Below are 41,127 nucleotides of genomic sequence, written 5' to 3'. Positions count from 1 at the left end.
ATTCGGCACCTGCGCCATCACGGACGCGCAAGACAATACAAGGCCGCTACCGACCGCCCACGCGCGTGCGTGCTTTCCCCTACCCATCATCAGTGATCCTGCCCCGTTTGTTTTTGTGGGCTACACCGTCTTAGCGGCGCAACCTTGTGCGATGCAGGGTATTGGGCGCCTACGTGCCGATCAACATCACAGCCCTATGTGAACGTCAGTCATTTGATGCGTGTCATGGGCGTATGCGGCACTTGTTACAAAAGAGCCAACACCCTTGGTCTGCAGTGAGAAACGCCTTACACCCTTTGGTCTGTATTGTTTGTTGCGCGAATCAATAGCGCCGGCATCGCCGCCATGGTGTCTTGCGCCGTTTGTGTAGGAGTTTTCCTTTTGCATATGCCGATTGCGTCGAATCAATGGCGCGATGGTTCCCGCAGGAATGATCTGGTGTCCCTCCGCTTCACGTGGAGCTGGGGGAGGAGGGAATTCACTTGGGAGAGACGTGATGAACAGGATTCTCCGCGCCGGACTGAGCGTTAGGTGGTACGACGGCGTGGATATTCAAGTCGGAACGAGATTCGTGCTAGGCAAAGAGGGGGCTTAGTACGGAGTCCCATATGGCCTGTGAGGCGACGTCATTGGGCGAGGAGCCGCGTCTGCGGTATGTGCATCGTGGATGCGAGCGAACATGTCATGTGCATTTGTCGCTCTTCCGTGATCGGCACGCATGCGTCCGCAGCAGGACCACTATCTTTCGCCACGGGTGATGTCGTTGCATCGAATACGCTCGCCTCTGCGGGCGGGATGCCCGATTCACATTGGCGTATCTGGAAGGAAATACGGATGAAGGGTGTCATTCAACATGCAATATTGGCCGCAATGGTGTCGGCCTGTGCTTCTGTTGCGGTCTCCGACAGCGTTGTCGAATCGCGCACGGCATTTGCGAGCCCCCTCCGTCACATGCTCGGCGCTCAGTAAAGGTGCTTCGCTCGGCACCACAAAAACAAAACGCGGCCCATGGGCCGCGTTTTCGTGTGCCGATCGGCGCGAATATCTATCGCGTCTTATCGACGACGCAATCCACACCATACCGCACGCTACCGTCTTCCCGCACTTCCTTCACCAGACCGTGGATGTCGGTTTCGAAACCGGGGAAGCGTTCGTTGAAGGTGCGGGCGAACTTCAGGTAGTCGACGATCGTCTTGTTGAAGCACTCGCCCGGGATCAGCAGCGGAATGCCCGGCGGATAGGGCGTTACCAGCATGGCAGTAATGCGACCTTCGAGTTCGTCGATCGACACGCGTTCGATCTCGCGGTGCGCCATGCGGCTCCACGCGTCGGCCGGACGCATGGCCGGGACCATGTCCGACAGGTACATCTCGGTGGTCAGGCGGGCCACGTCGTGCTGCTTGTAGACGTCATGGATCTGCTGGCACAGCTCGCGCAGGCCGATGCGCTCGTAGCGCGGATACTTGGCCACGAACTCCGGCATGATGCGCCACAGCGGCTGGTTCTTGTCGTAGTCGTCCTTGAATTGCTGCAGTTCGGTCACCAGCGTGTTCCAGCGGCCCTTGGTGATGCCGATGGTGAACATGATGAAGAACGAATACAGGCCGGTCTTCTCGACCACGATGCCGTGCTCGGCCAGATACTTGGTGAGGATGCCGGCTGGAATGCCGCTGTCATCGAAGTCGCCGTCGACGTCCAGCCCCGGAGTGATGATGGTGGCCTTGATCGGGTCGAGCACGTTGAAGCCTTCGGCGAGGTTGCCGAAGCCGTGCCAGCGTTCGTTGGCCTTGAGCGTCCAGTGTTCGCGCGTGCCCATGCCGTCTTCGGCGAGGTAATCCGGGCCCCACACCTTGAACCACCAGTCGGTGCCCCATTCCTCGTCGACCTTGCGCATGGCGCGGCGGAATTCCATCGCTTCCTGGATCGACTCTTCGACCAGCGCGGTGCCTCCAGGCGATTCCATCATTGCGGCGGCCACGTCGCACGAGGCGATGATGGCGTACTGCGGGCTGGTGGAGGTGTGCATCAGATACGCCTCGTTGAAGGCGTGCATGTCGAGGTGGCGCGTCTCCGAGTCCTGCACGAGAATCTGCGAAGCCTGCGACAGACCGGCCAGCAACTTGTGCGTGGATTGCGTGGCGAACACCATCGAGTCCTTGCAGCGCGGGCGACCTTCGCCGATGGCGTGGTAGTCGCCGTAAAAGTCGTGGAAGGCGGCGTGCGGCAGCCAGGCTTCGTCGAAATGCAGCGTATCGATCTTGCCGTCGAGTTCTTCCTTGATCTCTTCGACGTTGTACACCACGCCGTCATATGTGCTCTGCGTGATGGTGAGCACGCGCGGCTTGGCGTTCTTGTCGGTGGCGAACGGGTTCTTGGCGATCTTCTTCTGGATGTTCTCCCACTTGAACTCGCTCTTCGGGATTGGCCCGATGATGCCGTAGTGGTTGCGCGTGGGCATCAGGAAGACGGGGATCGCGCCCGTCATGATGATCGCGTGCAGGATCGACTTGTGACAGTTGCGGTCGACCACCACGATGTCGCCCGGCGCTACCGTCGAGTGCCACACGATCTTGTTGGACGTGGAGGTGCCGTTGGTGACGAAGAACAGGTGGTCGGAGTGGAAGATGCGCGCGGCGTTGCGCTCGGATGCGGCCACCGGACCGGTGTGGTCGAGCAGTTGGCCGAGTTCGTCGACGGCGTTGCAGACGTCGGCGCGCAGCATGTTCTCGCCAAAGAACTGGTGGAACATGTGGCCGACCGGGCTCTTCAGGAAGGCTACGCCGCCCGAGTGTCCCGGGCAGTGCCACGAGTACGACCCGTCGGATGCGTAATGCGTCAGCGCGCGGAAGAACGGCGGCGGCAGCGAATCGAGATAGGCCTTGGCTTCGCGCACCACGTAGCGAGCGATGAACTCGGGCGTGTCTTCGAACATATGGATGAAGCCGTGCAGTTCGCGCAGCACATCGTTGGGGATGTGGCGCGAAGTGCGTGTTTCGCCATAGAGAAAGATGGGGATCTCGGCGTTGCGGAAGCGGATCTCTTCGACGAAGGCGCGCAGCTCGGCGATGGTCGAGTCGGCCTCGTCGGAGGAGAACTCTTCGTCATCGATCGACAGGATGAAGCACGAGGCGCGCGACTGCTGCTGAGCGAAGGAAGACAGATCACCGTAGCTGGTGACGCCCAGGACCTCCATGCCTTCGTCTTCGATCGCCTTGGCCAGCGCCCGAATGCCGAAGCCGCTGGCGTTTTCCGAGCGGAAGTCCTCGTCGATGATGAAAATGGGGAAGTGAAAACGCATGTCGGCTCGCCTCGAATCGCAAATGGCAAGACAAAAGAAAAACGCGGCCAACAGGGGCCGCCGCGGGAAGCGCGCATGATAGCGCACACACCGGGCCGTGCGCGTTTGATTTTTGTTGCATCCGGGCCGATCGTGTGCGGGCCGGCCCCGCATGCCGATTGACGGCGGCCGGGTTGTTGCCGCCGACTCCTCTCTATAGTCAGCCTGTCTTCGACTGCCATGCCCGCGCACCGGCCGCGCGAGTCGGAGACATTCGCAGTGAAACCCGGGAGATTCCACATGACATTCCTCTTTCGCCAGGGGCGTCGCTGCCTCGGCATTGTCCTTGCCCTGACGGCGCTCGCAGCATGCGGCCAACGACACGAAGCGCCAGCCATGGCGGCGCCGGCCCCATCGGAAGCGGTGTTGGCTGATGCCCGCACGGCCGCCCCGGCAGCCAGCGAAGCGCCGGCCCGGCGGTACATTGCGCTCAAGTACGCGCTGACCGTCGAGAATGATGCCGATACCCTCGAGCAGAGTTGGAAAGGCGTTTTCGCGCGCTGCCGCGAGTTGCAGTGCGACATCCTCGAAGGCTCTTTCGCCCGCAGCCGCGATGGTGGCTCGCCGCAAGGTGTGCTGCGCGTGCGCATCGCCCCCGACAAGCTTGACGAACTCCTTCACGCCGCCGAACAGAGCGGTTCGGTCGTGGCCTCGACCATGACCAGCGAGGACAAGACCGCCGAGGTCATCGACGTCGAAGCGCGCATCCGCAACATGACCGAACTTCGCGATCGCTTGCGCGCCATGCTGCAGAACCGCGCCGGCCCGCTCAAGGACGTGCTGGAGGTCGAGCGCCAACTGGCCGATACGCAATCGCAGATCGATTCGCTGGCCGGCGTGCGCAAAGCGCTGGCCGCCGAGACGGAGAAGACCGAAGTCACCCTGCGGTTCGTTGCGCGCGGCCGTTTCATCGATGCCGGCAAGGTGTCGCCGCTGCGCGAGGCGTGGGACAACATGGCGGAGGTGTTCCTGGGCAGCGTCGGCTCCTTGATCATCTTTGTCGCCGCTGTGGTGCCGTGGCTGGTGATCGTCGTTCCGGTGGTCTGGCTGCTGGCCCGTGCCTTGCGCCGTCGGCGGGAGCGCAGGGCGGCAAGAAAGGCGGAGTGAGCGGCGCAGGCCCGCTGCTCGGGAGTTGTCTGGTGGTGCTGCAAGACTGAGCCGGCGGGCACGCCGTCTACTATCGTTGACGTGGCATATGCGGCGCGACGGACCTGCTTCGGGGAACGTCGTTTGCTGGCGAACGGGCTGCATGGCGACCTGCATGTATCAGTCACCGATGGGGAGACGAATGTGATCAGCAAGAACACGATTTGCCTGTGGTATGACGGCACCGCGCTGGAGGCCGCCGAGTTCTACGCCAAGACCTTTCCGGATAGTGAGGTCAAAGCTGTCATCCGTGCGCCCGGCGACTATCCCGCGGGCAAGGAGGGCAATGTCCTGGTGGTTGAGTTCACCGTGATCGGCATCCCTTGCATCGGGCTCAATGGCGGGCCGGAGTTCAAGCACAGCGAGGCATTTTCGTTCCAGGTTTCGACGGAAGATCAGGCCGAAACCGATCGTTTGTGGAACGCCATCGTTGGTAACGGCGGTCAGGAAAGTGAGTGCGGATGGTGCAAGGACAAATGGGGGCTGTCGTGGCAGATCACCCCGCGAGTACTCATGGAGGCCATTGCCGACCCTGATCGCGCTGCGGCCAAGCGCGTGTTCGACGCGATGATGCCGATGCGGAAGATCGACATCGCAACCATCGAGGCCGCCCGGCGCGGCTGACGCCTCGCGCTTCAACGCTCTTCGGTCTGCATCTGGATCGTGGCGCCCCGGTGACGCGGGGCGCCCGACGATAGGGTGGCGTGCCGTGATATACACGGTGCTTTACCGTGCCCCCCACACTCCATGCAGATTCGCCCCGCTCAACGACAAGACCATTCATTGCTGCTGGATATCTGGCAGCGTTCCGTTCGCGCGTCACATGACTTTCTGTCCGAGCAAGATATTCAAACCTTGCTGCCCCTCGTGCGCGACATGGCGTTACCGAACCTCGAGTTGTGGGTGCTGTGCTCGGACACGGCCGCACCTGTCGGATTCATGGGGCTGGATGGCAACAAGCTCGAAGCCCTGTTCATTGCGCCGTCATATTTCGGGCAAGGCGGCGGCAAGTTGATGGTCGAGCACGCGCGGCGGCTCAAGGGGCCGCTGCGGGTGGACGTGAACGAACAGAATCCGGGTGCCGTCGCCTTCTATCTCGCGAACGGCTTCAAGGTGGCAGCACGTTCGCCAGTGGATTCCCAAGGCCAACCGTTTCCGCTGCTGCATTTGTGCGAGGCCGATCAGAGCGTGTCCTGAGTCGAGCGCGCACGACAAAAGAGCCTTGCCGAATCTGGCAGGGTTTTTCCACGCGGTATTGCGCTTTGACCTAAATGAACTTCGTCGCCTGGCGATGCAGGTTCAGGGACGGTTCGTGTTGGCGAATTCCTGGGTCTTGGCGTCGGTGGCTGCGGTGTCCCGCACGGCGATCCCCGCCTTGAGCGCATTCACATCGCGGGCTACGACACGGGCTCGTGGGTCAAGTTCGCTCGTGATCTCCACCTTGTCTGCCTGTGTGCGCCCCGTCTCGACCTTCACGGCCCGCAGCGTGTTGGCAGCGTCGACGATGAACACGCGCTCGCCGCCATCGCCGTGCTGAATGGCGGCGGCGGGAAGAACCAGCGCCTTGCGCTGCGTGACGAGTTTGCCGGTGACACGCAGCCCGGCCTTGAAGCGCGACTGCGCGGGCAGGTCGACGTAGGCGAGCCCTGCGCGGGTGCGCAGGTCGATCGTGGGCGAGAGCAGACGCACGCGACCCTTGACCTCGTCGCCCAGCGGGCTGCTGATGGTGACCTCCTGGCCCGGCTCCAATTTCAAGAGGATTTCTCCTGGCACTTCGGCCCGCCATTCGAGGCGACCCTGCCGGATCAGGCGGAACAGTTCCGTGCCCGCGCGTACGATGTCGCCCTCGCCGATACTGCTCGACGAGATGAGTCCGTCATCGGGTGCGAGCAGGCGGGCAGCGTCCAGCTTGAGCTGCTGAGCCTTGAGTCGCGCACGAGCGGCGGCGAGGCGCGCCGTGGCGGTCTGCCGCTGGGTTTCGTATTCGGCCAGTTCCTGCTGGCTGACGCCGCCGGAGGCCACCAGGCGCTTGGCGCGTCCGAGGGTGGCTTCGGCCTGGGTCTGCGCCGCCTCCGCTTCGACGAGCTGGGCGTTTACGGTTTCCAGTTCGGCTTCGACACTGGCCGTATCCAGCAAAGCCAGTACTTGTCCCTTGCGCACGAAATCTCCGACGCTGACCTGCATGCTGGTCAGGCGCAGGCCGCCGATCTCGGCGTTGATGTGGATTTCCTGCCACGGCATGACGTCGCCCTGCACTTCGATACGCTCCGGCCACATTTCGGTGCGCGGCTGGACCAGGCTCACGGCCAGCGGCTTTGGCGGTTCGGCTGCTGCGACGGGCGCGTTGTTGGCGGGAGCGGGCGCCTGGGCCAGCGTGGGCCCGGCTTGGGTGAAGCAGGTGGCGGTGGCCAGCAGCAGCGCGCTCACCAGTCGTAGCCGGCGAGGCGTGCTGCCCAGTACTTTGGGGGAAGAGAAAGCGGCGGATGTCATGAGGCGTGTGCGCTGGCGTGAGTCGCAGTCCCCGGCGCGGTCGGCGCCGGCTGTGCATGAATCGTTTCGGGCTCGTACTGGGCACCGCCGCCGGTTGCGCGGTTGAGTGTGATCCAGGCCTGGAGGCGCTCCTTTTGGACGCCGAGCAAAGTCTGTCGGGCGCTCAGCATGACGCGTCGCGCGTCTTCCAGTTCGAGCAGGTTGGTGGCGCCTTCCCGGTAGCGATGTTCCACCGAAACGAAATACTGTTGGTACTGGCTGGCGGCCTGCCTCGCGTTTTCGGCGCGCTCGTGCGCGGCGGCGTAGCGCGTGAGCGCGTTCTCCACGTCCTGGATGGCGCTGCGCGCCTTGGCCTTGTAGTCAGCCAGCGCCTCGTCGTAGCGCGCCTGGGCCGCCTTGACCGCGGCTTCGCGACGGCCCCCGTCGAAGATCGGCAGGCTCAGCGACGGGCCGAAGGACCACGTGCCCAGCGACAGGCCTCCGCCGCCGCTGCTGCCGGTGACCGAATAGCCAAGCGAACCGCTCAGCGACAGGCGCGGGTAACGATCCGCTTCCGCTAGTCCGATGTCCGCCGACGCCGCCGCCAGCGTGCGTTCGGCCGCGCGTACGTCGGGGCGCTGCATGACGGCTTGGGCCGGGATGTCGACATCGAAATGACGCGGCTCGGGCAGGCGATCCAGGCCGGTCGGCGAAATCGCGAGCAGGCGGGCGAGTTCCGGCCGCGCCATGCCGGTGAGCCGGGTGATGAGGTTTTCGAGTTGCTGGCATTGAGCGCGCGTGCTGGCCAGCCCGGTGCGCGCTTCTGCCACCGAGGCGGTGCTGCGGATCGCCTGGTAGGGGGCGGTGAAGCCCGCGGCCACACTCTCGGCGGTGAGCTTGCGGGTGGCTTCGCGCGAGTCGACGTCCTGCTCGCTCAGCGCCAGGTCGGACTGGCAGGCGCGGTAGCTGAGGTACGCGTCGGCCACGTCGGCGGCCAGGCTCACGCGGGCATCGGCCAGCGTCGCCAGGCGTGCTTCTTCGCGGGCCGCGGCGCCTTCCTTGCCGCGAGCGACGGCGCCGAACAGATCCACTTCCCAGGATGAGTCGAGCGAAAACCAGCCGCTGTTGGTCGGGCCGGATGTCTTGCTGGCGTCAGCACGCGTTCCGCTTGCATTGGCGTCCGAGCTCGGGCCGGCTGCGGCGTTGGCTTGCGTGTGATAGGCACGTGATTCATTGAGGCGTGCGATGGCCGCTTCGAGTGTCGGGCTGTACTGGAAGGCCGTGTCGACGAGCTGATCGAGCGCCGGGTCGGAGAGTTCGCTCCACCAGGCGGCCGGCGCTGGCTGGGTCTTGTCGCTGCCGACCACCGGCGAGGTCCAGTCGGCGGGCACGTCTTTGCCGGAGAACTGCGGCGTGCGGTAGTTCGGGCCAACGGTCGTGCATCCGACCAGCAGGAAGACAATACAGAGCGCGCTGCGGCGGGCCGCCGGCGCGGTACGGCTGAACATTCTTGATCCTCATTTCCTGCAGGGATGGGGGCTGTGCGCGGGGCATGCCGACTGCCCTGGGCTTAGGGGCCCGATATCGCTCAGAGGTTCCTTCCCCTCGGACGGCAGGCTGAAAGATGCGTCTCCGCCCGGGGTGTGTCAAGCCCGATAGCCAGACGGCCGGCGGCCGCGAAAAACAAAGCCCCGCCGGGTATGACCCGACGGGGCTCGATACTTCATCCACTACGGCTTGGAGCTTAGATTTTCGGGAGGGTGACGCCCGTCTGGCCTTGGTACTTGCCGCCACGGTCGCGGTACGAAGTCTCGCAGACCTCGTCCGATTCGAAGAACAGCATCTGTGCCACGCCTTCGTTGGCGTAGATCTTGGCAGGCAGCGGCGTGGTGTTGGAGAACTCCAGCGTGACGTGGCCTTCCCACTCGGGTTCGAGCGGGGTGACGTTCACGATGATGCCGCAGCGGGCGTAGGTGCTTTTGCCCAGGCAAACCGTCAGCACCGAGCGCGGGATGCGGAAGTATTCGACGGTGCGAGCCAGCGCGAACGAGTTCGGCGGGATGATGCATACGTCATTGGTGATATTGACGAACGTGCCTTCGTCGAAGGCCTTGGGGTCGACGATGGTCGAGTTGATGTTCGTGAATACCTTGAATTCGTTGGCGCAGCGTACGTCGTAGCCGTAGCTCGAGGTGCCGTACGACACGATGCGATGGCCGTCGACGCTGCGCACCAGTTCCGGCGCGAAGGGCTCGATCATGCCCTGCTGTTCCGCCATGCGGCGGATCCACTTGTCTGATTTGATGCTCACGTCTGCGTGACCTTGAAAGCGAAATCGCGCGATTTTAGCGCGAAACCCGCCGCAGCCTTGATTTTCTGAGCTTGATGGCACGCAAACGGCCGATCGGCGGCCGTCTGTGCGGCGAGTCCGTCAGGTGTTCTGCACCACGATGTTGGGGAACTTGCCCCGCATGTCGCGCTGCTTCTCGGCGATGGTGATGGCGACCTTGCGGGCGATGGCGCGATAGGCATCCGCCAGCGTGCTTTCGGGGTCTGCGATCACCGTCGGCTTGCCGGCGTCGGTCTGTTCGCGGATGCGAATGTCCAGCGGTAGACCGCCCAGGTACGGCACGCCATAGTCGGCGCACATCTTCTCACCGCCGCCACTGCCGAAGATGTGTTCGGCGTGACCGCAGTTGGAGCACACATGGATGCTCATGTTCTCGACGATGCCGAGGATCGGAATGCCGACCTTTTCGAACATCTTCAGTCCCTTGCGCGCATCGAGCAGGGCGATGTCCTGCGGCGTGGTGACGATCACGGCGCCCGTCACCGGTACGGTCTGCGCCAGCGTGAGCTGGATGTCGCCCGTGCCCGGCGGCATGTCGATGACGAGATAGTCGAGGTCGTCCCATCGCGTCTCGGTGAGCAACTGGCGCAGCGCCTGCGTGGCCATCGGGCCGCGCCATACCATGGGCTGCTCGACATCGACCAGGAAGCCGATGGAGTTGGCCTGCAGACCGTATGCGGCCATCGGGTTCATGGTCTTGCCGTCGTCGGTGGTGGGTTGCTGCCCGGCGAGCCCCAGCATCTGGGGCTGCGAGGGGCCGTAGATGTCGGCATCGAGAATGCCGACGCGAGCGCCTTCGTCGGCCAGTGCCAGCGCCAGATTGGCCGCCGTGGTGCTCTTGCCCACGCCGCCCTTGCCGCTGGAAACCGCAATGATGTTGCGCACGCCCGGCAGCAGTTTCACATTGCCTTGCACCGCGTGCGGGACGACGCGCGAATTCACGCTCACCCTGACCGGCTGTTCGCCGGCCAGTGCCCTGGCCGCCTGTTCGATCTGCGCGGCGATGGCCTGATGCTGGCTGCGAGCGGGATAGCCCAGTTCGACGACGATCTCCAGCGCACCGTCGGCCGCCGTCGCGGACTTGATGGCGCGCGCTGCGGCATAAGACTTGCCGGTGTTGGGATCGAGTAGCTGGCCGAGGCTGGCGGAAATCTGGTCGGGGGTCATAGGGCGAGGGCGATCCAATACAACGGGCGGGGGCACGAATTCTAGGCTCAAGGCGCCGGGCGGGGAAGCCCGATCGCCTGAGCCGCCGGGCTGCGCCTGCCGGCTCGGACCTATGGCCAGTCGGGCATCTGGTAAGATGCTGCGTTCTTTACGGCCCCAATAACGACATATTCCGATGCCGAGTTATCCGCACCCCATCCTTGCCCGCGAGGGCTGGCCTTTCATTGCCATCGCGCTGGTCCTGGCGCTGGCTGTCACGTGGTTTGCCAACGCGTGGATTTCGATTCCGTTCTGGATTCTGTTCGTTTTCGTCGTGCAATTCTTCCGTGATCCTGCGCGCCCCATTCCGGGCGATTCGCACACGGTCAATTCGCCCGCCGACGGCCGCATCGTCGCCATCGAGCCGGTGCACGACACGTATCTCGACCGCGAAGCGCTGAAGATCAGCGTGTTCATGAACGTATTCAACGTTCACTCCAATCGCAGCCCCGTCGACGGCGAAGTTCGCCGCAAGTGGTACAACCCGGGTGCTTTCGTCAACGCGGCGCTGTCCAAGGCGTCCACCGAAAATGAGCGCAATGCGCTGTGGATCCGCACGGTTGGCGGTCACGACGTGACCTGCGTGCAGGTCGCCGGCCTGGTGGCGCGGCGCATCCTCTGCTACGTGGATGCCGGGGCGAGCCTGGTGCGTGGCCAGCGCTACGGTTTCATTCGCTTTGGTTCGCGCGTCGATGTATACCTGCCGCGAGATTCGCGCGTGCTGGTCACCATCGGCGAGAAGGTTTCCGCCTCTGCAACGCGCCTGGCGGAGCTGCCCTGATTCAGATTGACTCGTCCGAGGACTAAGAGCGTGGCTACATCAAGATCGATCGTCGGAGCGGAACGCCGCCGGCGCGGCATTTACATCCTGCCCAACCTGTTCACCACCGCGGCGCTGTTCGCCGGCTTCTACGCCATCGTGCAGGCCATGAACGGGATGTACGAACAGGCCTGCGTGGCGATCTTCGTGGCCATGATCCTCGACAGTCTCGACGGACGCGTGGCACGGATGACCAACACGCAAAGCGCGTTCGGCGCCGAATATGATTCGCTGGCCGACATGGTGTCGTTCGGCGCGGCCCCGTCGCTGGTGATCTACGAGTGGGCCATGCGCGACATGGGCAAGCTCGGCTGGATCGCCGCCTTCGTCTATTGCGTGTGCGCGGCGTTGCGCCTGGCTCGCTTCAATACGAACATCGCCATCATCGACAAGCGCTTCTTCCAGGGGCTGCCCAGCCCGGCCGCGGCGGCGCTGGTCACCGGTTTCGTGTGGCTGATGATCGACACCCAGGTCGACCCGGACGCAGTGCGCTTCCTGGCCTGTGGCGTGACCATCTTCGCCGGCATCTCGATGGTCACCAACGTCTTCTTCTATAGTGGAAAGCAGATCAACCTGCGCCGCACGGTGCCGTTTGCCGTGGCGATCCTGTTCGTCCTGATCCTGATCGCCGTGTCGAGCTACCCGCCCGGTGTGCTGTTCGGCGTGTTCGTGTGCTATGCATTGTCCGGCTATGTGATGACGGCCATCCGCTGGTTCCGCCGTCGTGGCACGCGCACCGGCCGTTATTCGGAAAAGCAGTGAAATCATGAGTAAAGAACACCTCGTCATTTTCGACACCACCCTGCGCGACGGCGAGCAAAGCCCTGGCGCTTCCATGACGCGCGAAGAAAAGCTGCGCATCGCGCGCCAGCTCGAACGCATGCGCGTCGACGTCATCGAGGCCGGGTTCGCGGCAGCGTCCAATGGCGACTTCGATTCGATCCGCTCGATCGCCGAGGCCATCCGCGAGTCGACCGTGTGCTCGCTGGCCCGCGCCAACGAAAACGATATCCGCCGTGCCGGCGAAGCGATCCGCCCGGCAGCGCAAGGGCGAATCCACACCTTCATCGCCACCAGCCCGATCCACATGGAGAAGAAGCTGCGCATGACGCCCGATCAGGTCGTCGAGCAGGCCGTAAAGGCCATTGGCTGGGCGCGCGAGTACACGGATGATGTGGAGTTCTCCGCCGAAGACGCCGGGCGCTCGGAAGTCGACTTCCTGTGCCGCATCTTCGAGCAGGTCATCAAGGCTGGTGCCAAGACCATCAACGTGCCCGACACCGTAGGCTACAACCTGCCGGAGCAATTCGGCTCGCTGATTCGCACGCTCATCGAGCGCGTGCCCGGCGCCGACAAAGTGGTGTGGTCAGTGCATTGCCACAACGATCTTGGGCTGGCCGTGGCGAACTCGCTGGCCGCCGTGCGCATGGGTGCGCGCCAGGTGGAATGCACCATCAACGGTCTGGGCGAGCGCGCCGGCAATGCGTCACTGGAAGAAGTCGTGATGGCGGTGCGCACGCGCGCTGACATCTTCCCGGTCGAAACCCACATCGACGCGACGCAGATCGTGCCGGCTTCGCGTCTGGTGTCGCAGGTCACCGGTTACCCGGTGCAGCCGAACAAGGCCATCGTCGGCGCCAACGCCTTTGCCCATGAATCCGGCATCCACCAGGACGGCGTGCTCAAGCATCGCGAAACGTACGAGATCATGCGTGCCGAAGATGTGGGTTGGGGCGCCAACAAACTGGTGTTGGGCAAGCTTTCCGGCCGCAACGCGTTCCGCGCCCGCCTGCAGGAACTGGGCATCGAGGTGGCGTCCGAAGAGCAACTCAATCATGCCTTTGCGCGCTTCAAGGAACTGGCCGACAAGAAGCACGAGATCTTTGACGAAGACTTGCACGCGCTGATGTCGGACGAAGCCGTGACGCCGGCCGATGAGTATTACAAGCTGCTCGCATCGCGCGTGCATTCCGAAACCGGCGAAGTCCCGCTGGCTGCGCTAACGCTGTCGGTCGGGGGCGCTGAGGTAAAGGTCGAATCCTCTGGCTCCGGCCCGGTCGACGCCGCATTCAAGGCCATCGAACAAGTAGCCAAGAGCGGTTCCGAACTCCTGTTGTACTCGGTCAATGCCATCACCACGGGGACCGATGCACAGGGCGAAGTCACCGTGCGCCTGTCGCATGGCGAGCGCGTGGTCAACGGTCAGGGTGCGGATACCGACATCATCATCGCGTCGGCCAAGGCGTACATCAACGCGCTAAACCGCCTGCATTCCAATGCAGTGCGTCTCGATCCGCAGGGCGAGACGGTCTAATTTCACGTCAGTTATTCCCTCTGCCGTAACGTGCAGAAACGGCCCCGTGCGATATCGCACGGGGCCGTTTTTCTTTGTGCTCTCGCTGTCCGGGCATTTGTTCGCTTGGTTCATTCGGCTGAACGCGCGACGTCGTTACGCTGTCCGGCATGACTCGGAGCGATGCGACGCAGTTGCTCCAGTAATGCCAATGACATCAATGTAACCCTGCTCGAAGCCCCGCCCAGCGCGGGTTTCGAAAACTTGTGGCGATTTCATCGCGATCTCCGTTGCCGCGTCACAACACGCGTGTTAGCGTGAAATTACGGTCATGAACAAAAGTTCAACTAAATGAACTAATGAGCCGAGGCTGGAGGGTATTTATATGTCATCAAAAGAGGAGACAAAAATGGGTTTGCCAAGAATCAAGCATGTGCGCGCGTATTACATGGGCGGAGCGACCGCGCAGAACAAGGCTGCAGGAGGGGGCGACTACCACGATCAGAAGGGCGGTCACTGGATCGACGACCATATCGCGACGCCGATGAGCAAGTACAAAGCGTATGAACAATCACGTCAATCGTTTGGCATCAACGTGCTGGGTACGTTGATTGTCGAGATCGAGGCTGACAATGGCGTGACCGGATTCGCTATTTCGACGGGCGGCGAGATGGGCTGCTTCATCGTGGAAAAGCACTTGAATCGCTTCATCGAAGGCAAGTGCGTCTCTGACATCAAACTGATCCAAGACCAGATGCTCAACGCCACCATGTATTACTCCGGCTCGGGCGGGGTGGTGATGAATACCATCTCGTGCGTCGATCTGGCGCTGTGGGATCTGTTCGGGAAAGTCGTTGGATTACCCGTGTATCAGTTGCTCGGTGGCGCCGTGCGCGATGAACTGCGCTTCTACGCAACGGGCGCGCGCCCGGATCTGGCGCAGAAGATGGGCTTCATAGGCGGCAAGATGCCAACACATTGGGGCCCCCACGACGGCGACGAGGGGATTCGAAAGGACGCCGCGATGGTAGCCGAGTACCGCGAAAAGTGCGGCCCGGATTTCTGGCTGATGCTCGATTGCTGGATGAGCCAGGACGTCAATTACGCCACCAAGCTGGCGCACGCTTGCGCCCCGTACAACCTCAAATGGATCGAAGAATGCCTGCCGCCGCAGCAGTTTGAAGGCTACGCCCAACTCAAGCGCAATGCGCCGCCGGGGATGCTCGTCTCCACCGGCGAACATCACGGCACGCTGCAGTCGTTCCGCACGCTGGCCGATACCGGTGTCGACATCATGCAACCCGATGTCGGCTGGTGCGGTGGATTGACCACGCTGGTGGAGATCGCCGCCATCGCCAAGTCGCGCGGGCACCTGGTGGTACCGCATGGGTCATCCGTCTACTCGCATCACGCTGTCATCACTTTTACCAACACGCCATTCAGTGAGTTCCTCATGACGAGCCCGGATTGCTCGACGATGCGTCCGCAATTCGACCCTGTCCTTCTCGATGAACCCGTTCCCGTAAACGGCCGCATCCATAAGTCGGTGCTCGACAAGCCAGGCTTTGGCGTAGAGCTGAACCCCGCGTGCGAGAAGTTCCGGCCTTACACGCACTGATTCGTATCGTCGGGCGGGCATACGCACGGCGTCGGCCCGCCCTAGAGGCTTTCATTCGAATCCTGGACGACAGGAGGGAGTTGTCATGTCTACTATTCTCGATCAGGCCGTCACCAAGACACGCTGGCGACTGATCCCGTTCATGCTGGCGCTGTACATTCTCGCTTTCCTGGACCGGGCCAATATCGGCTTCGCCAAACAGGCCTATCAGATTGACACCGGCTTGAGCAACGAGGCCTACGCGCTCGGCGCGGGTATTTTTTTCGTGGCCTACGCCTGTCTGGGTGTGCCGGCCAATCTGCTGATGAAGAAGTTCGGCGCACGCATGTGGATCGGCCTTACGACCCTGCTATGGGGCTTTCTGTCGGCAGCCATGGCGTACGCCGACACGGAATGGAAATTCCTCGCGGTCCGTACCCTGTTGGGAGCCGCCGAGGCGGGTTTCTTTCCCGGCATGATCTATCTAGCATCGCAGTGGTTTCCGCAGAACGTGCGTGCCAGCGTCATGGGGCTGTTCTACATGGGGGCACCCCTGGCGCTGACGCTGGGCTCGCCCTTGTCCGGCATCCTGCTCGAAATGCATGGATTTGGGGGACATCCCGGCTGGTACTGGATGTTTGCCATCGAGGGATTGCTGGCAGTGGTCGCGGGTGTATGGACGTTCTTCTATCTCGACGACGCGCCGGCCGAGGCGCGCTTCTTGTCGATAGACGAAAAGCGCGCGCTTATCACGCAGCTCAACAGCGAAGAGACCGTCGGCAAGGCTGCGTCGCGCATCACCGATGCCATCGGCAACGCCCGCGTGTGGCACCTGGCGATCATCTACATGATCATTCAGATCAGCGTGTATGGCCTGATCTTCTTCTTGCCCACACAGGTGGCCGCCCTGATTGGCAAGAACGTGGGCTTCACAGCGTCGCTGGTGACGGCGATCCCCTGGGTGTTTGCCTTGCTTGGCACGTACTACATCCCGCGCTATTCGGACCGCACGGGCGAGCGCCGCAATATCGCCGCGCTGACCTTGCTGATCGCGGGGCTGGGTATCGGCGTATCCGCCCTCGCGAGTCCGCTGATCGCCATTGTCGCGCTGTGTTTTGCAGCAGCGGGCTTCATTGCGGTCCAGCCGGTATTCTGGACCATGCCCACGGGCATGCTGACCGGCTCGGCACTCGCGGCCGGCATTGGGTTCGTCAACATGTTCGGCGCGGTAGGCGGTTTCCTGGCGCCACAAATACGCGTCAAAGCCGAGACCGCATTCCAGAGCCCGACGGCAGGATTGCTGGCACTGGCCGGCATCACCGTTCTTGGCGCGCTGGCGATCATGGCGCTAAAGAAACCCAATCCCAAGAGCGTCGCTGGATGAGCGACCAGAGCCATACGTGCTGACATCAGCACGCCTGGCCAACCGTCGTGCGGCGGTTGGCCGTCTTTACTTTCACTGGATATAGATCATGACATGCATTCCTCATAATCCATTCAAAGCAGCCATCCAATCCGGACAAACACAGCTAGGGCTGTGGGTGACGTGCGCCAACGCCTATGTAGCCGAGATTTCCGCGGGCGCGGGGTACGACTGGTTGTTGATGGATGCGGAACACGGTCCCAACGACATCCCGTCTTTGCTGCTGCAGTTGCAGGCGGTGGCGCCCTACCCGGGCCATCCGATCGTGCGGCCGGCCAATGCCGATCCGGCCCTGATCAAGCAGGTGCTCGATATCGGCGCGCAGACCTTGCTGATCCCCATGGTCGACACCGCTGAAGATGCCCGCAACGTCGTGTCAGCGATGCGTTATGCGCCGCGCGGCATACGCGGTGTCGGCGCCACCATCGCCCGCGCGTCGCGATGGGGAAGGGTGCGCGATTACTTGCAGCGCACGGAAGAAGAACTGTGCCTGCTGGTGCAGGTAGAAACGCGCCGAGGGCTGGAGAACCTGGACGATATCGTGTGTGTCGAGGGTGTCGATGGTGTCTTCATCGGCCCTGCAGATCTTTCGGCGTCATTGGGGCATCTCGGCGACGCAGGGCATCCAGACGTACAGGGAGCCATTGAAGATGCCATCAGGCGTATCCGGGCGGCCGGCAAGGCGGCGGGATTTCTCGCGCCAGACCCCGATATGGCAAAGAAAGCGTTGTCTTGGGGCGCGAATTTCGTGGCGGTGGCGGTCGACACCATGCTGTACACGCGAGCGCTGGCGGACGCGCTTGAGCCCTTTCGCGGCGTTACGGGCGACAGCAAGGGACCTCTTTCGTATTGATTCTATGCGCGTGGCCGCCAGTGTCGGCGCCCGTTAGAATGGCGCGAAGTCTGGCGGCGCGCCCGCTCGCCGCCGGGGTGTCGACACGTTTCCGCACAGGTGGAGAGAGTGGAAAAACGCAAGGGCAGCGCGGTACCGGCGTTGGACAAGGTAATCGGTATCTGCGAATTTCTGAGCGACGCCGGCAACGCCACCTTCAGCCAGATTCAGCAGGCCCTGGGCCTGCCCAAGAGCAGCACACACGGCTTGCTCGGAGCGATGCTGCACCACGGTCTCCTCCGGCAGGACAAGGACAACAAATACAGCCTCGGGCTCCGTTTCTATGAATTCGGCAACAGGGCCATCGCCCAGTTCGACATTAGAAAGGAGGCGATGCCCTTTCTGTATGCCCTGAGCCAAGAGACGCAGCTGACGTGTCACCTGGGGGTGCTGCAAGGCGTGGAGGCGATCTATCTTGCCAAGCTGGAAAGCTCTCAGCCCATTTCGATCAAGAGTTGGGAGGGCAAGCGCCTGTCGCTACATAGCTCCTCCGTCGGCAAAGCGCTGATCGCGTGGTGCTCTGGGGACGAAATCGATGCGCTGTTTCCGAACGAGGCTTTGCCGGTTTACACGGATACCACCTTGCCGACGCGCACTGCACTCAAGGCGCAACTGGAAGTCATTCGTCAGCGTGGCTGGGCGATGGACGATGGCGAAGACATTCCGACCCTGCGTTGTATCGCAGCACCCGTCCACGATGCGCACGGCAAAGTCATAGCCGCGATTAGCGCGGTTGGCGCAGCATTCCAGATCCCCGATCAACGCATCGAAGAACTGGCGATCCTTGTACGTGCGGCTGCGATTAACTTGTCGACGGTCATGGGATTCAACGCCTACTGACTGTCGCCGTAGCGCGCGAGCAGTGTCATCGGCGCTGTTGGACCCAACGCAACGCGCACCGTGTGGCCGCTGCCGGGCGCCACCTCGCATCGTGCGCCCTCCATGTTCTCGACATGTTCGATGACGACGTCACGCGTCGCATTCGGTGAGACGACCTCCACACGGTCGCCGACAGCAAAGCGGTTCTTCACCTCCAGCGTCGTCAGTCCGCTCGCTTCGTCATACGCCAGCCATTCGCCGACGAATTGTTGTCGCGCGTTGCCAGAGGCGCCGCTGGCGTAGTTCTGGTAGTCCTCTGCGCGGTGGCGTTGCAGGAATCCATCGGTATAGCCGCGGTTGGCGAGGCCATCGAGACGGCCGACCAGGCCTGTGTCGAACGGCTTGCCGGCGATCGCATCGTCGATGGCGCGTGCATAGAGCTGGGCGGTACGGGCGACGTAATAGTGCGACTTGGTGCGGCCTTCGATCTTCAGACAATCGACGCCGATGGCGACCAGTCGCTGTACGTGCTCGATCGCGCGCAGGTCGCGCGAATTCATCAGATACGTGCCGTGTTCGTCTTCGGACAACTCCATCCATTCGCCGCCGCGGCGCTCTTCTTCTTCCAGCAGATACACACGATCCGCTGCCGCGTGGCGCGGCACGTGTTCGCCTTCCGGTGTGAGCCTGGACTCGGTCATGCGATAGCTCCAGCGGCAGGCGTTGGTACAGGTGCCCTGGTTAGAGTCGCGGTGGTTGAAGTAGCCGGAGAGCAAGCAGCGGCCGGAATAGGCGATGCACAGCGCGCCGTGCACGAAGACTTCGAGTTCGGTGTCGGGGCAGCGTTGGCGGATCTCTGCGATTTCGTCGAGCGAGAGTTCGCGCGACAGGATCACGCGCGATACGCCGATCGAATTCCAGAAGCGGACGCTGGCGTAGTTGACCGTGTTGGCCTGCACCGAAAGGTGGACGGGCATGTCAGGCCACGTCTCGCGGACCATCATGATCAGACCTGGGTCAGCCATGATGAGCGCGTCCGGCCCGAGTTCGACGGCCGCATGCAAGTCGTTGATGAAGGTGTCGACCTTGCGGTTGTGCGCCATCAGATTGACGGTCAGGTAGAAGCGCTTGCCAGCGGCGCGGCAGGCCTCGATCCCTTCGCGCAGGAAGCCGGTGTTGCGGAATTCATTGTTGCGCGCGCGCAGGCTATAGCGTGGCAGGCCCGCATACACCGCGTCGGCGCCGTAGGCGAGGGCGTAGTTCAGGGCGCGCAGCGAGCCGGCGGGGCTGAGGAGTTGGGGGCGCTTCATGGCAACGAGATGCAGGACAAAGCCTGCGAGCTTGCCAGTGTTTTCCGGAGTGTCCTTTGCGCCAGCGCGTGTCGGCGCACCGCAGCCGGCGTGTCGTGACGATTCGTATCAGTTGCGCGGCGCGCGCCAGACGCTGATGCCGAATTCGGCCAGCAGTTCGGCCGTTTCAAACAATGGCAGGCCCATGATGCCGGTATACGAGCCCCGGATTCCGGAGATGAATACCGCCGCATGCCCCTGGATGCCGTAGGCGCCGGCTTTGTCGAAGGGCTCGCCGGTGGCGATGTAGTGTGCGATGTCCTGTTCGGACAGCGGACGCATGGCGACCGTGCTGACCGACAGCCGCGTCGCGAGGCGACTGTCGTCAGCCATGGCGATGGCCGTCAGCACACGGTGCGTGCGTCCCGACAGTTGGCGGAGGATGGCGGCTGCATGTGCCGCGTCGTCCGGCTTGCCGATGATCTCGCCGTCGACTTCGAGCGTGGTGTCGGCCGACAACACCGGCAGGCGGGGCAGGTCGCGCAGGGACAAGCGTCGCACTCCGCCTTCGGCCTTGATGCGCGCGATGCGCTGCACGTAAGTCACCGCGTCTTCGTTGGGCAGGACATCCTCGGCAACGTCGCTGTCATCTTCCTCGGGTGTGGCGCGAAAGCGCAGTTGCTCGAAACGGATGCCCAGTTGCTGCAGCAATTCACGGCGCCGCGGGCTTTGCGAGGCGAGGTAGAGATCGGCGGTCATGCGTGGGCGATCATTCGCGGTGATACGGGTGGTTGTTGAGCAGGCTCCAGGCGCGGTACAGCGCCTCGGACAACAGCACGCGCACCATGGCGTGGGGCAGCGTCAGGCTGGAGAGGCGGAGCTTTTCGTGGGCGCTCGATTTGAACGCGGGGTCGAGGCCGTCGGGCCCGCCGATGACAAAGGCAACGTCATCACCTTCCTGCATCCAGCGGCCCATGCGATCGGCGAGCTGGCGCGTGGTGAGGTCGTCGCCGCGTTCATCCAGCACCACCAGCCGGCAGCGCGAAGGAAGCGCTGCGCGCAGGCGTTCGGCTTCGGCGGCCATTAAGGCAGCAGGCGGTTTGCCGGAGGCGCGCGGCTCGGCCTTCACTTCGACCAGCTCCATAGGGCAGTCGCGCGGCAGGCGTTTGGCGAATTCTCTATAGCCGGTTTCGATCCAGTCCGGCATGCGCGTGCCGACGGCGGCGATGATGAGCTTCATGTGCAGGCGCGATTGGCGGCGTTAGCGGCCTGGACGGCGGCGGGGATCGTCACCATGGCGTGCAGCACCCGCTGGCCGTGCTCGAACATCAGGAGTTCGCCCGGCGCGAGCCGCGTCCAGTTTTCGTTGTCGGTGAGCGGGGCGGTGGCGATCACCGCAACGCGATCGTCTGGCGTGGTGACGGTGGTGAAGTCGATCGTCAGGTCGGCGTCGATCAGGTGCGCCGTCGAGAACGGCCACTGCCTCACCAGCGTGTACAGATTGGTTGAGCAATGCGCGAACAGCGCCTGTCCGTTGGACAGCAGGTAATTGAATACGCCGAACTGCGTGATCTCTGCCGTGATCTCGGCCAGCGCGGCGAATAACTCTTCCAGCGGCGGCTGATGTGCATAGTGTTCGCGCAGACGCTGCATGATCAGGCAGAACGAGGCCTCGGAGTCCGTGCTGCCCACCGGCTGATAGGCGCCCGCGAAGGTCGGCGAGAAATCCTTGAGGTCGCCGTTATGCGCGAAGATCCAATGCCGACCCCACAGTTCGCGCATGAACGGATGGCAGTTTTCGAGCAATACCGAGCCCTGCGTGGCCTTGCGGATATGCGATATGACGTTCTTCGACTTGATCGGGTAGCGCTTGATCAGCTCGGCGATGGGCGACGATGCTGCCGAGGCGTTGTCGATGAACAGACGGCAGGCCTTGTCCTCGAAGAACGCCACGCCGAAACCGTCGGCGTGGTGATCCGTGCCGCCGCCGCGCGCGGCGAAGCCGGTGAACGAGAAAGTGACGTCGGTGGGTTGGGCGCAGTTCATGCCCAGCAGTTGGCACACGGCGAATGCTCCAGCGGTGCTTAGGACGTATTCATGCTGTTGCAGCAAGGCTGGGAACGAGGCTCACGTGCCGCCATTCGTCCCATCGAGGCCTCTCGCGACAGACCGGGAACACGTTCTCAGGCGGATTCCATGCTGGCTTCTTCGTCAGCCAGAAGCTTGCGGCGACGCGCCGGCGTGGTGGCCCACAGTTCTTCGAGGTTGTAGTAGGCGCGCACGGCGGGTTGCATGACGTGGACGACAATGTCGCCCAGATCGACCAGAACCCATTCGCCAGTCTCTTCGCCTTCGACGCTGATGACTTCGCCGCCTGCGTCGCGGACCTTTTCTTGTACGTTGCGCGCCAAGGCTCGCGTCTGTCGGTTGGAGTCGCCGCTGGCGATGACCACACGGTCGAACAGCGACGTGAGCTTGGTGGTGTTGAGGACTTCAATGTCGCGCGCCTTGATGTCTTCCAGGGCGTCGACGACGATTTTCTGCAGTTTGCGGATATCCATGCGGGCGTGCAGCTCCGATTCAGTAGAGGTGATGAGTTTCAATATAGTCGAGTACGGCATCCGGCAACAAAAACCGGGCGCTGCCGCCTGCCGCCAGCGTGGCGCGGATGCCAGTGGCCGAAATGTCCAGCGCCGTCATGTCGAACGGCACAATGCGTCCGGCAGGGGCGGTCAGATCAGCGGCCGAGCCGTGTGCGGTACTGAACAGGCTCGCAAGAACCGGACCCATGATCGCGGCGTCCAGGCTGAATCCGGGGCGCGTACCGGCGGCGATATGTGCAAGCGGCAGGATTTCTTCCCACTCATGCCATGACGGCAGGCCCAGGAAGGCATCCGCGCCAAGGATCAGTACGAGGGGACGGGCCGCGCCCAGCTCGGTGCGCAGGCGCCGCAAGGTGAGGACGGTGTAGCTGGGCGATTGTCGAACGACTTCACTGTCGTCCAGTTCGTAACCCGGCACCCCGGCGATAGCCAGCCGCGCCATGTTCAGGCGATCTTCGGCCCCGGTGCCCGGCTGTTCGCGGTGGGGCGGCTGCCCTGCCGGGATGACGCGCACGGTGGCGAGCCCGAGCGCATCGCGCGCTTCTTCGGCCAGCCTCAGGTGCCCAAAGTGGATCGGGTCGAACGTGCCGCCGAGAATACCCAGCGGCCCGGCAACATGCTCAGACATTGGCATTTACTTCGGCACGCGCGCCCAGGTCGCCGAAGATTTCCTTGATGCTGAAATAGACGGAGCAGAGCATCACCGACAGGCCGACCATCAGCACGGCCAGCATCAGCACCACGCCGAGGATCTGCGAGGCCATCGCGGCAAGACCAACGATCTGCGCGAGGAGCAGCAGGGCGACGATAGAGCCGACCGTGAAGACGCTGAAGGCGCCGACGTTCCGCCAGCACGCGATGATGCTGAATACCATCGACTTGAACGGCGGGACGTCGCACAGCCCGACCAGTACTGGCGCAAACCACAGCGCCATCTGCACTGGCAGCGCGCCGACCAGCAGCAGGATGGCTGTGCGGCCCAGCAGCACGCCGGAGTTGGCCGCGGCGATCTGCGTGGCTGCGTCCACGTCGGTCACATTGCCCAGATCGGCCGGGAGCGGGCCGAAGATCAGATTGCCCAGCACGTCCGCCAGCAATCCCAGGGCGACGCTTGCGACGACCGTGAAGACCCACAGGCGAATCAGGCCCTTCACGTGGATGCGGATCTTGCGGGCGCGTGGCGCATTGGGCGGCGAGACGTTCTGGTCCACCGCGCGGCACAGCAGGTAGATCCAGATCTGCATGGGCAGCATGAGCAATGTGCCCAGGATCGGCCCGACGATGGGAATGCCCCAACTGAGCAGTGCCAACAGCCAGTAGCAGGGCGCCAGCAGCATGATCATGCGCGGGTTGCGGCGCCACAGGGCGACGCCATCGATGAGCCAGGCCCAGCCACGCGATGCGGGCAGGCGATGGGCTTGCAGGGGTTCTTGGGACATGGTCGCGGTCAGGGGGGCGGGACGTCGTCGTCCTCGCCAAACATATCGAGGTAAGCCTCGCGCAGCGCTCCGATGCCGACCGGGATCAGTACCAGGATGCCTAGCCCGGCGGGGATCAGGGCAATCAGGAACAAGGTATAGATCATCAGGCCGAACAGCAGCGTGGCGCCGAGGTTGCGTACGCTGGCGCCGAGCGACAGGCGCATGGCGTCGAAAGAAGGGGTGCTGCGGTACATGACCAGGGCCGGCGCGCAGATGAGGGCGAGGATCATCAGGGCAAAGAACACCCCGACGAAGACCCAGCCAGTCATGATCATCGACACCAGTGCCATGGCGCCCGACAACAGGCCGCTGAGTGCGCCGCCGAGCGCCGTGCCGAGCAGCCCGGCGAGCAGGCCCCCGGTCAGGGCCAGCACCGTGACCAAGGACATGAGCACGAGCGGGATGCTGTAAAAGATACCAACCAGCGCCAGATTGCCAAGATGGCGGCGAAGGCCGTCGAAGAGATTCTCGAATCCGATCGCCTTGCCATGAGCCTGGCGTTCGGCCGCGGACAGCATGCCGCCCATGAACAACACCATCAGCACCGGCGCGGCCATTGGGCCAACCACCGGCAGAGGCACGACCAGCGTCGACACCAGCGCCATGACCACGAAAGCCACCAGCGCCATCAGCAGCCAAACGAACGGATGGGCGATGAACATGCGCCAGCCGGCCGCCAGCCAGTCTACCGCGCGTGCCGCATGCACGCGGCGCGCCTTCGGGTGGCGATGCGCAAACACGGAAACGGAGTGGGGCTGGTTCATGCGTGATGGGGCGTAAGAAAGACGCGCATTGTATCGTGAAGGCCGCGTCCGTCGCAGACTTGGCGCCGCTGGCGCATCGCCCGTAACAGACCGTTGTCCCATGGCGGGATGATTTCCGATAAAATTACTCGGGTAATGGGCTTCGCACCTGCGGAGCGTGCAACGAACCGGAGCAAAACATGAGCGTGCAGGACACTATCCGCGAAACCGTCACCAGCAACCCCGTTGTGCTTTTCATGAAAGGCACGCCGCAATTCCCGCAGTGCGGTTTTTCTTCGGCGGCGGCGCAGATTCTCAAACTGTGCGGCGTGAACGATTACGTGGCGGTGAACGTGCTGCAGGACCCGGAAATCCGCCAGGGCATCAAGGAATATGCCAACTGGCCGACCATCCCTCAATTGTATGTGGGTGGCGAGTTCATCGGCGGCAGCGACATAATGAAAGAAATGTTCCAGTCGGGGGAATTGCAGACCCTTCTGGACGGCATCAACAAGTAAGCCGGATGACGGCATGAAAAAGGCGACCCGGGGGTCGCCTTTCTTTTTATATGAGCCCGAAGGCGGTCATTTTTCGAGCTTTTCGGTCGCCTTGCGGCGAGCGCAGTTCTCCTTGGTGCACTCGGCGTACATGTGCATGGCGTGGTCGCGGAGCTTGAAGCCGCGTTCCTGCGCAATCTGCTTTTGGCGCTCCTCGATCGAGGGGTCGAAGAATTCTTCGACGTGGCCACAATCGACACAGACGATGTGATCGTGGTGGCTGCCTTCGTTCAGTTCGAACACGGCTTTGCCGGATTCGAAGTGGTGGCGCTGCAGCAGTCCGGCCTGCTCGAATTGCGTGAGTACGCGATAGATGGTTGCGAGCCCGACGTCGAGCTGCTCGGCCAGCAGCATGCGATAGACGTCCTCCGCTGTGAGGTGACGTTCTTCCGCGCGCTGGAACAGATCGAGGATCTTCAGTCGGGGCAAGGTGGCCTTGAGGCCCATGCTCTTGAGGTTTTGTGGCGTAGCCATGATGTCTCCGGTGGCGCGGTCAGCGGGTGGTACAGATCCCTATGATATAGTCTGCGTCGTTTGCTTGGAACGCTCACGGCTCCCGCCGGGCAATTCCGGGCTTATTCATTTGCCTTGAAATCAATCCCTTATGTCGCGCATGAGTCGTCGTTTGGTTCGCCTGGGTCTAGTGCTCGCAGTGCCCGCCGTGCTGTCCGCGTGTTCTTATCTCAAGGAATACCGGATTCCTGTGCGGCAGGGCAATTACGTGTCGCAGGACATGCTCGGCCAGCTCAAGCCTGGCATGACGCAGGACCAGGTGCGCTTTATCCTGGGCTCGCCGCTGCTCATCGACCCGTTCCACAATGATCGCTGGGACTACGTCTACCGGTTCGCGCCCAGTCGCGGTGACGTCGAATCGCGCAACATCTCGCTCTTCTTCAAGGACGGTAAACTCGACCACGTCGAAGGCGATGTCGCCGCCGCGCCCGCCACGCAGGAAGGCGCTTCGCTGCCGGTGGCCACCAATCGCGTGATCGAGATCGAAGCACCCAAAAAATAAGCCCCGGCACCGCAGACTTTTTCATCGAACCACCCGCGGCCCGTCAGGGCCGCGTTGCCTTGCAGAGAACCCGCCATCATGACCGTGAAAGTTGCCATTGCCGGAGCCTCCGGCCGCATGGGCCGCATGCTGATCGAAGCGACGCTGGCCTCGAAAGACGCTGAGCTGGTGGCGGCGCTCGAGCGCGAAGGCAGCCCCGTGCTGGGCCGCGATGCCGGCGAATATGCTGGCGTGGTCACCGGCGTGGCGATTTCGTCCGACATCGCCGCGGCATTCGCCAAGGCTGACTGCCTGATCGACTTCACCCGTCCCGAAGGCACGCTGGTGCACCTCGAGCACGCGGTTCGTGCCGGTCGCGCCATGGTGATCGGCACGACAGGTTTCAAGGACGAAGAAAAAGCCCGTATCAGCGAAGCAGCAAAGACCATTCCTGTCGTCTTCGCCGCCAACATGGCCGTGGGCGTGAATGCGGTCTTCAAGTTGCTGGAAGTAGCGGCAAAGATGCTGGCGAGCGGTTACGACATCGAGGTGATCGAGGCGCACCATCGCTTCAAGGTTGATGCGCCGTCGGGCACCGCGCTGCGCATGGGCGAAGTCGTTGCCAACACGCTCGGACGCGACTTGAAGGAATGCGCCATTTACGGCCGCGAAGGCGTAACGGGTGAGCGCGACGCCAACACCATCGGCTTTGCCACGGTGCGCGGCGGCGACATCGTGGGTGATCACACCGTGATGTTTGCCGGCCTGGGCGAGCGCGTCGAGATTTCGCACAAGGCCGGCAGCCGTATGCCCTACGCGACTGGCGCGCTGCGTGCTGCCGTGTTCCTGGGCGGCAAAAAGAGCGGCCTTTTTGACATGCAGGATGTGCTGGGCCTGAAGTAACACGGGTCGTCACCACAGCCGAGAGACGGCGGGCACGGCCCGCCGTTTTCATTTGCCGGCTGGCTCTGCGCCCTATGGCCTGCGACAATGCACCATTACCCGACGAGGCAAGCGAAATGAACGCCACGCTCCCCAAAGAACTGTCCGCCCTGGCCCTGGCCGAAAACACCCTGCTGGCGCCCTATGACCTGACGCCTTCGAGCCTTGATTCGGTGTTTGGTCAGATCATGTCGCATCAGGTCGACTACGCCGACATCTATTTCCAGTACCAGCGTGCCGAGGGCTGGAGCCTGGAAGAGGGCATCGTCAAATCCGGCAGCTTCAACATCGAGCAAGGCGTGGGGGTGCGCGCCATTGCCGGCGAGAAAACGGCTTTCGCTTATTCGGACGACATCAGCTTGCCGGCTCTGGCGGAGACGGCCAAGGCGACGCGAGCCATTGCGGACGCCGGTAGCGAGCGCCGCATCAAGGTCGCAGGCCGCGAGCTGCCGGTGGCGCTGTATTCGGCGCGCGATCCGATCGCGTCGCTGGAGGATGTCGACAAGGTTCGTTTGCTCGAACGCCTGGAGGGCTTTGCGCGCGAGCTGGACCCGCGCATCGTTCAAGTGATGGCCTATCTTGCCGCGACCTGGGAGGTCGTGATGGTGGCGCGCTCCGACGGTCACATGGCCGCCGATGTGCGTCCGCTGGTGCGTGTGTCGCTGTCGGTGGTGATGGAAGACAAGGGGCGCCGTGAGCAAGGCTCGGCCGGCGGCGGCGGCCGTCAGGACTACGCCATGTTCACTGACGAGGTGCTCAAGGACTACGCGCGGCGCGCCGTGCATCAGGCAGACATCAACATGCAGGCGCGCCCGGCTCCGGCTGGCACGATGACCGTGGTACTGGGCAACGGCTGGCCGGGCATCCTGCTGCACGAGGCCATCGGCCACGGATTGGAGGGCGACTTCAACCGCAAGGGCAGTTCAGCCTTCGCGGGCATGATGGGCCAGCGGGTGGCGGCCAAGGGCGTCACCGTGGTCGATGACGGCACGCTGCCGGGGCGCCGCGGTTCGCTGACCGTCGATGACGAAGGCAATCCGACCAATCGCACCGTGCTGATCGAGGATGGCATTCTCGTGGGCTACATGCAGGACATGATGAACGCCCGTCTGATGGGCGTCGCACCCACCGGCAACGGCCGTCGAGAGTCCTTCGCGCATCTGCCGATGCCGCGCATGACCAACACCATCATGATGGCCGGCGAGACGCCGCCGGAAGAGATCATCCGCTCGGTCAAGAAAGGCATCTACGCGGCCAACTTCGGTGGCGGCCAGGTCGATATCACCAGCGGCAAGTTCGTGTTCTCGGCAGCCGAGGCGTATGTCATCGAGGATGGCAAGCTCACATATCCGGTGAAGGGCGCGACCCTCATTGGCAACGGCCCCGATTCGCTCACGCGTGTGTCGATGATCGGCAACGATCTGGCGCTCGATCCCGGCGTCGGGACTTGCGGCAAGGAAGGGCAGAGCGTGCCGGTCGGTGTTGGCCAGCCGACGCTGCGCATCGACGGGCTGACCGTGGGCGGTACGGGTGGCTGAGTCCAGGTCGCGGGATGGAAAAAGGGGCGCCGTGGCGCCCCTTGTCTTTTTCGCCGCCTGCGAATCAGTTGCGGCGGCCGGCTGCCACGAATACCGAGTACACAGATCCGGACTGGCGTGTCGCCATGAGCAGCAGCGACTTTGTCGTGTCCGTTCCAGACAATGCCGCCAGCGTCGCCAGGCCGGGCAGGTTGGCGAGCTGAGTGGTGCAATTCGTACCTGTCGTTGCGTTCACGGTGATGTCATAAGCATTGCGTGAACCGTCGCCATGGGGCTTGAGCGTACCGCTGAACGGGCAAGCATCGTTGGTGCCGGAGAGCACGCCGTTATCATCCACCGAGAAGCTGCCGGTGGCCACGCCCAGGCTGTTGCGCACCGTATAAGTGCCTTTGGCGGTGGCGATGGATGCCGTCGATTCATACTGTTTGTCATATGACAGGTTGTAGTTGTCATTGACGTTGTTGGGGTAGGTTGCCTTGGCGATGATGCTGAACCGGCTCGTTACGCCCCCGGAGAGCGTGCCGACGGTGGCAGCCCCTGTGCCGAGGCCTAGCGTGACGAAATCCGTCGAGCTCACGGTGGACGCTGTGACGCCCAGCGTGCCTGCGGCCAGCGAGAAGTAGGCGCCGTTGCTGGAGATGGCGAGCAATGTCTGGCCGGCCGAGGTGATCACGCCATAGGCGTTGAAGGTGGTGCCGCTGCCCGTGTCGGTCGCTGTGCCGGACCACAGGCCTTCCGCACTTTGCGTCGTGGCACTTGAACTGCTGCTACTGGAGCCGCCATTCGAGCCACCACCTCCGCCACCGCCTCCGCAGGCGGACAACACGAAGGCGCATGAGACAACGATGGCGGGAAGCGGGACGAAGCGACGCACGGCGCTCTCCTGTGAGAAATGTGAGGTCGAGCAGATGTTAGGCCCCACATGATCGGGCGCGCAGGAGATATGTCACGGACGACCGCGCGTGTTGTGGGTTCCCTCCAAAAATGAAAACGGGATGGCATGCCATCCCGTCTTTGTTTCATCTTGCCGCGTTCGTTCAAGCCGGCGGCGATTGCGTCATGAGCACGTTCTGCACCAGCTCGGCGAGCGAGTTGGCACCCATCTTTTCCATGACGCGTGCGCGGTGCACTTCCACGGTCTTGATGCTGATGCCGAGTTCATCGGCGATCTGCTTGTTCAAGCGGCCTGCCACGATGAGATCGAGTACTTCGCGCTCGCGTGGTGTGAGTTGTTCGATACGGCGCTGTGCGTTGGCGCCCTGGCGGCGCTGTTCGCGCTCTGCGCGCTCGCGGCCGAGGCACTGCTCGATCAGGTGCAGCATGTCTTGATCGTGGAAGGGCTTTTCAATGAAATCGAAAGCGCCCTTCTTGAGTGCGGTGACCGCCATCGGCACGTCGCCGTGCCCGGTGATGAAGATGACCGGCAGCGTCGAATGCAGCGTGTTGAGCTTTTCGTGAAGCTCGAGCCCGCTCATGCCGGGCATGCGGATATCCAGCACGAGGCAACCGCTCATGTCGGGTGTCCAGGCCCGCAGGAACGCTTCGGCGGATGGATAGGATGCAACCTTCAGCCCGGTCGATTCGAGCAACCAGACCAGCGAATCGCGCAGGGCCTCGTCGTCGTCGATGATGTGTACAAGCTGCTGCGGTTGGGCCGTGTTAGGCGTGGGCAGGTTGGTGCTCAATGCTTGTCTCCAGCGGCAATGTAAAGCGGAAGATACTCCCACCGGTCGGGTTCGGGTCAACCCACAGCCGACCATTGTGGAATTCAATGATCGAACGGCAGATGTTGAGCCCCATGCCCATGCCTTCCGATTTGGTCGAGAAGAACGCGGAGAAGAGCTTTTCCAGGTTTTCCGGCGAGATGCCATAGCCGTTGTCGGTGACGGACACTTCGACCATCTCCGACACCTGGCGGGCTTCGACCGTAACGATGCGGCGCTCGGGAGGCTGACCCTCCTCAGCCTCGGCGCCGTTCTTGATCAGGTTGAGCAGAACCTGCTCGACCATGATGCGGTCCGCATAGACGCGGGGCAGGGTGGGCGGAATGCTCGTGATGATCTTCACGCCGAGCCGTTGCGCTTCGATCTCGGCGATCCCGAGCGCATCTTCCGCCACTTCAATCAGGCTCACGCCGCTGCGCTTGGGCTCGCTCTTGCGCACGAAGTCGCGCACGCGGCGGATGATGTGACCCGCGCGAGCGGCCTGCGCGTTGGCCTTTTCCATCGCGCCCAGGATGTCTTCGGTCCGGAACTCACCGGTCTTGATGCGATTCACGCAACCCTTGCTGTAGTTGGCGATGGCCGAGAGTGGCTGATTCAGTTCGTGCGCAAGGGTGGACGCCATCTCGCCCATCGTCACGAGACGTGAAGTGCGCTGCAGGCGGGCTTCCTGTTCGCGCGAGAACTCCTCGACCTTCTTGATATCCGAAATGTCGGTGGCCACCACGAGGCGCACGATGCGTCCGTCGACCCAGCGCGTGGCACGTTCGCGCAGGTGATACCAATGCCCGCTGATGGGATGCTGCAATTCTCCGTCGAAGAGCTCATACGGCAGCATGCTTGAATCGACGCGGCGCGGATCGAGGGAGTAGTCACCCAGCTCGGGGCGCGGCACCGGCCATTGGTGTGCGGACAATTCCCGGGCGCCGCCTTCATCGCTGCGGAAGGCGCGATTGGCGTAGAGCACTTCGTCGGTCTGCGCGTCGGTCACGAACACGGCCGCATCGAGGCCGTCCAGCACGGCGGTGAATCGCTCGTGCGAGGCTTCGAGTTCGGCTCGCACGCGACGCGATTCGGTGATGTCGGTCATCGCCATCATCCAGCCGGTCTGCACGCCGAGGCTATTGACCAGGGGCGAGACCTGCATGCGCACGGTGATTTCCGATTCGTCGCGGCGCAGCACGCGGGCGTCGAAGCCGTCGCGCGGTGTTTTGCCCGACAGGCACAGCGCCAGGTTGTGCCATTGCAGGTCGAGTTCGCTGGCGTGCCAGTAGGGGAAAGGAGGCTCCGTGCCGATCAGATCCTGCGCACGGCGATCGACCATCTCGCAGAAGGCGCGGTTTACATAGATGATGCGGCCCTTCAGGTCGATGGCCTGCAAGCCGGCGGAAACGGATTCTTCCATGGCCTTGCGGAATGCGGTCTCGGCACGCAAGGCGTCTTCGGCGTTGCGCCGCGCCGAAATGTCGTGCGCAGCCGCATAGATGAGCCCTTCGTGCGGGATCGGATTGGCGCTCCAGGACAACCAGTTGTAGGTGCCATCGCCACAACGGCACCGGATTTCAAAGCTCGCCTGACGGCCCAGCGCGAGCGATTTGAAGATGCCGAGGACCAGATGCATGTCGTCCGGGTGGACGATCTCGGTGAAGGCCTTTTCGAGCAGTTGATCCGGCCGTTGCCCCAAGACGTTCAGGAACGCAGGATTGGTGCGGCGGAAGCGCCCATCCATGGTCAGCACACACAGAATGTCGAGCGACAGCGAAAAAATCTGGTCGCGTTCGCTTTCCACCGCCTCCACCCGCAGGCTGCGTTCGCGCGACACCCACAGCGACCATACGCCGACACCGACCAGCAGTGTCAGAAGCATGCTGGGCAGCACGCGCATGATGTCGGCGCGCACGCCGGCGGGCAGTTCGTGATACCAGATGAAAACCAGGACGCCGATCAACCCGATGCCAATGTAGGTCAACGGAGACGCCGAGAGGGAGAAGTGCGAACGATTGGTACGGAGGTTGGGATCCATCTACGGAATCCTGGTCTGGGGGGCCAAGGCGCGAATTGATTTTGTCATCGCGGTCCCGGTCATGCATTGGGTCTAACCCTAGGCGCACTGAAACGGGGAATTAACCATATTGCAACAAACCTCCGCTCGTGTGTTGGGCCGGATGTTCTATTTGGCGCGCTTTCAGGAGTGTCGTTGCGATCGTGATCTATGTCCTTGGCATGGAGATCGCGCCGAAATAGCGTTTTGTGCATTGCAACATAATGATTTCTAAGGCGAAATTGCGGCCGGTCATGTTGCACAGCATCGTGTATTGTTGTTGCACAGCGTGGAGCACTGTTTTATATTGTGAAATGAAGCGCGTGGGCTTGGCCTGGAAAATCGGGTAAGGTCGCGCGATCGCCGTGTGGCGCGAGCCACGCGGATGCCTGATTCGAGGCGCTGCGAGCCCCTGTGGCCTCGCGGCCCGGCATCTTCCCCCCGGATGTCACGCCTTGCCGGTTGGAATTCGCGATTCCGATCCGGTTCTGAAAACGCTTAGCGAGGAGAAGCAACATGGCAGCAATGCCCAACGTTCCCCTGCAGTCTGACGTGGATACGCAGGAGACTCAGGAATGGCTGGAAGCGCTCGACGCGGTGCTCAAGCAGGAAGGCCCCGAGCGTGGCCATTACCTGATCGAGCGACTGATCGAATCCGCCCGCGAAGCTGGCGTCGACATTCCGTACAGCGCCAACACGGCGTACATCAATACCATCCCCACCGACAAACAGCCCAAGTATCCGGGCGATCCCGCCATCGAAGAACGCATCCAGGCATACCTGCGCTGGAACGCGATGGCCATGGTGGTGCGTGCCAACAAGCATACCAACGTCGGCGGCCACATTGCCTCCTACGCTTCTTCCGCCACGCTGTATGACGTGGGCTTCAACTGGTTCTGGAACGCTCCGCATGGCGACCACCAGGGCGATCTGGTGTTCTTCCAGGGCCACTCGATCCCCGGCATCTACGCTCGCGCGTTCCTGCTGGGCCGCCTGACCGAAGAGCAACTCGATCATTTCCGCCAGGAAGTCGGCGGCAAGGGCCTGTCGTCCTACCCGCACCCGTGGCTGATGCCGGAGTTCTGGCAATTCCCGACGGTGTCGATGGGCCTGGGCCCGCTGCAGGCCATCTACCAGGCCCGTTTCATGAAGTACCTGCAGGCGCGCGGTCTTGAAACCAACGCGCAACGCAAGGTGTGGGCGTTCATGGGCGACGGCGAGATGGACGAAGTCGAATCCCTCGGCGCGATCGGCGTTGCCGGCCGTGAAAAGCTCGACAACCTGGTGTTCATCATCAACTGCAACCTGCAGCGCCTGGACGGTCCGGTGCGCGGCAACGGCAAGATCATCCAGGAACTCGAGGCTGAGTTCCGTGGCGCTGGCTGGAACGTCATCAAGTTGGTGTGGGGCACGCGCTGGGACGCGCTGTTCGCCCGCGATACCAAGGGCATTCTGAAGGCCCGCATGATGGAAGCCATCGACGGCGAGTACCAGACCTTCAAGTCGAAGAATGGCGCCTACGTGCGCGAGCACTTCTTCAACACGCCGGAACTGAAGGAACTGGTTGCCGACTGGACCGACGACGACATCTGGGCGCTGAACCGCGGCGGCCACGACATGTTCAAGATCTTCTCGGCCTACAAGGCGGCCGTGGAGCACAAGGGGCAGCCGACGCTGATCCTGGCGAAGACCATCAAGGGCTTCGGCATGGGTGAGTCGGGCGAAGCGCAGAACATCAGCCACCAGCAGAAGAAGATGACGCGCGATTCGCTGTTGCGTTTCCGCGATCGCTTCCACATTCCCGTCGCCGACGATCAGATCGACGAGATGCCGTACATCAAGTTCGAGGAAGGCTCGCCCGAGCTCGAATACATGCGCAAGCGCCGCATGGACCTGGGCGGCTATCTGCCGGCCCGCCGTCCGAAGAGCGAGTCGCTGCCGACGCCGGCCCTGTCGGCGTTCGACGCGCTGCTGAAGGCGTCCGGCGAAGGCCGCGAGTTCTCCTCGACCATGGCGATGGTGCGTATCTTCAACATCCTGCTCAAGGACAAGAGCATTGCCCGCCACGTGGTGCCCATCGTTGTCGATGAGTCGCGCACCTTCGGCATGGAAGGCATGTTCCGCCAGTACAGCATCTGGAACCAGCAAGGCCAGCAGTACATTCCGCAAGACCATGACCAGCTCATGTTCTACAAGGAAAGCACCGACGGCCAGATCATGCAGGACGGCATCAACGAAGCCGGCGCCATGGCCGACTGGATCGCTGCGGCGACGTCGTATTCGGTGCACGGCGTGCCGATGATCCCGTTCTACATCTTCTATTCGATGTTCGGGCCGCAACGCACGATGGACCTGTGCTGGGCCGCAGGCGATTCGCGCGCCCGTGGTTTCCTGGTTGGCGGCACGGCCGGTCGCACCACGCTCAACGGCGAAGGTCTGCAGCACGAAGACGGTCACTCGCTGGTGCTGACGCACACCATCCCGAACTGCATTTCGTATGACCCGACCTTCTCTTACGAAGTCGCGGTCATCGTGCAGGACGGCCTGCGCCGCATGTACCAGGAGCAAGAAGACGTTTATTACTACATCACGGTAATGAACGAGAACTACGAGCATCCGGCCATGCCGGAAGGTGCCGAAGCCGACATCATCAAGGGGCTGTACAAGTTCCGTGACGGTGGCAAGTCGAAGGGCGCACGCGTTCAGTTGATGGGCTCGGGCACGATCTTCCGCGAGGTGATCGCTGCTGCTGATCTGCTCAAGAACGACTGGGGCGTCGAAGCCGATATCTGGGGTGCTCCCAGCTTCAACGAACTGGCGCGCGACGGTCAGGCCACCAAGCGCTGGAACATGCTGCATCCGCTGGAAGAGCCGCGCACCTCGCACGTCGAGCAGAAGCTCAAGGGTGCGCAGGGTCCGGTCATCGTTGCGACCGACTACATCCGCCTGTATGCCGAACAGATCCGTCCGTATGTGCCGGGCAAGTACGTCGTGCTGGGCACCGATGGTTTTGGTCGCTCCGACACGCGCGAACAGTTGCGCCACCACTTCGAAGTGGATCGTCGCTGGGTCACGGTCGCCGCGCTTTCAGCCCTGGCCGACGAAGGCAAGATCGATCGTGAAAAGGTCGCCGCTGCGCTGACCAAGTACGAACTCGATCCGAACAAGCCGAACCCGCTGCATGCCTAAGAAGTGAAGCGCGAAGCGCGCCGGGCCGTCGAGCCCCGCGCGCTTCGTCGCTGATCGCCAGAGGAATAAAAATGAGCCAACTCATCGAAGTAAAAGTACCCGACATCGGCGACTTCTCGGATGTGCCGGTGATCGAGGTGTTCGTTAAACCCGGCGACACGGTCAAGGCCGATGAGTCGTTGATCACGCTCGAGTCTGACAAGGCCACGATGGATGTGCCGTCCCCGACTGCGGGCACGGTCAAGGAAGTGAAAGTCAAGGTGGGCGATCGCATCGGCGAAGGCGCCGTAGTGCTGCTCCTGGAAGCCGCCGATGCTGGCCAGGCTGCCGCGCCCGCTCCGGCCGCAGCCCCCGCACCTGCTGCTGCACCGGCTCCGGTCGCGGCTGCTCCGGCTCCTGCCGCATCGCCCGCTCCGGCGGCTGCGCCCGCTGCGTCGAGTGGCCCGATCGAAGTGAAGGTGCCTGACATTGGCGACTTCGACGAAGTCCCGGTCATCGAGGTCTACGTCAAGGTTGGCGACACCATCAAGGTTGATGACTCCATCGCTACGCTCGAATCCGACAAGGCCACCATGGATGTGCCCTCGTCGGCGGCTGGTGTGGTCAAGGAAGTGCGCGTCAAGGTTGGCGACAAGGTCGGCGAAGGTGCCGTGCTGGTGATCGTAGAAGGCGCTGGCGCGCCGGCAGCCGCTGCGCCCGCTCCGGCACCCGCCGCAGCCCCTGCACCTGCTCAGGCCGCGGCGCCTGCTGCCGCTCCGGCGCCCGCTGCTGCACCCGCAGTTGCTTCGCCGGTTGCGACGGCTGCCGCAGGCAAGGCCCACGCAAGTCCGTCCGTGCGCCGCTTCGCCCGCGAACTGGGCGTGGATGTCGCCAAGGTGCCGGGTACGGGTCCGAAGGGCCGCATCCTGCAGCAGGACGTGCAGAACTTTATCAAGGGCATCATGGCCCAGGTGGCTGCCGGCGGCGTGTCTGCCGCAGGCGGCGCTGCGGCTGGTGCAGGCGTCGGCGGCATTTCGCTGCTGCCGTGGCCGAAGGTCGACTTCGGCAAGTTCGGCGAAATCGATACCCAGCCGCTGTCGCGCATCAAGAAGATTTCGGGCGCGAACCTGCATCGCAACTGGGTGATGATTCCCCACGTCACGAACCACGAAGACGCGGACATCACCGACCTGGAAGCCTTCCGTGTTCAACTGAACAAGGAATACGAAAAGGCCGGCGTGAAGGTCACCATGCTGGCCTTCATGATCAAGGCCGCAGTTGCAGCGCTGAAGAAATTCCCCGAATTCAACGCTTCGCTCGATGGCGACAACCTGGTCCTGAAGAAGTACTACAACGTCGGCTTCGCAGCCGATACACCGAACGGTCTGGTCGTTCCGGTGATCAAGAACGCCGACCAGAAGGGCGTGGTCGAGATCGCTAAGGAAATGTCCGAACTGGCCAAGCTGGCGCGTGACGGCAAGCTCAAGCCCGACCAGATGCAGGGCGGCTGCTTCTCGATCAGTTCGCTGGGCGGCATCGGCGGTACGTATTTCACGCCGATCATCAACGCGCCGGAAGTGTCGATCATGGGCGTGTGCAAGTCGTCTACGCGTCCGGTCTGGGACGGCAAGCAATTCGTGCCGCGCCTGATCCTGCCGCTGTCGCTGTCGTGGGATCACCGCGTCATCGACGGTGCCGCTGCTGCGCGCTTCAACGCGTACTTCGCGGCCGTGCTGGCGGACTTCCGTCGCGTGATGCTGTAACACGGTGCCGGGTCGTCTCACTTTCGTGTGACGACCCGCACCAGCCTGCATCCATGACAACCCTGGCCGTCGTCCGCAAGAACAACGTCGTGGCCATCGCAGCAGATGGCTTGACCACGTTCGGCGACACACGATTGCCGGGGCCGTACAAGAGCGTGCAGGACAAGGTTTTGCAGGTGGCCGATTCATGGGTCGCCGTGTGTGGCAGTTCGGCACACCACGTGGTGCTGGAGAGTGCGTTTCGCGAACTGGGCGACATTCACTTGGGAAGCCGGGCAGAAGTGTACGAAACCTTCCGCCGGCTGCATCCAGTACTCAAGGACCACGCCTTCCTCAACCCCAAGGAAGAGGAAGACGATCCGTACGAGTCATCGCAATTGGCCTGCCTGATTGCCAATGCGAGCGGCATATACGGCGTGTATTCGTATCGAGAGGTGTTTGAGTTCGAGCGATTCTGGGCTGGCGGGTCAGGCCGCAGTTTCGCATTGGGGGCGATGTTCGCCGCCTATAACTCGACGCTGAGTGCCGAAGAACTGGCGTGTCTGGGTGTGCGTGCCGGAGTGGAATTCGATACCGCCAGTGGCGGACCGATCGTTTCACACAGCATCGTGTTGAATGAGTCGTGAAGGTGGGGCTGGCGGCGAGGCCGCGGCCCATCGCAGGCGCCATTCGCTTGAGGAAAATAAATGAGCCAACTCGTTGAAGTAAAAGTCCCCGACATCGGCGATTTCGCGGATGTGCCGGTGATCGAAGTGTTCGTCAAGGCGGGCGACACGATCAAGGTCGACGAATCGATCGTTACGCTGGAATCCGACAAGGCCACCATGGATGTGCCCTCGACGACGGCCGGCGTGGTCAAGGAAGTTCGCGTCAAGATCGGCGATCGCGTCGCCGAAGGTGCCGTGCTGCTGGTCGTGGAGGCGGCAGAAGCCGCCGCAGCGCCGGCCAAGGCTGCGCCGGCCGCAGCACCGGCTCCTGCGCCTGCTGCAGCGCCCTCCGCCCCGGTGGCAGCACCGGCGGCAGGCAGCTTTAGCGGTACCGCCGACATCGAATGCGAAATGCTCGTGCTGGGTGCAGGCCCCGGCGGCTACTCGGCTGCCTTCCGCTCTGCCGATCTCGGCATGAAGACTGTGCTGGTCGAGCGCTACGCAACGCTGGGCGGCGTGTGCCTGAACGTCGGTTGCATCCCGTCCAAGGCGCTGCTGCACGTGGCGGCGGTCATCGATGAAGCGTCGCACTTTGCCGACATCGGCGTGGCCTTCGATTCGCCGAAGGTCAATCTAGAGAGCCTGCGCGGCCACAAGGAAAAGGTCGTCGGCAAGCTCACTTCGGGTCTGGTTGGCATGGCCAAGGCACGCAAGGTCGATGTCGTGCGCGGCTACGGCAAGTTCATCGATCCGCACCACATCGAAGTCGAAATGACCACTGGCGCGGGGCAGGACCGTTCGGGCGAGAAGAAGGTCATCAAATTCGCCAAGTGCATCATCGCCGCCGGCTCACAGGCGGTGAAGCTGCCTTTCATGCCCGAAGATCCGCGTATCGTGGATTCCACGGGGGCGCTGGAACTGCGCGAAATCCCCAAGCGCATGCTGGTCGTCGGTGGGGGCATCATTGGTCTGGAAATGGCGACGGTGTACTCGGCGCTGGGCTCGCGCATCGACGTCGTCGAAATGGCCGACAACCTCATGATGGGCGCCGACCGTGACCTCGTGAAGGTCTGGGAAAAGCTCAACATGCACCGCTTCGACAAGGTCATGCTCAAGACCAAGACGGTGGGTTGCACGGTGCGTTCGGATGGCATCCTGGTCAAGTTCGAAGGCGAAGGCGCCCCGGCCGAAGAACAAAAGTACGACCTCGTCCTGGTGGCCGTCGGCCGTAGCCCGAACGGCAAGAAGATCGGTGCCGAGAATGCCGGCGTGTTGGTGACCGACCGCGGTTTCATCGAGGTCGACAAGCAGCAGCGCACCAACGTGCCGCATATTTTCGCCATCGGCGACATCGTGGGGCAGCCGATGCTGGCCCACAAGGGCGTACATGAAGGCCATGTCGCCGCCGAAGCCGCCTCCGGCGAGAAGTCCTATTTCGACGCTTCGGTGATTCCGTCGGTGGCCTACACCGAGCCTGAAGTCGCCTGGGTGGGCGTTACGGAACTCGAAGCCAAGACCAGTGGTCGCAAGATTGGCGTTGGCAAGTTCCCGTGGGCGGCTTCCGGTCGCGCCATCGCCAACCGTTGCGAGTACGGCTTCACCAAGCTGATTTTCGATGAAGAAACGCACCGCGTGATCGGCGGCGGCATTGTCGGCCCCAACGCGGGCGACATGATCGGCGAGGTGGCATTGGCCATCGAAATGGGTTGTGACCCGGTCGATATCGGCAAGACGATTCACCCGCACCCGACGCTGGGCGAGTCCATTGGCATGGCGGCGGAAGTGTTCGAAGGTACATGTACCGACTTGCCCCCGATGAAAAAGAAGTAAATCGGGCTAGACTCGCACTACGCATCCTCGCAAGGGACGTTGTGTATCCGGGCGCATTCCTTGCATGACCTTGCAGGGGATGTGCCCGTTTTCATTTGTGGTGCCATTTGCCTCGCGGGCGGTGGCGCCTCCGACAGCGCACTGAGGAGTCTGCAATGGAAAACGTAGTCATCGTAGCGGCGGCGCGCACGCCGGTCGGCAAGTTTGGCGGTTCGCTCGCCAAGGTGCCGGCCGCCGATCTGGGTGCGACCGTCATTCGTGGAGTCCTGGCGCGGAGTGGCTTACCGGCCGATGCTGTATCCGACGTCATCATGGGCCAGGTACTGACGGCTGGCGTGGGGCAGAATCCCGCACGACAGGCTGTCATCAAGGCTGGTCTGCCGGTGGGCGTATCGGGCATGACCATCAACATGGTGTGCGGCTCGGGCCTGAAGGCCGTCATGCTGGCCGCGCAGGCCGTGCGCAGCGGCGACGCCGAAATCGTCATCGCAGGCGGGCAAGAGAACATGTCTGCGAGCCCGCACGTCCTGAATGGTTCGCGCGACGGCATTCGCATGGGCGATGGCAAGTTGGTCGATACGATGATCAACGACGGCCTGTGGGACGCCTACAACAACTACCACATGGGCGTGACGGCCGAGAACCTGGCCAAGCGGTTCGACATCACCCGCCAGGACCAGGATGAGTTCTCGCTTGCGTCTCAATTGAAAGCAGAGGCGGCGCAGAAGGCCGGGCGCTTCAAGGATGAGATCGTGCCGGTCACGATTCCGTCCAAGAAGGGCGACGTCGTCTTCGACACCGACGAATACCCCAAGCACGGTTCGACCATTGAAGCGCTGGCCGGACTGCGCCCCGCCTTCGACAAGGCCGGCACCGTGACGGCGGGCAATGCGTCAGGTATCAACGACGGAGCGGCCGCGGTGATGGTTATGACGGAGTCGCGTGCGCGCTCACTGGGTCTGCCAATCCTGGCCAGCATCTCGAGCTATGCGTGGGCTGGCGTGGATCCGGCGTACATGGGTATCGGCCCGGCGCCGGCGAGCCGGTTGGCCATGAAAAGAAACGGCTGGACACCTGACACGCCGGAGCTCATGGAGATCAACGAGGCCTTTGCCGCGCAGGCTATCGCGGTGAACAAGGACATGGGCTGGGATACCTCGCGCATCAACGTCAACGGCGGCGCGATCGCGTTGGGCCACCCGATCGGCGCTTCTGGCTGCCGCATTCTGGTCACATTGCTCTATGAGATGCAGAAGCGCGATGTGCACAAGGGCTTTGCTGCGTTGTGCATCGGCGGAGGCATGGGTGTCGCGATGGCCGTCGAGCGCTGATTCCCTGAGTTGGCCACAAAAAAGGCGCGGGAGGACCGCGCCTTTTTCTTGGTTCTTCGAAGAATTCCGGGGCTGAATTGGCACATTCCGTATCCTATTGGCCGTGAAAGGCGATTGGGGAATGGGA

36 protein-coding genes are annotated in these 41,127 nt (G+C 62.8%); 19 read left to right on the top strand and 17 right to left on the bottom strand.

What is annotated here, in order from left to right; all coding sequences use genetic code 11:
* Positions 1-1,045 precede the first annotated feature (1,045 nt).
* Entirely contained in the window at positions 1,046-3,298 is a 2,253-nt protein-coding gene (locus ACDA63_RS17720) for an Orn/Lys/Arg decarboxylase N-terminal domain-containing protein (RefSeq protein WP_373664618.1), read from the bottom strand.
* Positions 3,299-3,577: 279 nt separating this feature from the next.
* Here ACDA63_RS17720 and ACDA63_RS17715 point away from each other — a divergent pair, with 279 nt between their 5' ends.
* The 3 genes from ACDA63_RS17715 to ACDA63_RS17705 all read left to right on the top strand — a co-directional run bounded on the left by ACDA63_RS17715 (position 3,578) and on the right by ACDA63_RS17705 (position 5,680).
* Positions 3,578-4,444 carry a DUF4349 domain-containing protein gene (locus ACDA63_RS17715; protein WP_373664617.1) on the top strand — a complete coding sequence of 289 codons (867 nt, stop codon included), beginning with the start codon at positions 3,578-3,580 and terminating at the stop codon, positions 4,442-4,444.
* A 183-nt stretch (positions 4,445-4,627) separates the two neighbouring features.
* Positions 4,628-5,107: a VOC family protein gene (locus ACDA63_RS17710; protein WP_373664616.1), complete on the top strand. Its 480-nt coding sequence runs from the start codon at positions 4,628-4,630 to the stop codon at positions 5,105-5,107.
* A gap of 123 nt (positions 5,108-5,230) precedes the next feature.
* Positions 5,231-5,680, top strand: coding sequence for an acetyltransferase (locus ACDA63_RS17705; protein ID WP_373664615.1), 450 nt, complete (start codon positions 5,231-5,233; stop codon positions 5,678-5,680).
* 102 nt (positions 5,681-5,782) lie between these two features.
* On the opposite strand, the gene ACDA63_RS17700 is transcribed toward ACDA63_RS17705, so the two are convergent.
* The 4 genes from ACDA63_RS17700 to apbC form a co-directional block, all read right to left on the bottom strand.
* The gene (locus ACDA63_RS17700) at positions 5,783-6,973 is read right to left on the bottom strand and encodes an efflux RND transporter periplasmic adaptor subunit (RefSeq protein WP_373664614.1); all 1,191 of its coding nucleotides are present in this window, start codon (positions 6,971-6,973) and stop codon (positions 5,783-5,785) included.
* On the bottom strand, positions 6,970-8,460 hold the full coding sequence (locus ACDA63_RS17695; protein ID WP_373664613.1) for an efflux transporter outer membrane subunit: 1,491 nt from the start codon (positions 8,458-8,460) through the stop codon (positions 6,970-6,972). The genes ACDA63_RS17700 and ACDA63_RS17695 overlap by 4 nt, the downstream gene beginning before the upstream one ends.
* 236 nt (positions 8,461-8,696) lie before the next feature.
* Positions 8,697-9,263, bottom strand: coding sequence for a dCTP deaminase (gene dcd / locus ACDA63_RS17690; protein ID WP_373664612.1), 567 nt, complete (start codon positions 9,261-9,263; stop codon positions 8,697-8,699).
* A gap of 120 nt (positions 9,264-9,383) precedes the next feature.
* Positions 9,384-10,469 (bottom strand): iron-sulfur cluster carrier protein ApbC, encoded by a 1,086-nt coding sequence (gene apbC / locus ACDA63_RS17685; RefSeq protein ID WP_373664611.1) that lies wholly within the window; start codon positions 10,467-10,469, stop codon positions 9,384-9,386.
* Between the two features lie 175 nt (positions 10,470-10,644).
* On the opposite strand from apbC, the gene ACDA63_RS17680 reads away from it, so the two are divergent.
* The 7 genes from ACDA63_RS17680 (at position 10,645) to ACDA63_RS17650 (ending at position 18,373) form a co-directional block, all read left to right on the top strand.
* Positions 10,645-11,289: a phosphatidylserine decarboxylase gene (locus ACDA63_RS17680; protein ID WP_373664610.1), complete on the top strand. Its 645-nt coding sequence runs from the start codon at positions 10,645-10,647 to the stop codon at positions 11,287-11,289.
* A 30-nt stretch (positions 11,290-11,319) separates the two neighbouring features.
* Positions 11,320-12,090 (top strand): CDP-diacylglycerol--serine O-phosphatidyltransferase, encoded by a 771-nt coding sequence (gene pssA, locus ACDA63_RS17675; protein ID WP_373664609.1) that lies wholly within the window; start codon positions 11,320-11,322, stop codon positions 12,088-12,090.
* A gap of 4 nt (positions 12,091-12,094) precedes the next feature.
* A complete protein-coding gene (locus ACDA63_RS17670) occupies positions 12,095-13,642 on the top strand; it encodes a 2-isopropylmalate synthase (protein WP_373664608.1) in 1,548 nt (515 codons plus the stop codon).
* Between the two features lie 388 nt (positions 13,643-14,030).
* Positions 14,031-15,239, top strand: coding sequence for an L-rhamnonate dehydratase (gene rhmD / locus ACDA63_RS17665; protein ID WP_373664607.1), 1,209 nt, complete (start codon positions 14,031-14,033; stop codon positions 15,237-15,239).
* Between the two features lie 85 nt (positions 15,240-15,324).
* Positions 15,325-16,602 (top strand): MFS transporter, encoded by a 1,278-nt coding sequence (locus tag ACDA63_RS17660; RefSeq protein WP_373664606.1) that lies wholly within the window; start codon positions 15,325-15,327, stop codon positions 16,600-16,602.
* An 88-nt stretch (positions 16,603-16,690) separates the two neighbouring features.
* Complete coding sequence (gene hpaI, locus ACDA63_RS17655; protein WP_373664605.1) at positions 16,691-17,494, top strand: 4-hydroxy-2-oxoheptanedioate aldolase; 804 nt, start codon at positions 16,691-16,693, stop codon at positions 17,492-17,494.
* A gap of 108 nt (positions 17,495-17,602) precedes the next feature.
* A complete protein-coding gene (locus ACDA63_RS17650; protein WP_373664604.1) occupies positions 17,603-18,373 on the top strand; it encodes an IclR family transcriptional regulator in 771 nt (256 codons plus the stop codon).
* Here ACDA63_RS17650 and yegQ read toward each other — a convergent pair.
* The 8 genes from yegQ to ACDA63_RS17610 form a co-directional block, all read right to left on the bottom strand.
* Positions 18,367-19,662: a tRNA 5-hydroxyuridine modification protein YegQ gene (gene yegQ, locus ACDA63_RS17645; RefSeq protein ID WP_373664603.1), complete on the bottom strand. Its 1,296-nt coding sequence runs from the start codon at positions 19,660-19,662 to the stop codon at positions 18,367-18,369. The genes ACDA63_RS17650 and yegQ overlap by 7 nt on opposite strands.
* Before the next feature lie 108 nt (positions 19,663-19,770).
* Entirely contained in the window at positions 19,771-20,400 is a 630-nt protein-coding gene (locus tag ACDA63_RS17640; RefSeq protein ID WP_373664602.1) for a nucleoside triphosphate pyrophosphatase, read from the bottom strand.
* 10 nt (positions 20,401-20,410) lie between these two features.
* Positions 20,411-20,881, bottom strand: a complete 471-nt coding sequence (gene rlmH / locus ACDA63_RS17635) for a 23S rRNA (pseudouridine(1915)-N(3))-methyltransferase RlmH (protein ID WP_373664601.1) — start codon at positions 20,879-20,881, stop codon at positions 20,411-20,413.
* The gene (locus ACDA63_RS17630; RefSeq protein WP_373664600.1) at positions 20,878-21,705 is read right to left on the bottom strand and encodes a class II glutamine amidotransferase; all 828 of its coding nucleotides are present in this window, start codon (positions 21,703-21,705) and stop codon (positions 20,878-20,880) included. Before ACDA63_RS17630 ends, rlmH begins: the two co-directional genes overlap by 4 nt.
* A gap of 119 nt (positions 21,706-21,824) precedes the next feature.
* Positions 21,825-22,202: a ribosome silencing factor gene (gene rsfS / locus ACDA63_RS17625; RefSeq protein WP_373664599.1), complete on the bottom strand. Its 378-nt coding sequence runs from the start codon at positions 22,200-22,202 to the stop codon at positions 21,825-21,827.
* 19 nt (positions 22,203-22,221) lie between these two features.
* A complete protein-coding gene (gene nadD, locus ACDA63_RS17620) occupies positions 22,222-22,878 on the bottom strand; it encodes a nicotinate-nucleotide adenylyltransferase (RefSeq protein WP_373664598.1) in 657 nt (218 codons plus the stop codon).
* A complete protein-coding gene (locus ACDA63_RS17615) occupies positions 22,865-23,683 on the bottom strand; it encodes a BPSS1780 family membrane protein (protein WP_373664597.1) in 819 nt (272 codons plus the stop codon). Before ACDA63_RS17615 ends, nadD begins: the two co-directional genes overlap by 14 nt.
* 8 nt (positions 23,684-23,691) lie before the next feature.
* A complete protein-coding gene (locus ACDA63_RS17610) occupies positions 23,692-24,489 on the bottom strand; it encodes a BPSS1780 family membrane protein (protein WP_373664596.1) in 798 nt (265 codons plus the stop codon).
* 179 nt (positions 24,490-24,668) lie between these two features.
* On the opposite strand from ACDA63_RS17610, the gene grxD reads away from it, so the two are divergent.
* The gene (gene grxD / locus ACDA63_RS17605; RefSeq protein ID WP_373664595.1) at positions 24,669-24,986 is read left to right on the top strand and encodes a Grx4 family monothiol glutaredoxin; all 318 of its coding nucleotides are present in this window, start codon (positions 24,669-24,671) and stop codon (positions 24,984-24,986) included.
* Between the two features lie 66 nt (positions 24,987-25,052).
* Here grxD and fur read toward each other — a convergent pair whose 3' ends face one another.
* Positions 25,053-25,499: a ferric iron uptake transcriptional regulator gene (gene fur, locus ACDA63_RS17600; RefSeq protein ID WP_373664594.1), complete on the bottom strand. Its 447-nt coding sequence runs from the start codon at positions 25,497-25,499 to the stop codon at positions 25,053-25,055.
* A 139-nt stretch (positions 25,500-25,638) separates the two neighbouring features.
* On the opposite strand from fur, the gene ACDA63_RS17595 reads away from it, so the two are divergent.
* The 3 genes from ACDA63_RS17595 (at position 25,639) to tldD (ending at position 28,499) form a co-directional block, all read left to right on the top strand.
* Complete coding sequence (locus ACDA63_RS17595; protein WP_373664593.1) at positions 25,639-26,040, top strand: outer membrane protein assembly factor BamE; 402 nt, start codon at positions 25,639-25,641, stop codon at positions 26,038-26,040.
* Between the two features lie 75 nt (positions 26,041-26,115).
* The gene (gene dapB / locus ACDA63_RS17590) at positions 26,116-26,922 is read left to right on the top strand and encodes a 4-hydroxy-tetrahydrodipicolinate reductase (protein WP_373664619.1); all 807 of its coding nucleotides are present in this window, start codon (positions 26,116-26,118) and stop codon (positions 26,920-26,922) included.
* Positions 26,923-27,038: 116 nt separating this feature from the next.
* Positions 27,039-28,499 carry a metalloprotease TldD gene (gene tldD / locus ACDA63_RS17585; protein ID WP_373664592.1) on the top strand — a complete coding sequence of 487 codons (1,461 nt, stop codon included), beginning with the start codon at positions 27,039-27,041 and terminating at the stop codon, positions 28,497-28,499.
* A gap of 64 nt (positions 28,500-28,563) precedes the next feature.
* On the opposite strand, the gene ACDA63_RS17580 is transcribed toward tldD, so the two are convergent.
* From ACDA63_RS17580 to ACDA63_RS17570, 3 genes are all read right to left on the bottom strand, one after another.
* Positions 28,564-29,373, bottom strand: coding sequence for a hypothetical protein (locus ACDA63_RS17580; RefSeq protein ID WP_373664590.1), 810 nt, complete (start codon positions 29,371-29,373; stop codon positions 28,564-28,566).
* A 163-nt stretch (positions 29,374-29,536) separates the two neighbouring features.
* Positions 29,537-30,184, bottom strand: a complete 648-nt coding sequence (locus tag ACDA63_RS17575) for a response regulator transcription factor (protein ID WP_373664589.1) — start codon at positions 30,182-30,184, stop codon at positions 29,537-29,539.
* On the bottom strand, positions 30,159-32,243 hold the full coding sequence (locus ACDA63_RS17570; RefSeq protein ID WP_373664588.1) for a PAS domain S-box protein: 2,085 nt from the start codon (positions 32,241-32,243) through the stop codon (positions 30,159-30,161). The genes ACDA63_RS17575 and ACDA63_RS17570 overlap by 26 nt, the downstream gene beginning before the upstream one ends.
* 534 nt (positions 32,244-32,777) lie before the next feature.
* On the opposite strand from ACDA63_RS17570, the gene aceE reads away from it, so the two are divergent.
* From aceE to ACDA63_RS17545, 5 genes are all read left to right on the top strand, one after another.
* Complete coding sequence (aceE, locus tag ACDA63_RS17565) at positions 32,778-35,450, top strand: pyruvate dehydrogenase (acetyl-transferring), homodimeric type (RefSeq protein WP_373664587.1); 2,673 nt, start codon at positions 32,778-32,780, stop codon at positions 35,448-35,450.
* 71 nt (positions 35,451-35,521) lie between these two features.
* The gene (gene aceF, locus ACDA63_RS17560) at positions 35,522-37,192 is read left to right on the top strand and encodes a dihydrolipoyllysine-residue acetyltransferase (protein WP_373664586.1); all 1,671 of its coding nucleotides are present in this window, start codon (positions 35,522-35,524) and stop codon (positions 37,190-37,192) included.
* 53 nt (positions 37,193-37,245) lie between these two features.
* Positions 37,246-37,818, top strand: a complete 573-nt coding sequence (locus ACDA63_RS17555) for a hypothetical protein (RefSeq protein ID WP_373664585.1) — start codon at positions 37,246-37,248, stop codon at positions 37,816-37,818.
* Between the two features lie 60 nt (positions 37,819-37,878).
* Positions 37,879-39,669 (top strand): dihydrolipoyl dehydrogenase, encoded by a 1,791-nt coding sequence (gene lpdA / locus ACDA63_RS17550; protein ID WP_373664584.1) that lies wholly within the window; start codon positions 37,879-37,881, stop codon positions 39,667-39,669.
* A 155-nt stretch (positions 39,670-39,824) separates the two neighbouring features.
* On the top strand, positions 39,825-41,000 hold the full coding sequence (locus ACDA63_RS17545) for an acetyl-CoA C-acetyltransferase (RefSeq protein WP_373664583.1): 1,176 nt from the start codon (positions 39,825-39,827) through the stop codon (positions 40,998-41,000).
* The last annotated feature ends 127 nt before the right edge of the window (positions 41,001-41,127 follow it).

The sequence above is a fragment of the Uliginosibacterium sp. sgz301328 genome (genome assembly GCF_041807905.1).
GTDB lineage: Bacteria > Pseudomonadota > Gammaproteobacteria > Burkholderiales > Rhodocyclaceae > JBGVSA01.
This window is presented reverse-complemented; position numbering and strand designations above follow the sequence as displayed.

What these genes read in the sequence shown, in the direction of transcription:
- ACDA63_RS17720 (WP_373664618.1), bottom strand. Translation starts at nt 3,298, where the DNA reads ATGCGTTTTCACTTCCCCATTTTCATCATCGACGAGGACTTCCGCTCG.
- ACDA63_RS17715 (WP_373664617.1), top strand. Translation starts at nt 3,578, where the DNA reads ATGACATTCCTCTTTCGCCAGGGGCGTCGCTGCCTCGGCATTGTCCTT.
- ACDA63_RS17705 (WP_373664615.1), top strand. Translation starts at nt 5,231, where the DNA reads ATGCAGATTCGCCCCGCTCAACGACAAGACCATTCATTGCTGCTGGAT.
- ACDA63_RS17700 (WP_373664614.1), bottom strand. Translation starts at nt 6,973, where the DNA reads ATGACATCCGCCGCTTTCTCTTCCCCCAAAGTACTGGGCAGCACGCCT.
- ACDA63_RS17695 (WP_373664613.1), bottom strand. Translation starts at nt 8,460, where the DNA reads ATGTTCAGCCGTACCGCGCCGGCGGCCCGCCGCAGCGCGCTCTGTATT.
- apbC (WP_373664611.1), bottom strand. Translation starts at nt 10,469, where the DNA reads ATGACCCCCGACCAGATTTCCGCCAGCCTCGGCCAGCTACTCGATCCC.
- ACDA63_RS17680 (WP_373664610.1), top strand. Translation starts at nt 10,645, where the DNA reads ATGCCGAGTTATCCGCACCCCATCCTTGCCCGCGAGGGCTGGCCTTTC.
- ACDA63_RS17670 (WP_373664608.1), top strand. Translation starts at nt 12,095, where the DNA reads ATGAGTAAAGAACACCTCGTCATTTTCGACACCACCCTGCGCGACGGC.
- rhmD (WP_373664607.1), top strand. Translation starts at nt 14,031, where the DNA reads ATGGGTTTGCCAAGAATCAAGCATGTGCGCGCGTATTACATGGGCGGA.
- ACDA63_RS17660 (WP_373664606.1), top strand. Translation starts at nt 15,325, where the DNA reads ATGTCTACTATTCTCGATCAGGCCGTCACCAAGACACGCTGGCGACTG.
- hpaI (WP_373664605.1), top strand. Translation starts at nt 16,691, where the DNA reads ATGACATGCATTCCTCATAATCCATTCAAAGCAGCCATCCAATCCGGA.
- yegQ (WP_373664603.1), bottom strand. Translation starts at nt 19,662, where the DNA reads ATGAAGCGCCCCCAACTCCTCAGCCCCGCCGGCTCGCTGCGCGCCCTG.
- ACDA63_RS17640 (WP_373664602.1), bottom strand. Translation starts at nt 20,400, where the DNA reads ATGACCGCCGATCTCTACCTCGCCTCGCAAAGCCCGCGGCGCCGTGAA.
- rlmH (WP_373664601.1), bottom strand. Translation starts at nt 20,881, where the DNA reads ATGAAGCTCATCATCGCCGCCGTCGGCACGCGCATGCCGGACTGGATC.
- rsfS (WP_373664599.1), bottom strand. Translation starts at nt 22,202, where the DNA reads ATGGATATCCGCAAACTGCAGAAAATCGTCGTCGACGCCCTGGAAGAC.
- nadD (WP_373664598.1), bottom strand. Translation starts at nt 22,878, where the DNA reads ATGCCAATGTCTGAGCATGTTGCCGGGCCGCTGGGTATTCTCGGCGGC.
- ACDA63_RS17615 (WP_373664597.1), bottom strand. Translation starts at nt 23,683, where the DNA reads ATGTCCCAAGAACCCCTGCAAGCCCATCGCCTGCCCGCATCGCGTGGC.
- ACDA63_RS17610 (WP_373664596.1), bottom strand. Translation starts at nt 24,489, where the DNA reads ATGAACCAGCCCCACTCCGTTTCCGTGTTTGCGCATCGCCACCCGAAG.
- grxD (WP_373664595.1), top strand. Translation starts at nt 24,669, where the DNA reads ATGAGCGTGCAGGACACTATCCGCGAAACCGTCACCAGCAACCCCGTT.
- fur (WP_373664594.1), bottom strand. Translation starts at nt 25,499, where the DNA reads ATGGCTACGCCACAAAACCTCAAGAGCATGGGCCTCAAGGCCACCTTG.
- ACDA63_RS17595 (WP_373664593.1), top strand. Translation starts at nt 25,639, where the DNA reads ATGAGTCGTCGTTTGGTTCGCCTGGGTCTAGTGCTCGCAGTGCCCGCC.
- tldD (WP_373664592.1), top strand. Translation starts at nt 27,039, where the DNA reads ATGAACGCCACGCTCCCCAAAGAACTGTCCGCCCTGGCCCTGGCCGAA.
- ACDA63_RS17570 (WP_373664588.1), bottom strand. Translation starts at nt 32,243, where the DNA reads ATGGATCCCAACCTCCGTACCAATCGTTCGCACTTCTCCCTCTCGGCG.
- aceE (WP_373664587.1), top strand. Translation starts at nt 32,778, where the DNA reads ATGGCAGCAATGCCCAACGTTCCCCTGCAGTCTGACGTGGATACGCAG.
- aceF (WP_373664586.1), top strand. Translation starts at nt 35,522, where the DNA reads ATGAGCCAACTCATCGAAGTAAAAGTACCCGACATCGGCGACTTCTCG.
- ACDA63_RS17555 (WP_373664585.1), top strand. Translation starts at nt 37,246, where the DNA reads ATGACAACCCTGGCCGTCGTCCGCAAGAACAACGTCGTGGCCATCGCA.
- lpdA (WP_373664584.1), top strand. Translation starts at nt 37,879, where the DNA reads ATGAGCCAACTCGTTGAAGTAAAAGTCCCCGACATCGGCGATTTCGCG.
- ACDA63_RS17545 (WP_373664583.1), top strand. Translation starts at nt 39,825, where the DNA reads ATGGAAAACGTAGTCATCGTAGCGGCGGCGCGCACGCCGGTCGGCAAG.